This is a genomic window from Blastococcus xanthinilyticus (assembly GCF_008124835.1).
Lineage (GTDB): Bacteria > Actinomycetota > Actinomycetes > Mycobacteriales > Geodermatophilaceae > Blastococcus > Blastococcus xanthinilyticus.
Map to the genome: position 1 here is coordinate 1 of NZ_VNHW01000006.1, position 57,189 is coordinate 57,189.

Below are 57,189 nucleotides of genomic sequence, written 5' to 3' on the forward strand. Positions count from 1 at the left end.
CCGCGGCCACACGGCTTCGACTCGTCCCACCGCTCCCCGTCGTCACCCCCGGAGGAGCCGCCCTCAGCACCGCTTGACACAAGAGGAGCGTCATCACGGCCCGCCCCCCCTTATCGATGCTCCGCGAGGCCGGACCGTGGCAGAGGTGCTCGCGACTGTCGGGTCGTGATGACGCTGCACAAGCTCACCGCGGGAGACGGATACACGTACTTGACCCGCCAGGTGGCGGCGCACGACGCCACGACCCGCGGGTTCGACAACCTGGGCGACTACTACACCGAGAAGGGCGAGGCTCCGGGCGTCTGGATGGGACGCGGGCTTGCCGCCGTGCCCGATTTTCCCGTCGGTGATCGGGTCACCGAGGCGCAGATGGTCGCGCTGTTCGGGGAGGGGCGGCACCCGAACGCCGACCAGATCGAGCGCGCTGCGCAGCTGGCTGGCAAGGACCCGCAGGAGGTCGATCAGGCCAGCCGCCTGGGGTCGCCCTACCGCATTCACGAGCAGGCCAACATGTTCCACCGCCGCTCGGCCGGGGCGTTCCGCGACCACAACACCGCGCTCGGTCTGCCCGCCGACACCCCCGTGCCGGCCGAGGAACGGGCCAGCATCCGCACCGAGCTGGCCTCGGCGATGTTCGTCGAAACCTACGGCCGTCCGCCGGTCGACGCCCGCGAGCTGTCCGGTCATCTGGCCCGCATCTCCCGACAGGCGACCACCGCGGTCGCCGGGTACGACCTGACATTCAGCCCGGTCAAGAGCGTCTCCACGCTGTGGGCGATCGCCCCGCCAGAGATCGCAGCCGTCATCGAGCGGTCACACGCCGACGCCGTGGCAGACACCCTGACCTGGTTGGAGGACCACGCCACCTACACCCGCACGGGCCGCAACGGAGTGGCGCAGGTGGAGGTGCGAGGGCTGATCGCGGCAGCATTCACCCACCGCGACTCGCGCGCCGGCGACCCAGATCTGCACACTCACGTGGCCGTCAGCAACAAGGTGCAGACCCGCGACGGGCGGTGGCTGGCGCTGGACGGTCGGCTGCTCTACAAGAACAACGTCAACGCCTCCGAGCGGTACAACACCCGCCTGCAGGCCCTGCTCACTGAACGGCTCGGCGTCCGCTTCGCCGACCGCCGTGGCGCCGATCCGAACAAGCGGCCGGTGCGGGAGATCGTCGGCGTCGACGGCGAGCTGCCCCGGCTCTGGTCGTCGCGGCGGGCGTCGATCGATAGCCGCCGCGCGCAGCTGTCGGCGCAGTTCCAGGCCGATCACGGGCGGCCGCCGACGCCGAAAGAGGCCGTGTCTTTGGCGCAGCGGGCCAATTTGGAGACCCGGCAGCGCAAGCACCAGCCCCGCTCCTACGCCGAACAGCGCGCCGACTGGCGCACCGAGGCGCTGGCGGTGCTGGGCGGGGACAGCGGCCTGCGCGACTACCTCCGCACTGCACTCACCCCCCGCCGCGGACCCGAGGCGAAGCGCCCGACGCGCAGGTGGGTGGACCAGACAGCCCAGCACGTGCTGTCCGCGGTGCAGAGCTCCCGGGCGACCTGGCAGGTGAACCATGTCCGCGCCGAGGCCGAGCGGCAGGCCAGGGCCGCCGCGATCCGGCTGATCGACCTCGACGGAGCCATCGACGCCGTCGTCGACAGAGCGCTGTTCCTGTCGACGCCGTTAAGCAGCCGTGAGCCGGTGGCCGAGCCCGCCGCGCTGCGTCGCTCGGACGGCAGCTCGGTCTACACCGTGGCCGGATCGACGCTGTACACCTCGACCGCGATCCTCACCGCCGAGCGCGACATCCTCGCCGCGGCCGGACGCCGCGACGGACGCGTGGTGCCGGCCGCGGCCGTCGACATCGCGCTGCTGGAGGCCACCGCCAATCGGGTCGAGCTCAACCCCGGCCAGGTGCAGCTGGTCCGCGAGCTGGCCACCTCCGGCGCCCGGGTGCAACTGGCACTGGCCCCGGCTGGCACCGGCAAGACCACCGCCCTGCGTGCGCTGTCCGCGGCATGGCGGGCCGGCGGCGGGAACGTCGTCGGCCTTGCTCCGTCGGCGGCGGCGGCCGCGGTGCTGGGTGAGGAGGTCGGCACCGACACAGACACCCTCGCCAAGCTGATCCACGCACTGGCCACCGGCAACGCCGTCCCGCCCTGGGTCGAGCGCATGGGCCCGGACAGCCTCGTGGTCATCGACGAAGCCGGTATGGCCAGCACTCCCGACCTGGCCCGGGCGATCGCATTCGTCACCGAGGCCGGCGGGTCGGTCCGGCTGATAGGCGACGACCAGCAGCTGGCCGCGATCGGCGCCGGCGGAGTGCTGCGCGACATCGCCGCCACCCACGGCGCGGTCACCCTCTCGCAGGTCCTGCGCTTCACCGACCCCGACACCGGCGCTCCCGACCACGCCGAAGGCGCCGCGTCCCTGGCACTGCGCGACGGCGACCCGGCCGCCCTTGCCTACTACATCGATCACGGACGGGTGCACGTCGGCGATCTGGCTACCGTCACCGACGACGCCTACACCGCCTGGTCGACCGACCGGGCAGTCGGCCGCGACGCCATCATGCTGGCGCCCACCCGCGAGCTGGTCGCCGAACTGAACACCCGCGCCCGCCGCGACCGCCTCGCCCAGCAGAACGGGCCGGTCGGACCCCAAGTCACCCTCGCCGACGCCTCGCAGGCATCCGCCGGCGACGCGGTCATCACCCGCCGCAACGAGCGCACCCTTCCGATCAGCGCGACCGACTGGGTCAAGAACGGCGATCGGTTCACGGTCGCCGCCGTCCACGACACCGGCGCCCTCGACGTCGTCCACCAGCGCACCGGACGGCGCCTCACCCTGCCTGCCGACTACGTCACCGACCACGTCGGCCTCGGCTACGCCACCACCGTCCACGGCGCACAAGGCCTCACCGCCGACACCTGCTACACCGTCGCCACCGGCGAGGAGTCCCGCCAGCTCCTCTACGTCGCCCTCACCCGCGGCAGGCACGCCAACCACCTCTTCCTCACCACCGCGGGGGACGGCGACCCGCACAGCGTGATCACCCGCGACGCGCTGCTGCCGCCCACCGCCGTCGACGTCTTGACTCGTGTGCTCACTCGCGACGGCTCCCCGACCTCGGCCACGAGCCAGGCCCGCGCGCTGGCCGATCCCGCCGCTCTGCTTGCTTGTGCTGCAGATCGGTACTACGACGCGCTTAATACCGCCGCGGAGGACCGCCTTGGCCGGGATGCCCTCGAGGCCATCGACACCGCCGCCGACGTGGCGATGCCCGGCCTGGCCACGCAGGCGGCTTACCCCGTCCTGCGCGCGCACCTGGCGCTGTGCGCCGTTTCCGGTCGTGATCCCTCCGATGTCCTCCGGCGGGCCCTGGCTTCGGATCGAGGTCTGGACGACGCCCGCGATGTGGCTGCGGTCCTGGACTGGCGTGTCGACCCCACCGGGCGCCACTCGGCCGGGACCGGCCCCCTGCCGTGGCTGCCCGGCCTTCCGAAGGCGCTCGGCGACGACCTCGAGTGGGGCCCCTACCTCGCCAACTTCGCCGACCAGGTCAGCTCACCGGCCGTCGACGTCGCCGCCCGTGCACGCGCCTGGACCCCCACCAGCGCTCCCGCGTGGGCGCTTCCACTCATCGACCGCGATCCCCAGCTGGTCGCCGATCTCGCCGTCTGGCGCACCGCCCACGGCGTTGACGACGCCGACCGCCGTCCCACTGGCCCGGCGCTGCCGCGCGCCGCTGGCGCCCGGGCCCAGCGGGCGCTTGACGACCGCGTCACGCGGCTGCTCGGCGACGGGCGCGCGCTCACCGCGCGCTGGGCGCCGCTGGTCGACAGCATCGACCCACGCATCGCTGGCGACTCCTACTGGCCGGTCCTGGCCGAGCGGCTCGCCGCCGCCGACCGCGCCGGCATCGACATCACCGCGCTCACCCGGGCCGTCGCCGCCGAACGTCCCCTGCCGGACGAGCAACCCGCCGCCGCGCTGTGGTGGCGACTGTGCGGGCACCTTTCCCCCGCCGCGATGACCGCCACCGGCACCTCCGTCTCCGAGGCGCTGCGCCCGGACTGGAGCCCCGTCCTGGCGGACGTCGTCGGCCCCGCAGCCGCCGAGCGGGTGGTCGCCGACCCAGCCTGGCCCGCGCTGGTCGCCGCCGTCACCTCTGCCGGCGACGCCGGCTGGCAGCCCGACCAGGTGCTGTCCACAGCCCATGACCTGCTGCGCGCCGGTCATCCCGACGACGACCAACTGCGCCCGGACGAGTTGGCCACCGCCCTGGCGTGGCGCGTCGGCGTACTCATCGACCCGGCGTCCGTCGCACGCGCCCACGCACCGACGTCGTCGTCCGACCTCGAACACCTGCCCACAGCCGACGGAGTTGCCGACGACGACTGGCTGGCCAGCCTCGTCGAACCCGACGACACCGAACCTCTCCACGAGGAGCTGGACGGCGACGACCCAGCCACTGCCGAGCACCTCGTCTCGACAGGACTCAACAATCGCACTGCCGACGCCAGTCGCCCACCCCAAGCCGAGAGGGCTGACGAAGGAGGCACCAGAGTTGACCGAGAGCGCCTCCTAGAGCTCAACCAGCAGGCAGCCGACTTCTTCACCACCCGCTACCGCGGTTCTTGGGCACCGGCCTACCTCACCGACCGGCTCGGCACCGACTTGACGGGAGACGACCGGTTCACCGTCGGCTACGCCCCCGACAGCTGGACCGCGCTGACCAGCCACCTGCGCCGCCTCGGCGCCACCGACGCCGAGATCGTCGCCGCCGGCCTGAGCAGCTACGCCTCCACCGGCCGGGTCATCGACCGCTTCCGCGACCGGCTCGTCTTCGCCATCCGCGACGGCGACGAGATCCACGGCTGGATCGGCCGCCGAAACCCCGCGCACAACGAGGACGGGGACCACGCCGTCCCGAAGTACCTCAACACCGCCGAGACCGACCTGTTCACCAAGGGCCACGAGCTGTACGGCCTGACCGAAGGCGCCACGGCCCTGGTCGCAGGCGCCGTCCCGGTCCTCGTCGAGGGCCCCCTCGACGCACTGGCAGTCACCCTCGCCGGCGACGGCGATTACGTCGGCATCGCCCCACTGGGCACCGCCTTCACCGACGCACAGGCCGACGCGCTACGCCCATTCCTCGGCGACGGAAAGCCTGGCGTCATCGTCGCCACGGACGCCGACCGGGCCGGACAGCAGGCCGCCCAGCGCATCTTCTGGCAGCTCACCGTCCGTGGCGACGATCCCCGTCACCTCGTCATCCCGACCGGCAAGGACCCCGCCGAGCTGCTGCAGACGGCCGGCGCCACCGGTCTGCGTCAGGCCCTCATGGCCTCCCCCAGTCTGGCCAGCGCGCTCATCGACGCCCGTGTCGCCGTCTACGCCGACCGGCTGGACACCGTCGAAAGCCAGGTGCACGCCGCTCGACGCGCGGCAGAGGTCATCGCCGCCGTCCCGGCGACGAGTTGGCCGGCGCACCTCACCCACGTGGTGGCCAGCACCGGCATCGCGCCGGACATCGCGCTGTGCGAAGTCTTCGCCGCCGATCGGGCTCGGACAGAGAATGCTCAAGTTCCGGCCCGGACAGTGTCGCCCGACCGGCTGCCCGAGCCGGCCGCTGACCCGGGGATGGATCCCCCCGTCCGCGTGAGGTCCGCAGCGGATACAGGGCCGGAAGCGCTGGCCAACAGCGTGCAGGCAGCTCAGCGGGCTGCATCCGCAGGCCGGCGCCCTCGGCCCTCAGTTCGGCCGCGGCCTCATCAACGGTTGTGACACCGTGAGCAGGCAGGCGCCGCACGACGTCTCCACCACCCGCACCAACTACGCCGACACGCACTACGTGACGTAGACCCCGGTCGTGCTGCGCACCAACAGTCGCCGAAGTCGAGCCTGACACCGCGCCTGTACCTCCGAGAAGTCGAGCGTGCACCGACAAGGCTCGAAGCTTGGTCCCCGTACGTGCGCATGATCTGATCGTCCCCAGAATTGTCCGCCAGGCGCGACGCAAGCAAGTCGGTCTGGCGTCAGGTGTGGCAACGGGGGAACCTAGTGACGACGAACGACGTCGCCGTAGCGACACCACCTGCTCTCGGGGTGCCTGCGGGCGAGGCGCGCATCAACTTCGCGGCCCATCAGGTACGCGGAGGACCGCACGGCGCTCGGGAAGACTTCGAGAGGATGGTTGGGCAGCTGGTCCGCGCTGTCCGACCAGGTGCCCGAATGATTGCCGCCAACCCCGGAGACTGGGGCATCGACGTGCTGGTCGGGGACCTAGCCGGATCCGTCGTCGTATGGCAGTCCAAGTTTTTCATGCCAGAGGTCAGCAAGGACCATCAGGGGCAGATTCGAGAGTCCTTCGAGTCAGCCATGAAGCACGCCACCGATCACGCATTCACGATCACTCAATGGGTCCTTTGTGTCCCATCCAGCATGGATGGCCCGACCGCGAAGTGGTGGGACGGCTGGAAGAAGAGGAAGTCGCGAGAGTACTCCGTGATCATCGAGCTCTGGGACGAGACTGAGCTGAATGGATTGCTGATCTCTCCCGACGCAGCCTCTGTGCGTCGACACTTCTACGAACCGATGACGCTCAACCCAGCTACCGCCGCTGCAGCAGCGATCATCGAACTCGGGACGGAAGAGTCCGCCCGGTTGGACACCGCACTATTTGTCCGTCAACTACGAGAAGCTGGGCACGTTGAGGTCGACGGGTCCAAGCGCCAGTTTTTCAATGCCGAACTCATGGCCCGGGAAGTGGCCGATAAAGGCGTTGCCAGCGAGGTGGCGGCTTTGTCTCATGCGGACGCGCTGGTGCATTCCTTGTGGGAGGAGCACTTCAACGAAGCCTGTCGTCGGCAAGGCGACCCGCGTCTGCCGGGTCTGCATAAGACCGTCATGGGCGACATCAGGGCACAGCATGCAACCGTCGGCGCAGGCCTTGCTGCAGGTTCGATCCATACCAGCGGCCTGATGCACCGTGTTGTCGACGCACGACGTGCAGGCTGGATCCGGGAGTGGCGATCCGTGGCTGGCGACCACAAGCCCTCCGAGAGCACATCTCAGACGGATGCCACACGTGAAGAACCGACGTCCGCCTCCGGTTCTGCAACGTGACCGACTACGAAGCGCTGCCGGACGAGCGGAACAACCACAAGGTGGTTGTCATTCCCGAGGACGACGCTGTCTTCCGCCTGGCCCAGATGCTCCTACTGATGGACTCTCTTGACCGTCTCAGCCAGTCCGGCACCACGCTGGAACGGCTAGGTTGTTACGACTTTCTCGTCGCGAACCCGATGCTCGTCCTTATCGAGGAGGACGACGTCGACCGAAAGCGTCTACTAATGGCAGGCTTCGACGGGCGGGCCCTTAGCTACGCCAGTCCGGCTCACCGATTCACCACCCGGCGCGAACGGCTGCAACACGACCTTGCTTTGCTCGTGGCCTACGGATTAGTGCAGCCTACCGCAAACAAGGGCATCCTTTATCTCATAACGGACGACGGCCGGGCACTTGCTCGGAGACTTTCGGCCGTCTATGCAGGCTCCTACCGCCTGTCCGCAGATATTCTTTTACGCCGACTGTCCAAGCTGTCTGACAAGCGGCTTCGGGATTCCATGACGACCTGGACGACGGTTCGGTATGAGTCGCCGCGACCGGAAGCTCTCAGTCTTCTCGACGCAATAGATCTCTTTGAGTCCCAGTTCACGACCGAACGTCCCCTGAGGCCCGCTGGGGCTGAAGGCCCGAAAGGCCAATGATGAGCGACGCTCAATACGCCATTGATGGCGACGCCCCCAGGACCGACGGGCAGGGCCAATCAGCGATCCTGACCCCCAACGTGAAGGACTCGCCCCCAACCCATCGAGGCATTCGGGTGCTGCGGCTTCGCCTCAAGGGCACTGATCGTGACTACGACGTGGACTTCCGGGCGCCCGCCCCGCAGTCCGGTCCACGCGCACTCTCGGTTATCGCCGGCGCATTTAGCACCGGGAAATCGTCCGTCCTTGAGTTTGTGGCCTACTGCTTGGGCGGCGCGCAGCATCCACAGCATCCGGAAATCCTGCGCAAAGTTCGTTCTGCGCAGCTCGAGGTTGAGCTGGCTGGAACACCCCACGTAATCGAACGTGCGGTAGGCGAACCCTCGGCCGCAGCTTTCGTCCGACCCGGCCGCCTCGGGGAAATCGATACACCGCCCCTAGAGCGGCGCCTCATCCGGCCTCCCGGCGATCCAGGCAGTCTGTCGAGCCTACTTCTGTCCTACTGCGGCCTCGAGGGCGTGGAGCTCCGCGAGGCTCCTACGCAGGCGGAATCCAAGACCGATCCCATGAGTATCCGCGACCTCATGTGGCTCTGCTTCATGCCGAATGAGCGGCTCGATGACAAGAGCCTGCTCTTCGAGGGATCTCCCATGAAGAGTCTCAAGCTCCGACAGGTCGTTGACGTGATCTTCGGTATTCACGATGACAAAGCAGTCGAACTCGGCCGGCGCGTGAAGGAGCTGGAGACCCGCCTTAGTCAAGCGCGTTCAGAACTCGCGACAGCGCAGGCATTCGTGGACGAGCAGGACATGGGCAGCCGCATCACCGTGGAATTGATGCGAAGCGAGGCAGAACGTGCTGCGAAAGCATCCGACCTCGCACTGAGGGAACTTGACTTACAGATTCGCGCCGCTACTGGATTCGCCAGCCAGCTGCGCAATGAGCATCGCAGCGCGGCAGTCCGTGCTCAACGAGCGGCCGCACTGCTCCGTGACCGCGAAACACAGGTTCAGCGCCTCGTGCCGTTGCGGGCGCAGTATGCAGCCGACATATCCAAGCTGACTTTGCTCGCTGAAGCCCGTACACTGTTCGACCCGCTCGAAGTCAAGGTCTGTCCTGCCTGCCTGACCCCACTCACTCGGACGCCACACATCGCAAACGGCCACTGCTCGCTGTGCTCTTCTGTTCTTCCCGTTGCCAGCCCCCCGCAGGCATCGACCGGGCAGGGCTCGGATATGGCGGTTGACGACCCGGGCGCCACCACGCCCGCTTTCGATGTGTCTGTTGAGTTGCGAGCCACGAAGTCACGCTTGGCTGAATTGACACGGTACGTCGAGGACCTAGACGCTTCTCTGGATCAGCTTCGTGCCACGGCGGCCGCGACCAGTTCCGAGGAAGCTGAACTTGCACGCACCGTCGACACCGCGACCAACAGGGCCGTAAGCCCTTTCCTGTCTCAGCGGGACGACTTGATGCGGCGCAGGCAGGATGCCGCGAACCTATTGGAACGGGCACGGTCCGCTCTCCGGATGCTCGACAGTCTCGACCGGCGGGCGGTAGCCGTGACCCGTCAAGAGAACGCCCTTCGAGTCTTGCGGGGCGAGTTGGAGGGAGTCTCAGCGCCAGCTGATCGGAGGGACGTCGTGCAACGCATCAGTCATCGATATGCCGACATCCTCCGTACGTGGAATTACCCCAAGCAAGAGCAGGCCTTCGTGGACAACAATCTGGTTCCACACATGCGTGGCTCTGAATACAAGGTCGCATCGTCCGGAGGGCGCACGCTCATCTCCTTGGCTTGGATCCTTGCCATCTTTGAGATCGCCTACGAATCGGGTAGCGCCCACCCAGGCTTTCTGATGATCGATAGCCCTCAGAAAAATCTAGGACAAGACAGCGATCGCGACTCAGAGTTCGCTGACAGCGTTGCAGTTGCTGACTTCTACAGGCATTTGCACGACTGGCTACGAGGCGATGGTTCGGGTGCGCAAATTCTGGTGGTCGACAACGCTCCACCACAGACTGTCGATGACGACGTAGTAGTCCGCTTCTCTCGGCGATCAGATCAGCCCCCGTACGGGCTCGTTGAGGACGAAGTCGGCTGACGTCTGCTTTCGTGTCAAGTGGGCCCGCAGTCATATCGTGCGCAACCATTGCTGCCGGAGGTCCACAAGGCAGCTACTCACACCTGTGCATACAGTTGCTGGCCGCGTCTCACTTTCCCGCCGTTGTCGACTTCTTCGTGTGGCCTTCCACGCTGCGACGGACGGGTGTCCCACCGTGCCAGTAGGAGCAGCACGCAGGGTCTGACGGTTCAGCTGATGTACCCTGACGTGGCGCGCTCGCACTGGCGAGCGGCAGAGCCAGACCGCTTTGGCGGTCGGAAGGGCACACTCATGCGGGTCTTGTTCGTCTCGGTCAACCAGAGCTACGAGTCGTCCATGTCGATGTCCCAACTCGCCCGCTGTGCGGAGCGGGCGTGGCCCATCAGTCTGCCGAAGGCCCAGTCGTGCGACCGGGTAGTCGCTGTCTTCCACGAAAGGCCACTTGCCTCGTGGGAGGCCCACGGCGCCTACCTCACCGACGAGGTCTACTCGACCACCGGTGGGGACCGCGCCCGGGTCGGCGTGGTGCTCGGTGACCCGGTGCCACTCCGGCCGGAGTACTTCACCACGCCGGCCCTGCGCCGGGGCGTCGCGGTGATCGAGTTCTGACCACCAAGCGCGGAACATCCCGCGCGTGACCCCAAGGGCGCCGGGAACGAGCCATGGCAGATGGCTCGTTCCCGGCGTCATCTCTAGCGGTCTTCACGCTGCATCCTGTGCCGACCGGCCGTACGCGACTGTGGCCTGCGGGGCAGCACCCTCTGGCCATGTCGCCGGGGCTACGTCTTTTCGGGCCTTTGTCCGCCCATTTCCTCGCGGTGAGCCGCTGGCGCCGACGCTGCTCATAGAGGGGAGTCGTCGAGGAAGGCGGTGTAGCGGCTTTCGGCGGGCCAGTCCTGGTGCCGGCCGGTGCGGCAGGTGCTCTCTCCGAGCCGTTGGGCCATGCGGTCGCAGAACATCGGGAAGGCGTAGCGATTCCATTCCTCCACCAGTTGGGGACCTGCTGCGTTCTCTGCTTCCCACCGCAGCACCGCCAGCACCGGCAGCTCCCGGGCGATGTGGGCGTGATGGCACCAGCAGGCCGGGACCATTTGCGCGGGCCGCCACGCGTACTCGTGATTGATCCATGCGACGACGTCGCCACACCAACTCCACACCGCTGCGCTGAGCTCGCCGCTGCACCTGGCTGGCTCCCAGGGGCGCTCCAGGTCAGCCGCGCCGTCCGCATGAGCCACTCCCCCACGATCACTTCGACGGGCGGCTTCTAGAAGCTCGAGCGAACGCAGCACCGGGAAGGGGGGCGCCGGGAACGGCAGGACGATCACCAGGACCGTGCCTCCGGCTGCGCGGACGGTGAGTCGGCCGGGTCGACGTGCCGGCTGGGGACGAGCCGGTGATCACGGGCGTAGGCCAGCGCGGCAGCCGTGCGCTGCTCGACGTCGACGTCGACGGTGTCGGTGCGGGCGCGGGTGACACGCGCGCGGGCGGCGTCGAGCTCGGTCGTGAGCTGCTGACCGGCTTTGCCGTCGAGGCAGCGCCGCAGCCGGGCGATGATCGGCGGCGCGGTGCCTGCGACGACGAGAGCGTGCCGCTCAGGGATGCGACGGATGTCGCCGGGGCGCAACACCCGCACGTCCTCACCGGAGCGGGACGTGCCGATGCCGCCGGGCCCGTCGGTGACGGTCCGCCGGCTGATCCGCACGTCGTCGAGCAGGTCGGACAACTCGCGGTAGAAGTGGACGTCCTTGCCGCCGCCGAAGATGACGAGGTTGTTGGTGAGCCCGAACAGCGAGCGGGCCTCGTCCTCGCCGTACGAGACGACCATCTGTTTCCAGGTCTGGGCGGCGTAGATGAACGACAGCCCGAGCGCGCGCTCGTTGGCCATCCGCACCCGCAGAGTCGGCAGCGGCGTGGTGGACGGCAGTTCGTCGAGACACGCCAGGAAGGACGGCGTCAGCCGCCCGTGCGGCGAGGTGGTGGCGACGTGCAGGGCGGTGTCGAGGACGTTCTCGGCGACTGCGGTCATCAGCGGCGCCGCCGAGGCGTAGGGGTCCTCCCGGCCGAGTAGGTACACCGTTCCCTGCCGGGCGATCAGGTCGGCCAGATCGGTCGTCGGCCGCCCGCGCGAAGGCACGCAGCGAGCTCTGATGTCCGGCTGGAAGAACAGCGCCATCGCTTGCTGGACCGTGGTCACCGTGTTGCCAACGGTGTCCGGGCTGCCGTGCAGTGCGCCGATCAGCAGCCCGTCCCAGAACCGAGCCGCGTGCGGATGCTGCTGCAGGATCCCGGCGGGCTGCTCGGCGGCGACCGGGTTGGCTACCCACTCAAGGACGTGCTCCAGGGTGCGGCCGGTGAGTGCCGCCGCGTGCAGGAATCCCTGCAGAACCTTGGCGGTCTCCGCGGCGTAGAACCGGGCGGCGTTGTCCTGCCGGCCTCCGCTGACCGCGCCGGCGACGGTGCCGGCGGCGAACGCCTTGGCTCGTCGCTCGGCGATCCGAGGATCGACGCAGCCGGCGACCGGATCCCACACCAGCTCCGGCAGCCCCGGGGCGGCGCCGAAAGGATCGAGGACCGCGACCGGGCGCGGCGGCTCGCCGGGGCCAGCGGGCCGTTGCCGTCGTTCGGCGGTCAGCAGCAGGTCGTCGACCTTGGTCAGCGTCGCCAGCCCGGCGCCACGGTGGGCCAGCAGGGCGGGAGCGAGCAGGTCGAGGGTCTTGCCGGACCCCTGCTCGCCGTAGACGCCGGTGGTCCGGTCGTAGCGGCACCACAGCTCCACCCCGTGCGGCTGGGAGGAGCGCCCCAGCCGCCAGCCGACGTCGGTCGGATCGAACCCTGACGTGAGCATCCGACTCCCCTTTCAGCGTGCCCGGCCGGGGCTGGGCCGCTGGGCTCGCGCCGACTGCAGCTGCTGGTGGGCCTGCTGAATGGCCACGCTGAGCGCGACCGGCGTCTGCGGGTCGTCGAGCAGCGCCCGATTCGCCGCCCAGGCCCGGCGCGGAAAGCCCGCCGTCGCGCGGGCATCCGGATCGGCTGCCCGGTCGGCGACGGCGAGGGAGAGCAGCCGGGCGTTGTGCAGGGCGCCGGCGACCGGTTGCAGGTCGGTGGCGTTGACGCGGACCAGCCCGCCGGGCTGATATCCGCGCAGGTAGGCGGCGACCCGCTCGTCGCGCGGTGGCACGTCGCGGGCGTAGGCAATCAGGGATCCGTTGTCGGCCCAGGATCGGACGGTGCGGTACAGCAGCTGCGTGGCAAGAGTGGGCAGGTGCTGGGCCGCGGACGTGACTGATGCGCGCAAGGACGCCGTCCAGGTGGCCGGGTCACGTTCGGCAGAGCGGAGGGCGGCATGGAGTCGACCGGCCGCGGTGACGCCGGATGGTGCGTGCTGGTGGAAGTGGCGGCTGCCGTCGTCGTACGGACGCAGGGATGCTCGGACGGCGCGCCAGGCGTCCGCCGCCGGCGTCTGAACTGCGAGTGGTGGCGCGTCGGTGGAGCCGAGGCGCTCCGCGGCTGAGCTGAGTGTCTGGGCGGCGATCGTGTAGGCCAGGACCTCGGTGACCGACGGCGGATCATTGGCGCGGGCCGTGGCCTGGAGAAGGACGCCGATGGCGTCGGGGACCACGCGTGCCGGATCCGCGGACGTAACGACCGCGGATCCTGGAACGGGACGGTCGAGAATGGCGACGTCGGCACGGTTCGGCGGTTGCAGCGCGGCTGTCTGCTGGACCAGGGCCGCCTGTCGCTCGACCTCTGTGTGCCACTGCGTCGCCGGACCGGCAGGCAGGCGGTGGGCGACCACCGCGGCCAGCGGCGTCACTGTCTCGGCCACGGCGGTGGCGACGGCCCACCGGCTGGTCACGGAGGTGTGGTCGTAGAGGACGCCGACGGTGTCAGCTGCGGCTGCCGCCAAACGAGTCAACGCCGACTCTGTTGCTGGAGCCCGGACGCCGAGCTCGGTGCAGGCAGCAGCCAGGGCGGCGACCTGCTGTTCGCGGCGATCGCCGGCAAGCGGGGATACGCCGTCGTGGCGCAGGTGGGCCAATGCCCGACCCAAGTGGCCCAATGCGGTGCCTGCATCGGCGCGCGCGGCTGCGCTGTCGTCCGTGATCCGCGCTGTTTCGGCGAGGGCGTCGAGCAGCTGCCCGAGCGAGGTAGCCATCAGCGTGGCGCACGCAGCGCTCGGTGGCCGTGCTGAGCGGCGGCGAGGACGTCGGGGTGCGCGAAATCAGCGGCAGGCAGATTGCCGAGGATGCGCAGCGCCTGCTCGACGAGCCGGTCGGGGTCGGTGGCGTCGGCCGTCGCGGGTACCGGGGCGCTGGGCGCGCGCAGGGCGGTGGCGGCGGCAAGGCAGTGCAGCTGCGCCGTCGGCCCCGCCTGGTCGTTGCGGGAAGCGGCGGCGAACAGTGCTGCAGCCTCGGCGCGGGCGGCCAGCAGATCGAAGTTCAGGCCGTCGTCGGTCGAGCTCATCGAGGGTTCTCCTTCACAGTGCGGACGGGTGATGCCTGGGTCGACGGTGCTGGGGAGGTCGATCGCGAAGTGGTGCTCGGGACGGATCTGTGGGTACGCCCGCGGATCGCGTCGCCGCCTGTGGATAGGAGGCGATGACGGCGTCCTCGGCTGCCTCCGGACGGGTAGCGGTCCGGGCGGATGACCGCTCGCCCGGCGCGCAGCTGGCGCAACCCGAGGGCTTGCTCGGCCTCCCTGCGGGTGGCCATGCCGCCGCGGGCGTCGCCCGGGCGGCGGTAGCGGGTGACCAGGACAGCGGCGAGGACTGCGGCGGTCAGCAAGACGAGCTCGGCGGCGGCAACGCACGCGTACACCGGGATGGGCCCCGCGACCTGACGCAGTTGGTCGGGCGGCAGGCCGCGGCCAGGGTCGCCGTGCAGCAGTCCGCCGAGGACATGGGTGATCGTCTCGGTGCCCTTCGGCCACACCCAGCCACCGCCCCACAACGCCGAGGCGACTCCGAGACCAACCAGGGCTGCCAGTGCGACAGCGATCAGGGCGCCGCCGACTGCGGCGACGGCCCATTCGGATCCTCGGGCGATCGGCTGCGGATCGCGGCGCCGGAACGGCGTGGTCACGCGCCGGCCCCGGCTCGGTGGTGGATGTGCACGTCTTGATTTCCTCTCTGCCGGTCAGCCCCGGCGACGGTGGCGGCGCGCAGGTCGACGCCGTGGTCGGCCAGCCACGGCACGGGATCGACGGACGCGCCGTCGAGGCGAACCTCGAGGTGCAGGTGGACGCCGGTGCTGTTGCCGGTGGACCCCTGGAAGCCGAGCAGCGCCCCGGCGCTGACGCGCTGGCCGGCGGTAGCGGTGTAGGCCGACAGGTGTGCGTAGCGGGTGGTCACCCCGCCGCCGTGGTCGAGTTCGACGAGGTTGCCGTAGCCGGTCAGGCTCAGGCTTCCGTCGCGGTCGCAGTAGGCGCTGGTGCACGCGGCGGTGACCACGGTGCCGTCGGCGGAGGCGTAGACCGGGGTGTCGCGCGATCCGGCGATGTCGACCCCGGCGTGCAGGGCGCCTCCACGGGGCCCGTAGCCGGAGGTGACGGTGCCGGCGGTGGGCCGGATCCACGACCCAGCAGCCACCGGCAGGCCCGGGCAGACGCCGGCCACCGCGCTGCCCGGGGCGGCCGCGGTCGCCTGGGCGGCCGGCCACAGCACGGCCGTCAGCTCGCGGGCGAGCGGCTCCCAGTGGGCGTAGGCGCCTCCATAGGCCGAGACCTGCACGGCCTGTGCGGCCTGAGTGAGCGGGATGGCCCGCCAGTCGGGCACGGCCACGAGCCGGCGGTAGAAGGCCTCGGCGGCGTAGACGGGGTCCATCAGCTGGGCGACGGTGCCCCAGCCGGCGATCCAGCGCTGTTGGAAGGTGTTGACGCTGTCGTGGTCGGAGCCGAGCCCGTCATGCGGAAAGTTCAAGCTGGTTGCGGTCACGGCGGCTTGGTCGGCGGTGAGTTCGGGGCTGCTGCCGTCGTTGGCCAGCATCCGGATTCGCGACTCCTGGTACGCGGTGGCCAGCGCCACGGTGGCCGCGTACGGGTCGAGTCCTTGTACCGAGGCGACGGTCACGATGGTCTGTGCGTGGCCCATCTGGACGGCGTCCAGCTCGGTGCCGGCGACCGTGCTGCCGGTGCCGCCGATCGAGCAGGACGACGACGCCGTCGCCGTCGACGCCTCCGGTGCGGCGAGAACCGCGAGAGGGATCAGCAGCAGCGTCAATACGCCGAACACCGGGACAGCGACGGGAGCGGCGGCCTTCCACAGCCATCGCTTCACGTACGCCTTAGCCAGTCCTTCGACAGTCCCGCTCACGCCGGACGTCCGGCGGTGAGGGCCTCGTTGGTGTCGGTCAGGGCCAGCTCGGGCGCCGTGAGGACGGTCTGCACCTTGAAGGCTCGGTCGCCGACCAGCCAGAGGGCACGGCCCTTGCCGGCGATCGCCCAGCCGGTGACCACCCGCTGGGCGATCGGGGTCAGCCCGAGCATGGTGGCGAGCTCGTCGGCGACGGCCTGGTCCTGGCCGTGCAGCACCTTGACGTCGCACAGGTGCAGCAGGTCGCGGGCGATGGCCACCGCCTGAGAAGAGGCGTCGCCGGCGGTGAGCATGTCCGAGGGCTTGTGCGCGAGCAGGATCTGCACGTCGGCGTCGCGGCGGGACAGCCGCAGGTTGGCGTCCAGGCTCTTCATCGCCTCGGCACCGAGGCGCATCTGCCGCCAGGTCTCGTCGCGGATGACGATGCGGAGGTCGCCTGGGTCGGCGATCTCGCGCATGGCTTGTCCCCAGGAGTTCAGGCAGGTCAGTGCGATGCCGACGGCCTGGTCACCGAGCGGCTCGAGGCGGGACAGCGACAGGGATTGGATGGGCGCGCGCCAGTCGACCTCGATCGACGTGTGGTCGTCGAACAGCCCGGCCAACGAGCCCTTGACGAGGGAGCCGAGGGCATCGCGCAGGGTTCGGGTGGCGTCGAGGAAGTGCCGCCGGTCGGCGTAGCGGCATGAGGCGACGAGGTCGTCGGCGGGTTCGTCCAGGGCTTGCCACAGCTGCGGGATGGTGGGCTCGGTCAGCCGGGTGGCTCCCCTGCGGTAGCCGGTGAGCAGTCGCAGCGCCTCGCCGACGGCGGTCTCCTCCACCGGGCCGAAGGGCACGTTCTGGGAGCCGACCAGGCCACGGATCAGCACCAGCCAGCGGGCGAACACGATCGCCTCGCGGCGGCGGGCCTCGGCGGCGTCGAGCCGGTCCCAGCCGTGGCCGAGCGGACCGAAGGCCAGCGGGTTGACCCGGGCGGACAGTCCGTGGCCGATGACGAACGGCTCCACGCCCAGCGCGCGGCACAGCGGCTCGTACTCGTCCTTGGTGTCGCCCAGGATCAGCGTGCGGTAGCCGTACGCCAGCATCCGCAACGCGAAAGCCTTGACGGTGGCCGACTTACCGCGGCCGGGCTTACCGAAGACCACGACGTTCGGGTTGGTGACCGGGATGTCGTCGTCGGTGACCCAGCCGACCGGATCGCAGTAGAACGCCCCGCCCGACAACAGGTCGATGCCCATCTGCGCGCCCGTAGGCGGTAGCCCGCTGCTGGCGATCAACGGCCACACCACCGGCGTCTGCTCCGACGTCATCCGCCACACCGACAGCGGCGCGGTCGCCGCCGCCCGCCCCAGGCCTCGCCCACGCGGCCCACGGCGGGGCACGAACTCGATGAACGGCCCGCGCTCTCGTCGCCCCGCCTCCACGGCGGGGACGGCGGGGAGCCGGTGACCGAAGTCGTCGAGCAGGACGGCGACGTCCCGGCCCCGGCGGGAGCCGCGGCGGTTCATCGTCGCCCCCTGCGGTCGGGCAGCCCGACGCCGAGGGGAATGGCGGCAGCGGCGAAGCCGGAGTCCTGCGCCAGGTCCAGCCGCAACGGCACGAAGCCGGCAGCACGGACCGACGCCGCGAGCCGGCGGCCGTGCTCGTCCACCGGCCAGGTGGCCGGGACGGTGATGCAAGCCGCGACAGCGGGACGGACGAGCGCCCGCCCGGCCGCCAGCTTTTCATCGGCGGCACCGATCCGCTCGGTGTCCCGTCGCTGCCGGGCCCGCTGACGGAAGCCCATACGGGCGCGCAGCTCGTTACCGGTAGTGGCGCTCATCTCCTCTCGGCCCACCATGCGGGTGGCCCGGTCCAGCGGCAGCGGGGCGAGGAACACCGTCAGGCAGCGCCGCTCCCCCGCCGTCGTCGGCACCAGCACCGGAGCCAATGCACCGAGCACAGCCCCGGAGTCGGGCAGCAGGATCGTGTCGGTGACCGACGCCCACGCGTCGTGCACGTAGTGCCGTAGCTCGGCGCGAGCCTGGGAGGGTCCGGCGGCGGCCATCGGCACCCCGGTCGCCAGCTGGGCGCCGTTGGCGGCGGCCAGGTCGGCGGCGATCAGTTGGCCACGGTCGCCGGGCGCGAAGCCGGTGCGTACCGCGGCAGCCAGTGCCGCCGAGTCCAGCCAGGTGACGGCGGTGCAACCGACCGGGCCGCGCAGCGCACTCTCGACCTCGGCCATCACCCCGTGCAGCACCCGGGCGCGGCCGTCCACCCCGCCGCCGCTCTCCTTCGCAGCCCGCCCGATCCGGCTCTCGCCGACGACGACGGTCACGAAGGCCTCGGTGCGCACCGCAGCCGGAGTGAGGGTGGCACCCAGCAGCGCATTCACCCGGACGGCCAGAAAAGCGGCGTCGGAACGGGTGTGGGCTCGTTCCCACGCGGCGCGCTCGGCACCGTCGTCGGGCACCGTGCGCACCTGCACGGCCAGGACGTCGATCAGTTCGGTGCGCGCGGCGATCTCGCACATTTCGGCCAGGCCGGCCCCCATCCGGTCCCGCTCGCCCGGCTCGGCCAGGCCGATGCCGGGATGGTTGATCCGCGCCACGGCCGCCCACGTACGCGCCGCGGAGTTCTGCACGATCACCGGGCGGGTGAACAGTTGCCCATAGGGCGGTCCGTCGTGAGTGCGGATGCCGGCGAGCACTCCAGGCAGGTCCGCCTCGGACAGGTCCTCGGCCGTCCCGGACGCGGCTCGAGAGCCGAACACCGTCCAGCCCGTCGCACCTCCGATCGCGTGCAGGCAAAGGTCGGCGAACCAGCGGCCCGCGGCCCGCCCCCGGACGGGGACCAACAGCACGGCGGCCAGCAGCGCCCACACCGGCAGCCACACCAGCAGCAGGCCCCACGTCTGCGCGTTGAGGGCCAACAGCGCCGGTACGCCGGCGAGGGTGACCAGGGCCAGCTGGGCACCGGTCATGCCGAGGAACCAGCCGGAGACGTCGCGGGAGTAGTCGCCGTAGCGGACAGCGTTCATCGGGCGTCGTCCTGGCCCTGGCCGATCGGATCGCTCTCGCCGGGCCGGTCAGGGGCTAATCCGTCGAGGCGTTCGGCGGGCCAGGCCGCAGGCGGGCCGTCCGCGAGGTGCTGGGCTTGCCCGTTCTCGACCGGTCTTGTCGGCATTGTTCCGCCGTCAGGACGACGCTCCCGGCCATGCCCGCCTCCGGTCGCCGTCCCTCCGGCGGAGCCGTTGCCGCGCGCCGGTACCCGGGCGGGCACCGGCTGCCCGTAGTAGGGGTGGGAGTGCCCGACTCCGGCGCCCGACAGCACGTCGGACGCCGAGGCGGCCACCCCCGCGGCCAGTCGGCCGGCCGTGGAGGTGCCCGTGGTCAGCGCACGCAGCGCGCCGGCGAAGCGCCCGCTGGTCGCCACGTCCGCGGTCGACTCGCCCTGCGCGCGGTCACCGGCCAGCTGCGCCGCGGCACCTGAGGCAGCCACACCACCGGATGCCGCACCCGCCGCCGCGGTGGCCACGGCCGCACGCCCGCCACCAGCCTTCTGCAGCGCGCCCATGACTCCACCGGACGCGGCCAGCGACGAGCGCAACGACGCCCCACTCGACGTGCCCGGGTCGACGAAAGCCAGCAGCCGGAACAGCGCCAGCGGACAGATGGCTCCGAGCAGGATGAGCAGACAGCCCACCACCGCCATACCGATCGCGGCCTCGGTGCTCGTCTCCTCAGCTCCGGTGAGGATGCCCTCGGTGATCGTCACTCCGACGCCGAGGACGAGCACAGCGACGGGCGCAACCAACAGCGCGGCGAGGAACCAGCGCAGGCTCCGCCAGAACCACGTACTCGACGTCTGCACCAGCAGTCCTCCTGCCGAGATCGCCGAGGTCGCGGCCAGCACGATCAGCGCCGCCTCGCGGACCAGCATCAGCAGCAGGTAGCCCACGCTGGCCGGCACCAGCAGGAAGATCGAGCTGACCCCCAACACGGTCGCGACCGTGCCGTCGACCAGGTCGCGGCTCACGCTGATCGACGGGTCGAAGGCGGCCATGGTGTCGATGTCCAGCAGGCTGCGCAGCAGGGCGGTGGTCAGCCCCGAGACGCCGGTGACCAGCAGCGCCGCCACCCCGACGTAGCCGGCCCAGACCAACCCGAACTGCACCAGCCCGATCAGCAGCCGGCCCAGCGTCTGCCCGTCCCGGCGCACCGCCGCGACGCCCAGCTGGACCATCGCCATCATCGCGGCCACGGTCGCGCCGATGCCGAACGTCACCGGATAGACCGCGGCCAGGGGTCCGCCGGCCGACAGATCCGGGGTGGCCAGGGCGTCGATCACTGAGAACGCCAAACCCAGCAGCCACAGCCCGGCCTCCCACAGCGACAACATGGCGTTGACCCAGACGTCTTCGACCACGGCGCCCGCTGCTTCGCCGATCACGCAGAACGGGTTGAGCGGCAGGCAGGGCATCGAGCCGCCCACCCCTGGAACCGCCGGGAACGCCACCACGGTGGAGTCAGCTGCAGCTGAACCTGTGGACAACCAGCAGATCACCAGCGACAGAAGGAGGACCGCTCCCAGCCTGCGCCCCCAGCCGCTACGCCCTCCGCGTCGCTGCTCAGACATAGCGCAGGTCCCGGTAGCCGGCTGCGATGGCCGCGTCAGTGCCCGGCCAGACCGAAGGCGCCGGCGCCGGCTCCTCCCCCGGTCCGATGACCCACCGGTCCCCGACCCAGGCCATGCGCTGGCAATCGGCGATCGCGATCCGGGAGGTCTGCTCCACGGTGACGGTGAACTCAAAGTTCACGCACACCACGGCGAAGTCCTCGCCCACCGTGCCCTTGATCAGCCCCATCACCGGACGGACGACGATCGCCAGCTGCGGCGACCCCGCACCGGACAGGCCCGCTGCAGACAACAGGCTGGCCATGCCGTCCACCCCGGACCACGTCTCTGGCGTCGGCCCGCCCAGAGCGGCCCACTCCGCGATTACCCGTCGCACGCCGTCCATCGAGCCGCTCTGCATCGCCGTCACGTCGATCGCCGCCAACTGCGCCAGCGCGCCCTCCGGAGTTCGCGGAAAGCCGGTGGGCACGTCCGCCGGGCCAACGCCGGTGGCGCGCGGCAGCTCGAGGACGCCCGCAGCCTGCCTCGACACCGGGCCAGGCAGCGCGTCATCCGGGTCGGCGGTGGGCATCGGCGCGGCGGCCAGCGCATCGTGACGCGACATGTCCCGGGAGGGAGCTGCAGCCTGTCGTGCGGCGTCCCTCTCGTCCGGCTCCTCCTTGAGCCATCCGACAACTGCCAGGACCAGGCCGGCCACCACCGCCAGCGCCACCAGCGCGCTGACGACGAGCGCCACAAGCAGACGTGCCGAACTCCACTCTGGCGCACCGCTCCCCTGGACGTCGGGACGGCGGCGCATCAGGTGCACCCACTACCGGTGATGGAGTCGAGGATGACCAGGATGACCGTGTAGGTGATCGCCACCATCACGACCACCGCGACGCCCATCGCCCCGAAGCGGGAGGCATGCGGATGAGAGAACAACCGGCCCACCAGGACCGAACCCAGCGACACGACCGCGGCGACGCCGATCAACGCGAGTACTCCCCACTTCACCCACGCCGTCACCTGATCGGCGAAGACCTGCACGCCCGGCGGCGCCTCCGGGCAGACCGCCGCGCCCAGCTCCACCTGCGCCGCGTTGGCAGGCCACGCGGTCAGCACAATCAGGCCCGCAGCGACGAGCGCGACCGTCGAGGCCGCTCGCACCGCTGCTGGCGCGGTCCTCTGGCGGTTCACCGTGCGTCCTCCGCGGCCCCTAGCTGGGACGAAGCCGCCCGGTGGCTCAGGCGACGCGGCGGTGGCACGGCCGGCACCAACAGCGCGACCAGCGACCGGCCAGCCGCCTCGACTGCCTTAGGCAGCCGGTCCTCGGTGAGACCCGCAGCCTGCAGTCCTCGGTCGACAGCAACTCGGATCACCCGTCCCCTCGACCGCAGCTGACTGAGCCGCGGACCGCAGCTGGCATTAACCGCCTGCGGCCAGCGCGCTGGCCCCACGACCGCGACCACGACCGGCTGGTCGGTCAGCTGGCTCAGCGCGTGCTCGGCCAGTCGCACCCCGGGCACAGTCGGCCGGCAGACGACAACGGTGCGCGTGCGGTCGGCGGCCAGTCCGGCAAGGTCCTCCGGAGCAGCCAGGCCTAGATCTAGGACGGTGACCGCCGGTTCCTCGCTGATCGGGAGGACCGGCCATGTGCCTGGCTCCACGTCCGCGAGCCGGCGGTCGATCGTGACGCGGCCGCGGGAGCCACGACGCCAGGCGCCGGTGGCGTCGGCGCCCAGCTCCGCCGACGCCGCGGCGATCAGCCCCGACCGGCAGGGATGCGAAGTCTCGACAAGGTGCACCCTCCGGTCGGTGGCTGCAACGGCGTCGCTGATGGCTACGGCCACCGTGGAGGCGCCGGCGCCGGCGTGTGCCGCTACGACCGTGATCCAGTCGGCCGCCAGGGCGTTGATGTCACCCCCGCGCGGGACGGCTGCGGGCGCTCTGTCACCCCTGCTTGCGCCTCTCCGCGGCGCTCTGTCACCCCTGCCAGCCGACGGCTCGCGGGGTATCTCCTCTCGAGCCGGGAGCGCCGCGCTGTCCCCGTCCAGCCATGTGCGGGGCGGCGATAAGACCGGTACGTCCGCCGCCGATGCGGAGTCCTCGGACACGGAGGGCACGTGGAGAGGCGGCGCCGCCGCCAGCCCTCGTGCGGCGACTCGCGGACGACGGGCACGCAGCTCGCGGAAAGCCTGCTGGATCTCCGCAACGGACAGCAGTCGCTCGTCGGAGTCCACGTCGCCGCCATTGGCTACACGACCCGTCACAACGCCGGCTTCATCGACGTCCTGCAGCAGTGCGCTCACGCGACGGCCGCCAGGTACTGGGGAGCCACGCCGCGCAGGGCGGTCAGGGTCCGGTTCCGCCGGCGGTACAAGGTGCGCGTCGTGATGCCGTGCGCGGCGGCGACGTTCTGGTCCGCGCGCCGGTGCTGACGGTCGCGGCTGCACTCGGTGGCGATGAGCAGTGCGACGTCCCCCGCATCGACGCCTGAACGCACCGCCCACTGCAGCAGGTCGACGACGTCGAGGTCCTCCCCCTCCTCGCAGGCGTTGGCAGCTGCAATCCGACCGATGTCGCCCGTGGCTGTCAGGACCTCGACCCTGTCGGGGTGGTAACGGCTGCTGAGGCGGAGGTCCGCGAGCACCGCCCGCCGGGTCTCGGCGCGCAGGTTCGCCGCGATCGCCCGAGGCCGGCGTCGCCATGGGTAGCGGCGGATCTGGCAGGTGAGTTCGCCGACGACCACGGCGAGGATGTCGGGGTTCAGGTCTGCGAGCTGCCTGGCCATCGTGTGCGCCAGTCCGCTGAAAAGGTGAAGGGTCAGCAGCAGCGCGTCGTCGTCGCGGCCGCCGTCCACAGCGGCCAGCCGCAGGAGCGCGGCGAGCACGGCGTCGCGGCGGTCGTCCGCGCCGTCCTCCTCCCAGACGGCGAGCAGGTCATGGGCGCTGCTCAGCCCGGCGAAGGCCGGCTCGGTGGCTGCCCAACGGACGAGGATGGCGTCGCCATCCAGGCGCGCGGCGAGCGCCGGCCAGCTGCCGACGATGGTGGGGTCGTAGAACATGCGTGAGTCCTCCGGCATCGGTGTGATGCCGTCGACGCTCCGCAGAGACGTTCAACGAGCCGTCACCCTCGGCCGGGGAGACCGGGCTGTCACCCCCGCGTGAGGGACACCGCGCTGTCACCCCCGCGTGAGGGACACCGCCCTGGTGCGCTCGTGGTCCCGCACCCGCACGTCGGCGACTTTGCGTGTCACTGACGCTCTCGGGCTGCTCCGGCCGGCGGTGGTCCGTGGACCGAAGAGTCCGCAGATGTCGCCGGCGACCCCAGACCTGTGGGCGGCTCGGCCTCCGCCAGCGTTTCGGGCCTTTCTGGCTGGGCCGGATCTTCCTGCTCGGCCCCTTCTGCTGAGTCGACCGGCTGACTGCCCGTCGACGGGTCGGTCTGGGGTATCCGGGAGAGCCAGACTGGTACGACCGCAAGCCTCAGGGCAAGCCACCAGGCGTAAAGGGCGTAAGCGCTCCAAGCCTGTCCGTCAGTGAGCAGGCCGTGGGCCACGTGGTTGCGAAGATTGGCACCCTGCTGCTCGACCAGCAAGGCACGCAGTTCGAACGCCAGCGACTCGCCCAGCACCGCCGTCGCCTCGGGCATACCGAGGAGGGCTCCCAGTCCCTTCTCGGATTCCACCCCGTTGTCCGGGTCGACCACCAGGGTGTAGGCCCCGGCAGCGCGCAATTGCAGGCGGACGACTTGCTCCAGTTGGGGCACGAGAAGCGCGATCGCGGAAGGGAAGTCGCCGTTCAGGCCATGGTGTAGCCCTCGGGCCCACAGATCGACGTGCCCGGCAGGGACAGTCGGCGAGTCCAGGCAGAGGCGCTGCAGCGTGTCCAAGGCAAAGCGGTGCTCGGCCTGAAGAACCCCCAGAGCCGGCATGAGCACGCCGACGGCGCTCATCTCGACACGTATGCCGAAGTCCCGCACGAGAGCGGCATCCAGGTCGTCCTCTACGTCACCAATGCCGCCGCCGACGGCGACCTTTCGGCCGTCACCGGCCAGGGTCATGCGACTGAACAGGCGACTCAAGCTCTCCGCGAGTTGGTCGCGGACGGCGGCGCTGGCCGTGGGAACGTCGGTGAGCGGCAGCAGAGTGCAGAAGCGCGCCAACGCCTCGAACCTTTCGTGACCGGACACCTGGCGCCTGGCTTGCTGAGCTGATGTGGTCAGGTCAACCGGATCAGAGTCGACTGCCGTCATCAGCTCAAGTGACAGCCGTCTCGTCGCGGCTAACTCCCGCCGGAGTTCATCGACGCGATCGTCCAGGCCGCCGGAGGCCCGACGGGCGCGTGGGATCTGCATCAGCCGGGCGATGGCCTGCTCGTACAAGGTTCCTGCCACGAACGCGCCGGAGTCGTCCCCGGACATGCGGTCTGTAGCTTCGGCGACGTAGGACTCGGCGATGCGAGCCTGCGCGGTCCAAGCTGCGTCCTGGTCCCCGGCGAGCACACACCACGCGCTGGCCTCGTCGTCGAGGTGACGGGCTAGGCGACGATTCCTCTGGGTCACCTCGGCGGCTAGGGCCGACAGGTGGGTCGAGACCTCGAGTGGGTCCGGGCGCAGCCGTGACCGCAGCGACCGCAGCAGCTCGGACAGCTTCACGGTCATGAAGGCGTCGGCAGTCGTGGTAGCCAGCAGGCGGTCGGCCAGCTTTTCGGTCATCTCCCGGGCTCGGTCCCGCTCAGCAGTCCCACGACGCAGGATCAACTCCAGGGCCCGGATCCAAGACTCCTCTCCCACGCTGAACCACGTGTGGGAGTCGAGGGGGACAGCTCGGTAAGCGTCTACGGCTAGGTGCAACAGGTCCACCCGACTCCGCTCGCCGTAGGTCCAGCAAACATCGGCGACGCGTGCCCGCAAGGTCGTGTGCTCGATCAGGGGCGCCACGCGGGTCAGGAGCTCGAGTTGGTCGACGGTCAAGTCAGCGGGCACCAGTGACCGGCGGCCCTCCCAGCGCATGGCCGGCTCGAACGGATCTGACCAATTGTCGGCCGCCAGCATCGCCGATGCGCTGGTGGCCAGTGCTTGCAAGACCTGCTGCTGGAGGGAGCCCTCCGGTGCTTGCCGCGCCGCGGCGGCCAACTCGGAGAACCACAGTTCTGGCTGCTCCAGGTCAGCTGTGTCGCCCATCGCCGTCGCGGCGTCGGACCACCACGACGCGTCGATTTCTTCCGGAGCGTCCGGCACGCCGGCCTGGTCAACCATGGTCCCCGTCCCCCCGATGGCTCACGGCCACAGCCTGGCATGTTCTGCCCGAATGTCGGGCCGCCGTCACGCTGCCCGTGGCTCTGGGCGCGACCGAACTATGGTCAACCGCGGATTCGATCCCAACCGCGCACGGCAGTCTCCAGCCCCCGATCGTCTCCCTGGGACGGGTCATCCGGGCCGGGCGAGCCGGTTCCTGGGAGTATGCGCCGGTGAGCGCCGCCGAACTCGATCTCGTCACGCTCGAGCGCCTGCGCCCCGTCGCGGTCGCCGGGCAGGTGAGCGTCTTGCTGGGAGCCGGCGCTTCAGCCGCGGCTGGCCTTCCTGACTGGAACAGCTTGGCAACCCAGCTGCTGCAGCTCAGCGGCACGATCGATGACGAAGAGACCGCCCGGGCCTTCCTGGCGGGACAAGACCCTTCCCTGGCCGCGGAAGCAGCACGAGCGGGAGCCAGCGACTGGCTCGAGCTCGTGCGCAGCGCCCTTTACCCGCCGTCTGTAGGGGAGCCTGAACCAGCTGCCCTGCACTTCGCGGTGGCGTCCCTGGCCGCGCCGCGCCTGGTCGGCGAGGTCGGCCTGTTCACGCTGAACTTCGACCTGCTGATAGAGCGAGCATTGCAGGACGCCTTGGAGGAGGTCGGGAGCGGCGCTGGCGTCCATGCCCGAGACACCGAGGACGACCGGGCCCCCCGGGGGGATTTTGAGGTTCACCACCTGCACGGGTACCTGGGCCAGGACGTGGCCGAGACTGGCGAAATCGTGCTGACGTTGTCCGACTTCACCAAGCTGAGTGCCCAGCCCTCGCCATGGCAGCGCGCCGCCCTGCAAGAGGCTCTAAGCCGCGGACCGCTGGTGCTGGCCGGCACGTCCTACCGCGACAGCGACATCCGCCAGTGGCTCCATGAGCTCCTCGCCACCCGCCCCGACAAGGGATTCATCCTCTTGGCCCGGGAAGGACTCGGGCTGTCCCGGCAGCAGTTCGACTTGGTCAAGGACGCCCTGGTAACGCAGTGGGCCTCCATCGGGGTGTCAGCGGTCTTGGTGCAGGACTACAGCGACGCCGCCCAGGCGATCCGGGAGCTGAGCACCCTCACCGAGCCGGGTTACCAGGCACCGAAGGTGCGAGCCGGTGCCCTCTGGGATGCCATCAGAGGCGATTTCGCCCAGTTGCAGCAGGAGCACTCCGACCAGCTGGCCGATGACCTCACTCGGCTTCGGCCGCTGCTTGGCGATGACGCGAACATGACCCTGTGGCTTGCCGATGGGGCCGGGCAAATTGTGCGGTGGAGTTCTCACGACCGCCTCTACCGGAGCCCGGCACAGCTGCGCCGGGTTCCGGTCGGCCATGACAGCCCCTGGATCGCTGGCCAGTGCCTGGGCCGTTCAGAGATCCTGGCTCGGGACCTTTCCGAGGCCATGAGCACTCGGCGGTGGCATTCGGTGGTGGCTGCGCCCTGCGTCGCCGACCTGCCCGGTGGGCCACCACTCCCGACGGCGGTGCTGAGCTCGGCAGCAACGACCCCGCTGGAAGATCAGGACCTGGATGCGTGGGCCGCGGTACTTGCCGAGCTGTCGGAAGAGTGGGCTGAGCGGCTGTCCACCCTGGCGGAGTGATGGCGGCCCCGCCTTCATGCCGTTGTCAGGCAGAACAGCTACGGTGGCTCCAGGCAGCAGGAGGAGGCGGCAATGAGGTCCACGAAGAAGACTTCGGTGCGCGAAGTCAGCCCCGGCACCTTCCGGGTGAACACGGTGCGCGGCCGCAGCGCCATGACCGGTCGCTTCGTCGCCGCTGACGCTGCCCACCGCCACCCTCGCACCACCGTGACGGAGCAATCCTCCACCGGGCGGTCGAGCACCCGTGGCTCTGACAGAAAGCAAGCCTGACCCACACCGGTCGCTCTACGCCGGCGGTATCCGCTAGGCGCACGCACCTGTCCCCGACCATTCGGGGCTGAACGAAGCAGGGCCCCCCGCACTTGGACTGCGGGGGGCCCTGTTCTTCTTGTTGCGGCTGTCAGCTCTTCTCGGTGACGCTGGTGTTCGGGTGCCGGGCAGCCGCTGCCCCCGAGATGAAGTGACCCGTGATCGCCGAGCGGTGGTGCGTGCCCGAGCCCCGGTTGCTTCCGGACTCGGTGACGCTCGTCCGCGGGTGCCGGGCGGCAGCCGCGTGCGAGATGTACCGGCCGGTGATCGCACTCCGTGCGTGGCCCTTGGCCATGTCGTCACTCCCTTCAGGTGGACGTCCTGGTTGGACGTCTCGTTGAGGGTGTAGTGGCCTCGGCGCCGTCAGCCCCCAGCTTTCTTGGTCGGTCGGCTTGGAGGCTGGTAGGCCGCGGCTCGGCGCAAGAGCGCGGCTGCAGCTGCGTCGGACACCCGCGAGCGGGCACGCTGCGCGGCCCGCTCTCCCAGCGACGACCGGTCGATGAGCCGGTCAATCTGGCGGACCTTACGGACGGTCATGCGACCACTCCCAGCTTCTTCAACCGGTCCCGGTTGTTGGCCAACATGCGCTCGACTGCCTTCTCGGTGACGCCTAACCGCTGTGCGATCTCCCACTGCTGCCAGCCCCACGCCGCATAGACCAAGGCTCGCTTGACGCGAGGGTCCGTGACCTTACGCAGGATCCGCTCGACTTCCTGCTGGTCGATGGTGTGCTGCTCGGGGCTCTCGATCGCGGACCTGTCCAGCTTCTGCAACTCGACGGGGTCGTCGATGGTGACGCGCGATGCCCTCATCTCCTTGGCCCACCACGTCCTGTAGACGTTGGCGAACCGGATGAGGCACTGACCGATGAAGAAGGTGCGCAGCGTGGCGCCCTTGGTGGCGGTCCAGCGGCGCTCGAGCAGGACGTCGCGGCGGAAGTGGACGAGGGCCTTGGCCACGGTCTCGCCGACGAGCTCGTCGATGGTGTCGCGGTCTCGGAGTTGATCGTCTGGAGGTGACGGCAGACCGCCGAAGCCGCGCTCCTTAATCTTGCCAAACATCCGCCCCGTGACCAGCCAGCCGGTGAGCACGTCGCTGCCATACTTCGCGAGCTCGGTGTTGAATACGTCGAAGTCGCGGCCGGCGAAGCCCTGCAGTGCCAAGTGGGTGACTAGGTCGGTATCGGCTTCCAACCGGGCCAAGCTGCGGGCGTGCTCGGTGTGGTTGTACTCGTCTAACCAGTCCTTCGGCACGCTGGCCGGTTTGTCATGCTGGATGCCTTTGTCAGGTCGTATGTGCGCCGGCGCGGTAGCGGACACGGCTGACCGCCGCGGCAGCCTGCCCTCCGCCTCGCTCATGCGCCCTCCCTGACTCGCGTGCGGTCAATGAACTTCGTTCACTGAGCGCCCGCTCTTAGGTGCAGCCCATGTCTTCATCCCCCAGATTCTTTTCAAGATTCTTGAGAGCTGGCTGCGAGCGGCGGCGCAGCACATGCCCCCTGCAGGGCAAGTGTGCTGGTCAGGTACGACAATCAGGGCAGGCTGCTGCCTCGCTCGGTGGGGGTCGGCTCCGTCCGTAACGGTCCGCCCCTCTGGCCACCACCGTCGCTGGTCAGCTCGCTTTGTGATTCCACTGTCGGCGGAAGAGGATCTCGGCGGTTCTAGGTGGCAGGTCTTCTTCGACCTCGGCGTCGTGGTTGGCCAGGATCCGGGCGACGTAGGCGTCGGCCTCCGCCCGGTTGCCCTGGGCATCGCAGGCGGCGACCAGGTCGAGCAGCGGCACGTCCTCGTAGCTGCCGGCTTTCAGCGCCACATGAGCAGCGGCCGCGGCAAGCTCGGGCTCGCCGACGGCGAGGTGGTGCGTCGCGACGGTGTGTGCGACATCGACGATCATGGCGGCGTACTCGTGGTCCAGCCGCGAGTTCTCATCGACCAGCCAGCTGTAGCCGCCGGGCGCACCCTGCCGCGACGTGGGCAGGTCGAACGGCTGCCCGGTGACCAGGTCGAGAGCGGCCTGTAGGTCCGCTATCCCGTCGACACCGCGGGCCAGTCCGCGGACTCGCAGGCGACGGAACAGCTCGGCGTCGATGAGGACATCGTCGACGCGATAGCGGCCGACCCCGCCGGTGGTGACCCCGGACGGGAGGTAGTCCGCGCCGGTCGCCGGGTTGGTGCCCAGCCAGGCGCGCACGATCGAGATCGACTGCCGCACCTTGGTCTTGCCGACGACATCGGGCTCGTTGGGCCAGATCGCGGTGGCGTAGCGCTCGCTGGTCACGCTGCCGGGCCGGGTGGCCAGGTAGGCGACGATCTCGGTGTAGAACTGCCGCCGCGGGTTGCGCTCGGGCAGCTTGCCCTGCGCCTGCACTCCGACCGGTCCGAGCAGAGTCACCTTCGGCCGCGGGCAGGACGGGTCGGCCCAATCGGCGAGGTCGGCGTCCAGGGCAGGGTCGGCGACCTCGACCTGGTTGCGGATGCCCGCATCCGTGGCGGGAGCCAGGGCGTTCAGGTCCTGCTCGGTGGTCGCGGCTCGATCCAGGTACGTCTGCACGGACAGCGGCAGCACCGAGTTGGCGATCCACGGCGAGGTGTCTGCCAGGCCGGACACCGGGACGTCGTCCGCTCCGGCCACAGCTGGTGGTTGCGAACGCGCGGCGCGGGATGGGTCGACGCGGAGGCCGCCGCAGGCGTCGGCGTGCTCGTCCCAAGGCTTGTCCCCGTGGGCCGGTGGCATGGGTCGGTCGTCGGTCAGGGTGGCCAGCGCAAGCATCTCCGCCAGCTGCGTGGCCTCGTCGGCCGGGATCTGCTGCGCGATCAGCTCGACTCCCAAGGCGGGGATGCTCAGCATGCCGGCCTCGTCGACAGTCAACTGCCAGCGACCGGCCTCCGCGTGGTCCGGGTCGTCGATCAGCACCAACCCGGCCGCGCCGCGGGCGCGCTGCTGCTTCATGGCGGTGATCAGCCGTTCCAGGCCGGCGCTGTCGCTGGCAACAGCCGGGGCGATGAACAGCACGTGCGCCGCCCACGCGTCGCCGGCCACGTCGCGCATCCGGCCCGACAGCAGATCGACCTCGGCCATTCGCATGGCCTCGGTGACCGATTCCAGGTGGCCGTCGAGCCCCGCGATCGCCTTCTCGACGTCGTCGGTGTAGGTCAGCCGGTCGGGATTGATCTGAGCCAACTCCTGGCCGAAGCCGACCAGGGTCACCTGCAACATCTCCGACCACGTGTTGTGTGCAAGCTCGGCAGCGAGGAACCGTGCCAGGTTCAGGCAACGTTCGGCGTCCCCGGACAGCGACAGGGGCGCGGCCCGTTCCAGGTCGAGCAGCCAGTGCTCGCCCTCGGTCGTGTAGCCCACCGACGCGAGCATGGGGAACGGTGCGAAGAAGTACGCCCGCCGCTGCTCGTCATAGGTCAGCGGATCATCGCGTCGGATCGACCAGCGGGTGCCGGCCGGGTCCACTGTCCACGGCGCCGGGGCCTCCGAGATCGGCTCGGTGAGTACCAAGGTCAGGACGTCGTCGGTCATGCAAGCGGCCACCACATCGGGCAGGCGAGCGCCGTCGACCCTCGCCAGCGCCTGCACCAGTGCCCGTAGCGCCTGGTCCAGCCAGGTGACGTCGGCACTGCCGACGCTGCCTGCCTCCTGCAGCGCTCGTTCGACGTGCAGCAGCTCTGGTGGTGTGCTGCCGATGATGCGGCCGGGACGTCGCTGCCGGAATTGCCTGCGGCGATAGCGCAGCAGCGCAGTCAGCGAGGCCCCGGCCAGCAGCAGCCCACCGCCAGCGGCGAAGGCGATCATCGGCAGCTCCACGGTGCTACCCGTCGAGGTCTCCTCAGGCCTCGCGGGCAACGGCTCGGCGCTCGTCGGTGCAGCCGTGGGAGACGAGGTCGGGGCGTTGGTGGCCGGGCCGGGCGCGGGCGGAGGCGGCGCATCGGTGCCCGGCGTGGTCGAGTCAGCGGGCGGGGCGGCGCTCGGGGCTGGCCCTGATGGCTGTGGCGGCTCGGTCGTGGGCGGTGCCGGCTCGGCTACAGGAGGCCCGGGTGCGCTGGAGGCGGACGTCGCAGGACTGGTCGGGTCCGGGATGCTCAGGGTCCAGCCCGGTCGGATCAGCGACGGGTCGGTGTAGGTGGCGCCTGCGGGCTGACTGCGTCCCCGGTTGAGCTCCCAGGCTTGTCGCCAGTTGTGTCCGCTGCCGGTGATCTCCTCCGTGAGGTCCCACAGGGTGTCACCGGGTTCCACGGTGACGTCCTCGATGAGAGTCGCGGTGGTCGGGGCTTGGCCCATCGGCGGCAGCCGGACCGCGTCGGGCGGCAAGACCAGCACCGTGCCCGGGAGGATTTCGTTGTCCGGACCGACCGAGGTCGGGTTGAGCCGGGCGATCTCCGGATACCGCAACGGGTCCCCGAGATGCCGCTCGGCCAATGCCCACAGGGTGTCCCGGCGCTGCACCTGGTAAGTCGTGGTCTCAGCCGGAGGTGTGTGCTCGTCCGGCATCGAGTAGGTGACGGGTGTCTGCGCTGTGACCGGTGCGCTGGCGTACTGCGCCGACGACGGGACGACAGTGGATGTGGCCGAGACCGGAAGCGGCGGCGCCGTTGCGGTGGATGCGGGGCCGCCGGTGGTCAGTGGAGCGACGGTGAAGCCGACCGCGACGGCAGTGACCAAAGCGGCGGCCGGGCGCTGGAAGGTTCCCAGGCCGGGGAGGGCCGGAGCCGGCCGTGCGCGGGCGAACGCGACGACCTCCGCCACTGTCGCGGCGGTGAACAGGGCCCAGCACACCCACACGCCTGCTGCGAGGACGAGTCCAACCAGCTGTCCGTTGTCGCGGGACGTCAGGACGGCGCCGACCTCGTCCAGCGACGGCAGGCTGTCCGGAACCAGGTGCAGCACCGCCAGGAGCACCGGTACGCCGACGACGACGGCGAGCAGCGCCACAAGGGCGCCCACGGCCCTGAGCAGGAGGGCGACGCGGCCGGTCACGACAGTCCCTCACCGGAGGTGACCCCGACCAACAGCTGAGCGGTGTGCACGCGGGTCTGGCTGACCGGGATGCCGAGCAGCGGTGTCGAGTCGGTGACGGTCACGCTGACCTCGACGATGCCGGGACCGGTGACGGTCACCGTGCCGGTCGCGCCGGCTCGATCGAGGTAGGAGCGGGCCGCGGTCGCCGCCAATTGCGCGTCGGTGCTGCCGCCGGTGGGAACCGGGCCGATGGCGATGCTGGCCGCGCGGGCGGCCTCAGCCGAGTACGTGTCGGCGCGGTTGGCGGTCTGGATCGCGGTCCCGGCGTCGACAAGCGCGGTGACCAGGACGCCGGTGATGAGCACGATGAAGCAGAACAGCACGGCCACGGACCCGCGGTCGTCCTGGAGTTGATCGCTGGCTTGCGAGCGGGGTGTCACGACAGGTCCCTGGCAGGGTCCAGCGGGCTGGTGGCGCTGTCGTGCAGCGTCCGGGAACCGGGCAGGCCGGCAACTCCACCGATGTCAGACAGGTCGACGGTGCAGGACACAGCAACGGTGACCGACGCCGAGGCGCCCGGCGGCGCGATGAACCCGGATGTGTCGACGCTGACCTGGACGTCGATGCAGAGCAGGCCCTGGCTGGTCAGTGCGGTGGTGGCAGTTTCGGTGGCGATCTGTTGGGCCGCGGCGGCCGATCGGGCCAGCGAGGCGTCCCGCGCCGCGATCCCGGCAACGCCGCTGATGCGGTCGCCGGCCAGCGCGATCCGGGCGCCGACCACCAGCATGGCCACCAGGAGGAGTCCGACCGGCAGCAGGATCGCCAGCTCGACCGACTCCGAGCCGCGGTCGTCCCGCCACCGCCCTTGACGGCTGGTCGTGGCCGGCTGCACGTCGCGACTCATGGCGAGTCCGGGGTGGTGAAGCGTTCCTTGCCGCGCACCACGGTGACATCGACGGTCGGGGCGAAGCCGGGCAGCGGGATCACGTTGGGCACGCTGGCGGTGACGTGTACCGAGACCGTGGTAGCGGTGTCGGACTCGGTCACCGAATAGCCGGTGATCGTGCCGGTGCCGAGGTTGTCCAGGTACGTGTCCGCCGCCGCCCGCCCCGCTCCCCCGACCGCCCCGTGGACGCTCGCGGCGCGGGCTCCGGCGTGCGCCGCGGCGTCGGCCGCTTCCCGGGCGAAGTACCACAGCGCGAGCTGCGGGCCGGCCAACAGCAGCGCGACGATGATGGGGAACAGAATCGCGAACTCGACGCTGGATGAGCCCCGCTCCCTTCCCCGGCCGCGATCCCGGAGAGAGCCCGGGCGCGCGACCGGACCGTGCGGCGAGGAAGCCGCACGGTCCGCAGTACGCGCCTCGAGCATGGGATGGCTGCCCGTTCTACTGGAACAGCGACGTCTTGCTGGCCACGAACGCAATAGCCGCTGCGCTGACCGCGCCGCCCAGAGCGATGGCCAGGATCACCATGAAGGCCTTCTCTGAGGAGTCCGAGCCTCGGTCGTCGGCGACTTGCTCGGTGCGCAGCCAGGCCAGGACCGACAGAGCCATGACAGACAGGGCCATGACGCATTGCGCCACGATGGCCTGCTCACCCCGGCGAGCCGTGGGCTGGAACATGGGAAACCTCCTGGTTGGCGCTGCGGTCACGATGAGATCCCGAACATGCGGAGCATGAAGGGAACGAGCACGAACAGGGTCAGTCCAGTGACCAGCAGGGCCAGCGGGCGCGACATCCGCTCGCTGACCTGATTGGCCTGGGTACGGGCGTCGGACAGCTCGGCGTGGCGAAGCGTGCGGGCGCTGGCCAGCAGGGTGTTGTAGACCGAGGCGCCGTCGGCGGCTACTGCCGCGATGTCGGCGAGGTTGCGCAGCTCGGCGACCTGTAGCTCCTCACCGAGGTCGCGCAGCTCGCCCCACGGCTTGCGGCCGGACAGCGCTGCCCGGCGGATGGCGCGGCGCATGCGAACGAACGGCATGCTTCCCGAGATCTCGGCGGCCTCCTCCAGCGCCTGCTCCACCGAGCCGCGCGCCCGACGTTCACCGGCCACCAGGGTGAGGAAGGACTCGAGGTTGCTCCGGAACTCCATCCGCGCCTTGTCCGCCGCCTCACGGGCCTCGGCCGAGGGCAAGAACCACCCGACGACGGCGATCCCGAGCCCGACCGCGGCGGGCAGGACGAAGGGCACCGGAACGTCGACCAACACGAGCACCAGGCCGAACAGGGACGGAGTGAGCAAGCCGGCGAGTGCCAGGGTCAGCTTGCGGGCCGCCAGCTGAGCGCGGGTCCAGCCGATGATCGACAGGTCGGCGTCCGAGACGCCCAGATGCCCGTCCAACACCCGCGCCACCGGCACCGGCAGCCAGTCCCACCGGTTCTGAATGGACGCCGGCACCGACGGCGCCGTTCGCACGGTCGGCTCGGCCGCCAACTGCTCCAGTGCGGCCACCAACGACGGCGGCGCCGGACGCAGGGCACGGACCCCGAGTACGAGGCCGCCGGCGATCAGCATCCCGGCGAGGGTTGCCGTCTGCAGCCCGGTCACGGATTCACCGGAGCCGGGGCCGGATCGAAGAGCACCCGCGGGGGCTTGACCGGCTCGGACAACCGGCGCATCCACCGCAGCGAGGTCGCGAAGATCGCCACCACTGCCAGGAGGGCGATCTGCCCGGCCGGCGTCGAGTAGCCCGACAGGAAGGTCCGGGCGAACAGCGTCATCCCGACCACCAGCACCAGCGTCACCACGACGATGGTGCGCATGTTCGACCGCGGCTTGGCGCGTTCGGCCTCCACCTCACGGACCATGCGGGAGCGGTCGTCGAGGTCGGCAGCCAGGGCGGTGAGCACCTCGGCGAGCCCTGGCCCCCCGTTGCGCTCCCGCAGGATGAGCACCATGGCGATCTTCTCGGCGGCTGGATCGTCGATCTCGCGGGCGAACTGGCGCAGCGCGGTCTCGGTGCCCTGCGGCCCCATCCTGTTCACCAGGTTGGTGACCGCGGGGGCGAGCGGCTCCGGCACCGAGCTGAGGGAGCGGCGCAGAGCATCGCGCGTCGAGCCGGCGGCGCCAGAGCTGATCAGGTCGGCCAACCGTCGCGTCCAGTCCGCCAGCGCCTCGGACGTAGCTATCAGTCGCTTGGCTGCCTGACCGCCGCCGAGCACCTTCGGGATGAATACGACGCCGCCCGCGGCGCCCAGCGCCGCGGCCGGCCAGCCCGTAACAAGCAGAGTGAGAACGCCGGCGGCCAGCGCACCGAGGAGCAGTGGAGTGGCTCGCCGCCAGGAGGACGAGCGCACCGACGGCGAACGCTCCGGCAGGAAGGAGACGCCGCGCACCGCCCCGACGACGCCGACCAGGCCGGCCGAGAGCAGCAGCCCGGACAGGGTCAGCAGCAGCGCGCCGGCGGTCACGACGCACGCTCGCGGCGGTGGAAACCGGTGCGCCAGTCCGAGGCGCCCGGCTGCAGCCAGTCCAGATCGAAGCCGGTCGCGGTCAGCCGCTCGGCCAGTGACTCGCTGAGCATCCCCGGCCCGGTGGCCTGCGCGCGCCCGTCCTCCGCGCGCGGCGCGAAGATCGGCTTGAGGTCGGGTCGACCGGAGTCCCCGATCGGGCCGAGTTCGTAGATGCCCGAGACATACCGGGCGTAGTCGCGGTCGCGATGCACGTGCACGACCAGGTTCAGGGCGGCCAGTGAGCGCAGGACCAGCTCCGGGGAAGGTGCCGGATGCGCCTTCAGCGCGTTGATCAGCACCTTGTCGAACACGCCGGCGGCCGACGGCGAATGGATCGTGCACATGACCGACGAGATGCCGCTGGTCGCCGCCTCCAGCAGATAGGTGACATAGGCGCCGCGGACCTCACCCACGAGTACCCAGGTCGGGGACGCGCGCAGTGCCAGGTGCAGCGCATCCCCCATGTCGAACCCGCCTCTACCTTCGGCGTTGGGCAGTCGGGACTCGAACGGTCGGCACACCGCGTGCCGCCTGACCAGCTGCCGGCGGTCGGGATCCCACCGAGGCAGGTGCAGGCCCAGCTCCCGCTCGTCCTCCACGGTGATGACCACGTTGTTCCACGGGATCGCGTTGCCCAGCGCACGCAGCAGCGTCGTCTTGCCGACCCCCGGCGCTCCGCTGATCAGCGGCGATGCGCCGGCGAGGATCGAGGCATGCAAGAAAGCTCGGACCGGTGAGTCGACCATGTCCATGCCGTGGAGGTCGTCGAGGCTCGGATCACTGAACCGGTGCACCCGGATCACCCCGGCCGGGCGCGGCAGCACGTCCATCGCCGCCTGCAGCCGGGCGCCCAGCTCGGTCACGCCGTTCAGCCGCACGTTCAGAATGGGGTTGGCCGAAGAGAACTCACGGCTGGTCTGCCCGTCGTCCGACCGTGAACCGATTGACCGCAGCAGCTGCTCGAGCTCCTCGTCGCTGGAGGCGATCGCCGGCCCGGGCACCAGTTGGCCACTGGCCATCCGCAGCATCGTCGGCTCGCAGCCCTCGAAGTGGATGTCCTCCACGTCGTCCAGGGCCATGAGGGGAGCCAGTCGCCCCAGCCCGTCCAGCTCGGCCAGCACGGCCTCGAAGATCGTGTCTTCGGTGGTCACCGTCGGCGCCGGACGGCCGCGGTTGGCCTCGTGCAGCAGCCACTGGTCGTACTCGTCCCGGATCAACTTCCGGGTCAGCTCTCGCCGCGGGCCTGGGGCGTAGTTCCTGTCCTCCACCGTCAACCGGGTCGACACCCGGTCACGCAGCTCCACGACGACGCGGTACTCGGTGCTGTTGAGCTCTCCGGTTTCGATGGGCGTGGCGTCGACCGGCGCGGCCGCCGGCCGCAGCAAGTCACGGCCGGCCGGGACTTCCCACCGCGGCGACGCGGTGTCCTCACTGCTCATCCGGCCACCGCCTCGGCGACACGGGACGCCTCCATCGGACTGGTCAGCGTTTGGGCCAGGGAAGACGCCGCGCGCAGCAGGGCGGACCGTCGCAGCGTCTTCGGACTGACGGTCGCGCCGTCGGAGAGCGCCTGCGCTGTAGTCCGGTCATAGGGCAACGTGCCCGCCAGCGGCAGGTCCAACGCCTTGGCAACTTCGCCGGCGGAGTACGGACCGTCCCCGACCACGAGTGCGGAGACCTTCCCCAGGTCGCCCAGTTCATGGCGCAGTCGTTGCGTCGCATCCTGCGCCGCGTGCACCGACCGCACGCTGGGCCGCACCGCCAGCAGCACCCGATCGGCGGCTCGCAGCACCGGCCAGCATCCGCGCTCGGTCAGCAGTCGTCCGGCGTCGACCAAGGCGTCCCGCCCGATCGACGCATTCGATGTGTGCAGGGCCGACGCCAGCCGCTCCCATGCCTCGGCGGTGAACGAGGTGCCCTGCGCGGCGGTCGTCACTCCCGGAACCAGCCACACCTGCGGCTGCTCGGGGACCTCCACCGCATGCTCGACGAGTATCGTGGCGGCCTGCGTCGCCGGGACACCCCGCCTGGCCGCCGTCGACCATGACAGCAGTCCCCGGTCGACGCTGACCCGGCCGGCCAGCAGCCCCGGCGCCATGTCCCCGCCGGCCGGGTCACAGTCGGCCACCAGCAATGGCCCTGGCCACGCCAGGGCCAACGCCCAGGTCGAGGTGGTCACCCCGGGCGCGGCCTTTCCCGAGGTCACGACGGTGAGCATCGGTTCACCGCCCCGCCGGCAGCAGGATCAACGCCAGGTTGCCGGTCGATGCCAGTTCGGCCACCTGCACGCCGTCGTCCGCGCTGACTCGCACGTCGACCACCGTCACTTGTGTGGCCTGGTTCAGCGGACCGACCTCGGCGACCGTCGCGTCGATCTGCTGATCGCGATCGCCTCTGGGCTCGTCCGTCGGGGTACCGCTGCCGATGGTCGAGCCGGTGCTGCCGGGCGTCGCCACGATCAGTACCCGCTGGCCTGGGCTCAGCCCGCGGGCCGGAAACTGCCCTTCCTTCAATGGCAGGGCTACCAACATCTCCCCCGCCGCGAATCCGCTGTCCGGGCCGACCTGCGCGCCGGTCAGCAGCTCTCCCCGGGTCAGTGGGACCTGGGCGACCATCCCGACGATCTGGGACCGCTGCGACGCTGGGATCGGTGACAGGTTGGGATCCGACGTCACGTTCGCAACCGCCAGATCCTCCGTGGTGATCGTCGAGCCAAGCGGCACGTCTCGGGCGACCGCCAGCACCTCCGTGTGCGCGGTCAGCATCTGGCCGGCGGCGAGAGCCAGCAGCCCCCCGAGCAGCACGAGCAGCACGCTCAGAACCAGCGACTTGCGGCTGGTACGTCTCCTTGCCGCGGCGCTACGCAGCGGAGGAGCCGGCGGCGGCGCGGCCTCGGGCGCCGGAGCCGGATAGCGCCCGGCCGCCGGCGACACCATCCCGTCGACCCGCGTCGTCACCTGATCACCACCGACTGCACCTCCGCCACCGCGAACGTCGCGTTCGAGGTCGTCGTCAGACCCGGCAGCGTGCCGGTGGCCCCGGTCGACGAGGTCCAGGTGACCGACCACTGGATTCCGTACGTCGCCGTCACCCGCCCATCGGGCTGGTGGATCGATGAGTGCGGGTACCGGTAGTCGCAGCCCGCCGGCGACGGGGTCCACACCCCGTTGCCCGGCCGCCAGGCCACGCCAGGACCGGGACACGACACCGCGGCAGCCCCATCGCCCGGCGTGAACGACAGCGACGTCGGGGTCACGCTCACTTCCGCCCACACGCCTCCAGCGTCGGCACGCGCGGTCAGCGCTCGGAAGGATTCGGGGGCGGTCCAGAACCAGGTGTAGGCGTTGACGACCGTGAACGGCTGCCCGTCCTGCAGCGTCCCGGCCGGATATCGGCCCGTTGTCGGTGACGGCACAGTGAGTGTGCTGAGCGCCTGTTGCGCGAGCTGCGCTGGATCGATCGCGGGCGGAGCCGCTGGCGGGGTCGCCGACCAGAAGCTGAAGCCGTTGGTACCGGGGAACGCCCCACCGCCGGTGTAGGAAAGACAGCTGTAGATGGCGCCATCCGTGCGACCGCCCCAGATGGGCGAGTCCTTCGGAGGCTGGTGGGCCATCGCCTCCACGTAGCACTGCATGTCCTGTGCCCACCATGCCTGGCCGTCCTGGCAGGGAATGACGGTGCCGGAGGGGCTGACAGTGCAGACAGCCGGCGAGGTACCGCCACCGGCGGCGGGAGTTGTTGCGCTCGTTGGGGCCGCCGTCCCGCCGTCACCCTCGCCCGTCTCGACTTCGACCACGCAGATGCCGTGCGAGTCGTACTGCTGGCAGGTCGCCGGGTCAGCGACAGCAGTCGGTGGAAGGACCAGCGAAGCGCAGACGCACAGCAGCGCACCCGCCAGGCCGAGGGCTACTCGTCGCATGACTGCGCCTGCCGGTTCGGTGCCTCGCTGACCCGCCACGACGACGTGTCCGGATAGTTCGGGTTCACCACGGTGAGTTGCTGGATGAGGTATCTCGGACGACCGGGCGGCACGATGGACGACCCGGAGGCATCGATCGCGTCCACCTCGCCCACGTCAACGCAGGCGGTGACGACGACGGTCGGCAATACGGGTGACGGCGAAGCGGCGGGCCTGTTCGAGAGGTCAGTGCTGGCGGCAGACGCGGTCACCAGTTGCGACCGGCCGGCCTGCCGGTAGCCCTGAGACCGGAACTTGCCGATCGCCGTGGCCTGGGCTGTGGCTTCCGGAGCCACAGCGACCTGGTGGATCCCGTCGAGCGGGAGCGACGGGTCGAGGTACAGGTCGTCGATGGTCTCCAGGTAGTCCGGAACGAGCGCGATCGCCAGTGCCTGCGCTTCCTCGACGGGGCCCGGAGTGGGCGGTGAGGGGCTCGGCGTCTGAGAAGGCGCTGTCCCAGACATCGGCGGACTCGACGAGCCGGGGTCGGACGACGACGAACAACCCGAGGCCGTCAGCGCCAGGAGCACCGCGGCTGCCCCCGCCACCGTCCGTATCACCGTCACGCCTGTTCACCTCCCAGCACGTCACCGTCCGTCGACCGAGGTTGCCCTCCCGGCCGAGCGGACGTGTGACCGTCGTCTCGTTCCCACCCTTTCGGGTGACAGGTTGTCCCTGAGTCCGTCACTCGTCCTCCGCGTCTGGGTGTATCGCGTGGTCCTGACACGCTCCCGCACCGGAAGCTGGGATGGCGCAGATATCCACAGGGCTGCGCAGCGAGGGGCAAACAGACCCCTGGAGCTCGAGGGTGGCCGCCAGCGGATGAACGGCACGTGGATGGCGGCGTCAGCGGCGGCAGCGTTGATCGGCGCCGCAACCACCCCCTGGCTTACTTCTCGTGGGCTTGCGCAGCTCGCGCGGCTCGACGCTGCCCGCCCGGGCCTGGCGCTAGCCAGCGCCGTCGCCGGCGGTGGGGCGGGAGCCGCAGCGATCGTGACGTCTCACCGGGCGGGGACGTGGTGGCTCGTGCCCGCCCTGATGGTCTGGGGATGCGCCCTGGTCGCCGCGGCCTCCTGCGATGCGGTCACCCAACGCATCCCGACACCGCTCGTCCGGCAGGCCGCCGTCGGTACCGGCGTGCTGCTGACCGTCGGTCTCGTTGTGGACGGTGGCTGGCGCGGCCTGCTGCTCAGCGGAGTCGCTGCTGCAGCGGCGGGCGCCGTCCTGCTGTTGTGCTGGCGGTTCGCGGGAGCGGGATTCGGTGACGTCCGACTGGCTGCACTCGGCGGTCTGGGTCTCGGACACGCCACGCATCGCGGCTTGTTGTTGGCGTTCATCGCATTCACCGTGATCACCGTGACGCAGGCCGTAATCACGCTGATGCGTGGTGGGGACCGCCAGAGCACCTTTCCCTACGGTCCTGCCCTCGCGGTTGGCTTCCTGCTTGCGGCCACCCTCTGACGGTGACGCCGATCGGAAACCGTGGGCGACGGGTTCCCCCCACATCTTTGGCACGGCGGCAGGGCGCCGGTCCTCACGGGGCGATCGCATCGCCGATTCCAACAGGACGCAGCGGCCAAGGACCGAGCTCGGCCACGCTGCTCCGGTGTCAGTCTCGGGTCTCTTTGGTTCCTGTGGCCGTGATCTCGCCTCGACGCCGTGCGCGTCCCGCGGGTGACTGGGGGCGCCGCGCCTTGGTGGTCAAGGCGTTGTCGAGTCGGGCTTCGGCTCGGTCGGCTCTGCTGCGCAGCTCGCGGGTTTCGTCGCGCGCCGTGTTGAGCTCTCCGCGCAACTCGGCGAGCTCGTCGCACTGTCGGCGGTTCTCCTCTTCGTGCCGAGCACGCAGGTCGTCGACTCGCTGGTGGCCGTGGGCCTCCTCGCGTTCGGCGTCGTGTACGGCGGCACCACGCTGAGCGGCCATCGCCGCCAACTCCTGGCGCAGCTCGCTGACTTGGTCGCGCAGATCCGCCCGTTGCTGTTCAGCCTGTGCCAGCTCCCGGCGTGCAGACACGGCCGCATCCTCGGCTCGGGTGGCGCGCGCCGCCTCGGCGTCGGCCCGCTCGACAGCGTTCCGGGAACGTTCTTCGGCCTCCGACTGCGCGACCAACGCGGCTTCCGCTCGTCGGATCGCAGCGTCGCGGTCACCATGTGCCTCGACCAGCCGCGCCTCGGCGACGGTCAGCTTCTCGGCCACATCGGCCGACTTCGCATCGGACTGCTTTCGCTCTGCATCGACGGCCGCGAGGGCGTCGGCCAGCTCAGCGTTCAGTCTGTCTCGCTCGGTCTCGGCCTCCGTTAGCTGCTGGCGAGCCTCTTCGAGCCCCGTACGGAGATACTCGCTCAGCGCAGAGGCCTCCTCAGCAGCGGAGTCAGCCTCCGCTCGCTCGGCCTCGGCGCGCTGTCGCGCTTGCTCGGCCCGGCTGGCGCGAGCCGCGGCGGTCGCGACCTGCTCTGCCGCCTCGCTCGTCACAGTTTCGATCTGTAGCTCGGCGGCCTCCGGATCGGCCACCGTCCGCAGCTCCTCGAGCAACACTCTCAGCTGCTGATTCAAGTGCTCGATCATGCCGGCGACCTGACCGTGCAACTCACCGGCCCGCTGTCGCGCGGCATCTATCGGCCGCTGCTCCATCCCGGCCGCGTGCCCGGACTGCTCCGTGCGCAGCCGGCGGCGGGCGTGCCAGGCGGCGGTCCGATTGTGCGCGCTGTCGTCGCAGTACTCCGGCGGTCGCCCTGCCCCGGATTGCGACTCCGCCGCCGGACGACGGCAGCCGGGGTATCGGCAGATTCGCTGTTCAGTCTCAGTTGTGTCGCTCATAACGTAAAGCTGCACCGACGTAATGACGACAGAACGCTTCTCCGACGGTCTGTGGACAATGAGCCTGCTTCCACATCTCCGGATGCAAGGCGTCGTCCGCGCCTGTGTCGCGTCGTTGCTAGAGCCCAAAGGCGCCGCCCTCGACCAGGATGACGATGCCCAGGCCGATGAGGACGAGCGGGAACAGCACGTGCTCCCACCGTTCGAGGAACTCAGCGACGGTCTTGCGGGTGGCGACGAACCGGGCGGCGACGACCAGCACGGCGACCAGGGCCAGGAAGACGACGCAGTAGGCGACGACGCCGGCAGGACCCACGGTGGCGAACACCGGCACGTAGACGCCGATGTTGTCCCCGCCGTTGGCGAAGGTGACCGCGGCGACGGTCAGCGCACTCACCGACTTGCCAGAGACCTTGCCTTCGTCGTCGTCATCATCGTCGTGGCGCCATGCCCGCCAAGCGGCGAGCAGGCCCAGCACCAGCGGGATCAGCCCGAAGTACGGGATCACCCCCTCGGGCAGGAAGGTGCGGGCGCCGAGCGCGACGAGGACCGCGGCGGCCAAGATGGCGCCGAAGCCGAGGTACTGCCCCGCCAGGATCGCCGCCGTGGTGCCGCGCCGACCGGCACCGCGAGCGTAAAACAGCGACAGCACGATGATGTCGTCGATGTTGGTGGCCAGGAACAGGCCCACCGCTTGCAAGACCCAGGTGGTGATGTCCACGTGCTGCTCTCCGGTTCTGTGGGCCGCGGTCTGCGCCGTCAGGGACGGCCGCGATGGTCAGCTGGGCCGTGATCGGCTCGGCGTGCTCGCCGGCGGCGAAAACGGATGCGGCGGTCGCCGGTTCTTCCGTCCTCCGGCCTCTGCGGGCCGGTGGACGGTGGTCAGCGGTGCGCGGCGAGTTCGGGATCGGCGTGAGTGCGGGCTTCCAACTGGAACGTCGAGTGCGCGACGCTGATCGGGAAGTGCTCGGCGAGGCAGTCCTGCATCTGGTCGAGCAGCTGCGGTGCTCGCGCGTCTACGAAGTAGGCGTCCTCGACGACCACGTGCGCCGTCAGGACCGGCAGGTCGTCGCTGATCTGAGAGGCGTGCAGGTCATGGACTGCAATGACCCCGGGCAGCTCTTCCAGATGCGCGCGGACTGCCTCGAGGTCAAGGCCCGGCGGAGTGCTTTCCAGGAGCACCGCCACCGTTCGCCGCAGCAGCCCGATGGTGCGCGGCACGATCATGGCTGCGATCAGCAGCGAGGCGACCGAGTCCGCGGCCTGCCAACCCGTGATTGCGATGACGGCGGCGGCGACCAGCACGGCGACCGATCCGAGTGCATCGTTGACGACCTCCAGCAGCGCCGCCCGCATGTTGACGTTCCCGTTGCGTGCACCGCCGCGGGTGAGCACCCAGATGCCGAGCGCGTTCGCGGCTAGGCCGATGCCGCCGAACACCAGCACGGGGGTGGCCGCCACCTCTGCTGTCTCGGGTTCGAGCAGCCGGCCGACCGCCTCGACGGCGACCAGCACGCCCACGGCCAGCAGCACCGCCGCCTGCAGGGTGGCGCCGAGCACCTCGGCGCGCCGGTAGCCCCAGGTGCGCTGGGCCGTCGGCGGTCGCAGCGCCAGTGTGGCCGCGACCAGCGCGATCACAAGGCCGGCGGCATCGGTGCCGGCGTGCGCGGCGTCGGCGAGCAGCGCCAGGGAGCCCGACAGCAGCGCGCCGACCACCTGTACGACCAGCACCGAAGCGGTCAGCGCGAGCACGATCGCCAGCCGCCGGCGGTTGCCCTCCGTACCGCCGTGGCCGTGCGCGTGGTCGTGACCGCCGCTCATCGCTGCACTTCCTGGGTGCCGGAGAGTCGGCCGATGCCGGGCACGAACCGGCCAGCACGTGAGGCGTAGGCGGCGTACGTCCCGCTGTGCACGCTGCGGAGATAGGGCTCTTCGACAACCCGGGCCTGCAGCTGGACGGCGGCCACCAGCGCGACCAGAGCGAGCACGCTGGTCCAGGTGGGCACCATGAGCACCACCCCGGCCTGGGCGGCGACCATGGCGGTGAAGATCGGGTTGCGGACGTGGGCGAACACGCCGCCGGTGACCAGGTCGGTGCGCTCGCCCGGGTCCACACCGATGCGCCACGAGGCACCCATGCCGGTCTGCGCGGCCAGCGTCGCGGCGAACCCTGCCAGCGCCAGCACCAGGCCGACCACCTGCACCACCAGCGGCGGGTCGACGGTCACGATGTCGGCCACCGCCAGCAGCGGGCCGGCCAGGCCCAGCACCATCGCTGCGGCGAACAGCACCCCACCCCACCAGCCGGCGTCGGCCGGAGTGCCGGAGATCCCGACGAACCCGGTGGACCCGGTGCGGCGCAGCTGGATCCAGGAGCGCACGCCGAACAGCACGACGAGGGCGACGATGTAGAGGACGAGCGCGGCGACGGTCACGACGAGGTTCCCGTTCCGTACACGGCGCAGAGCGCCACCTGGTCACCGGTCGCGGCCAGCAGCTTCTCCGCCGACGCGAGCAGCTCCAGCAGCTCTGGCTGGGTGCTCAGCGACCACAGCGACGCCCGGCCCTCCGGCCGGCTCTCGGCCAGACCGCAGTCCCGCAGGCAGGCCAGCGCCGCGGACACCGAGCTCTGCGCCGGGCCGTCCAGGTGCCGGGTGAGGTCCACGACCCGGTGCGGGCCGAGCATCAGGTGGCGGATGATCGCCAGCCGCATCGGGTCACCGAGGCTGCGGAACAGGCATGCGGCCGTCGAGAGCGCAGCGGCCTCATCGACCGGCGGCTCGGTCGTCTTCGTGTTCGTCGTCGTAGCTACAGCGTCGGCTCCATTCATCGGCATTTCCCGATGATAGTGCCGCTAGCCGACAGGTCAACAGTCGTCTCAGACCCTGACCCGGACGGGCTGTGCAGTGCAGTGCACAGCAGTGCAGTCACCTCGCCACCGTGCCGGCGGCAGGAAGCAGCTGCTCGGCTACGGCTGCATCTGCATCCAGCACGGGCGGTGGCGTGGGGGTGCGAGCCAGCCCCACGGCGAGCCCGATCGTCGCGGCGAAGAGGATCAGCTCGGCGCCGGCCAGCCGCAGGAACGCTGCCGGCCGTTCGGCCCGCAGCGCCGTAAGAGTCCGCCGGCGGTGCCATGCGGCCAGCACCAGCAGTGCCACGAAGGCCGCGACTTTCGCCGTCAGCACGGCCCCGTAGCCGGTGTCGACCAGCTGGCCGGGGCTGGAGAACCGCGTGTACGCGGTGACGACGCCGCTGCCGGCGACGACCACGGCCAGTGGTGCGGCGAGGCGACTGAACCGTTCGACCGCGGTGACGCGCGCCGGGCCGGTGAACCGGGCGGCGAGCATCAGCGCCAGCAGACCACCGGCCCACAGCACGACGCCGAGCACGTGGAGTGCGACGGCGGCGACGGCCAGGTCATGGTCGGCGTCGTCGGCGGAGTGAGAGGTGAACGCCGGCGGAATGGTCGCCGCCAGCGCGATGAGGAGCAGCACCCGCGCCCCTGCCGGGTGCAGGACGGTCCTGGCGAAGGCAGCCACGACGGCGGCGAGGGCGGCGACCACGACCAGGTTCCGGCCCTGCTCGACGCTTTCGACGAAGCTCCACACGCCGCGCAGCGAGACCGCCGAGAATCCCGTGCCGAGGAAGTCGGCCAGCAGCACCGGCAACGAGGCCAGCGAGGCCAGCGCCCACGTGACTGCGCCCCAGCCGGCCAGGCGCACCCACCGGTAGCCGGCCGTGCTGAGCACCGTGTCACCGGGCACCAGAATCACGGCCCCCAACAGGCAGCCCACGGTCACCACAGCCGCGGCGTCGGCGGTCAGCCGCAGGGCGGGCACCAGCCAGGCGACAACGGGCGGCGGGGCCGGGATGCCCGGCACCGAGACAACGTCGGCGGCGCCGCCGGCCCACAGCGTGAGCCCGCAGACGACGATGGCCGCCAACATCGAGGCGAGCACGAGAAGGCCTCGGCGCACCCTCGCCGGCACCGGCGCGCTGTCGACCTGCGACTCAGCCACCGGTGGAGCTGCGACGGCGCAACGCCAGCCACGTCCCGGCCACGAGCACCACTGCCACCGCCGCGAGGAGCACCCACAGACCCCAACTGCTGCCCGCGTCGCTGTCCGTGTCGCTGTCGGCGGCCGGGGACACCGCCGTCTCCGTGTCCGGAGTCGGTGCGGGCGTGTTCGCGAGAGTCGGCTCAGCCGGCGCCGACTCCGTCGCCGCACCGCCGGTGCCGGTGAGGGTGAAGGTGAGCTGGCCGGACACCGGGTGACCGTCGTCGGAGACGACTCGGTAGGCCACGACGTACGCGCCGTCACCGCGGGTACTGACCGGCTGGGACACCACCGCACCGTCGATGGTGACCTCCCCGGAGGTGACCGACTCCCCGTCCGGGCCGGTGACAGCGATCTGGGCGAACTCCGAGGCGACCGCCGAGGAGAACGTGAGGGTGACCGCGCCCGGAGCGGCGGTCAGCGTCTCCCCGTCCGCCGGCGTCGAGGACTGCAGCCCGGTGTGCGCCAGTGCCGTACCACCGCTGAGGACGAGCAGCAGCGAGGCCAGGACCGTGGCCGCGGCGACGAAGAGAATGCGTGGCACGGATGTCTTCATGGGTCCTCAGTTGCAGCAGTCGCAGCCGGGCTTGCAGCCGCAGGCGTCGTCGGTGGATTCCAGGGCGCCGGGGCGCAGCGCCTCGGCCGGTGAGCAGCAGTTCTCGCCGCGCCAGGCCTCCCGCCCCTCCTTGAGCGCCAGTCCCGCGATGACCAGGGCTGCGATCGGGTCGGCCCACGACCAGCCGAACAGACTGTTGAGAGCAAGCCCCACCAGGAGAACCGCGGAGAGGTAGGTGCAGATCAGCGTCTGCTTGGAGTCCGCCACCGCCGACGCCGAGCCGAGCTCGCGGCCGGCGCGGCGCTGGGCGTAGGACAGGAACGGCATGACCGCCAGGCTCAGCGCCGCCAGCACCAGCCCGACGCTGGAGTGCTCGGCTTCCCCGGAGCCAAGCAGGGAGCGGAGCGCGTCGACGGTCACGAACGCCGCCAGCGCGAAGAACGAGGCGCCGATGACCTTCAGCGCCACCTTCTCCCGCGCCTCGGGGTCGCGGCCGGCGAACTGCCAGGCGACTGCCAGCGCCGAGGACACCTCGATGACCGAGTCCAGGCCGAAACCGATCAGCGCCGACGACGATGCCCGGGCACCAGCGGTGAGCGCGACCGCGGCCTCGATGACGTTCCAGGTGATGGTCAAGGTCACGAACAGCCGGATGCGTCGCGCCAGGAGAGCGCGACGATCGACGGTGAGCTGAGCCGGGTGCAGGGCGGTCACGACAGCGCCTCGGCCGTCGCGGGGCCGGTGTTCAGCGGCTGGGCGGGGCCCGCCACGGCGGCCAGCAGCCGCGCGCCGGCCTCGGTGAGGCGGTACATGACCAGCTTGCCGTTGCGCCGGGACGTGGCAAGGTCCGCCGTCCGCAGGATGCGCACGTGGTGAGAGACCAGGTTCTGCGACAGCTCGGTGATCCAAGCCAGGTCACACACGCACAGCTCCTCCCCGAGGGAGAGCGCCGAGGCGATCCGCAGCCGGGTCGGGTCACCCAGGGCCTTCGCCTGGTTGGCACGCGCGCGGACCTGCTCCTCGCCGCTCAGCTGGGCGCGGACGGCCTCGGCATGCGGCAGATCCAGGCACAGCAGATCGCAGGTGTCGCTGCTCATCGGTCCCCTTCGTTCTCGACCCGACCTTCGGACCAACGCCCCAACGGACGTTGTTATGTTGGTATCACGTTGGCGTCGAAGGCAAGAGCGGGAGCCCCTGTGTCCACCAACCTCAAGGTGTCGGCCGCACTGGTCGCCGCGTTCGCCGCCGTCGTGGCCGCGTTCCTCATTCTGGGGCAGTCCGATTCCGGTTCCAGCGCCGACGGCGGAGCGGCCGGCGGCGTGCAGGTGGTGGCCGAGGACAGCCACCGCCTCGGTGAACCCGGCGCCGGGGACGTGACGCTGGTCGAGTTCCTGGACTTCGAGTGCGAGGCGTGCGCGTCGGTGTACCCGTTCGTCGAGCAGCTGCGCGAGGACTACGGCGGCCAAGTGACGTTCATGGCCCGGTACATGCCGATGCCCGGCCACCCGAACGCGGAGAACGCCGCCGTCGCGGTCGAGGCCGCCGCCCAGCAGGGCGAGTTCGAGGCGATGTACCAGCGCATGTACGAGACCCAGGAGCAGTGGAGCCACCGGGAGGAGTCCCAAGCCGCCGTGTTCCGCGGCTTCGCCGCCGACCTCGGCCTGGACCTGGCCTCCTACGACGAGGACGTGGCCGACCCCGCCACCCTCGAGCGGGTGCTGGCCGACCGGGACGACGGCCTGGCGCTCGGCGTGGAGGGCACACCGACGTTCTTCCTCAACGGCGAGAAGCTCGAGGTCACCACCACCGACGAGTTCATCGAGCAGATCGAGGCCGCCCTCGATGAGTGACACAGCGGTCGCCAACCGGCCGGTGGCCACCGAGGCACGTGGCTGGGCCGGCCGAGGGCTTGCGGTGTGGCTGCTGACCGGCGGGCTGCTCGGCTTCGTCGCGGCGTTCGTGCTGGCGGTGGAGAAGTACGCCCTGCTGGCCGACCCGTCTTACGTGCCGACCTGCAGCCTCAACCCGGTGCTCAGCTGCGGCTCCGTCATGGCCAGCTCTCAGGCGGAGGCCTTCGGCTTTCCTAACCCACTGCTCGGTGTCGCCGGCTTTCCCGTCGTCGCCGCCACTGGCGCGGTGCTGCTGGCCGGCGGCAGGCTGGCCGAATGGTTCTGGGCCGCGCTCCAGGCCGGCGTCACCGCCGGGGTCGTGTTCGTGCACTGGCTGATGTTCGCCAGCCTGTACCGCATCGAGGCGCTGTGCCCGTACTGCACGGTCGTCTGGGCGGTCACCATCCCGCTGTTCACCGCCGTCACCCTGCGGAACTTCACCGCGTGGGCGCCGCGGCTATCCGCAGGGGTCAACGCCGCCGTTGCAACGGTGCGCGCCCGGCACAGCGTCCTGCTGACCGCGTGGTTCCTGCTCATCGTCGCCGCCATCACGCAGCGGTTCTGGCTGTACTGGAGCACCCTCGTTGGCTGACACCCGCACCCGCACCCGCCGCGGCCTGCTGGCGGCCGCCCTTGTCGCTGCCGCCCTCCTGCTCCTGGGGTGCTCGGGTAGCTCGGGGACGAACGCCAGCACCGCCACGGATGCCGGTGAGTTCGACTTCAGCGAGGCCACTCCCCTGGGCCAAGTGATCCCAGCCGACGCGCGTGAACCAGCACCGGCGTTCAGCGGTGAGCTGCTCGATGGCAGTGAGTTCGACTCGCAGTCACTGGACGGCGACATCACGGTGCTCAACTTCTGGGGCTCCTGGTGCGCGCCCTGCCGGGTGGAGACACCCGAGTTTCAGGCGGTGTACACCGACGTCGCCGAGGACGGCGTGCAGTTCCTCGGCGTCGACGTCAAGGACCAGCGGAACCTCGCGCAGGCCTTCGTCGACCGGGTCGGCGCCACCTACCCGTCGATGTTCGACCCGCGCGGCGAGGTGGCGCTGGCCTTCCGCGGCTTCCCCGCCAACGTCGTGCCCACCACCATCCTGCTCGACCGCGACGGCCGAGTGGCCGCGGTGTACGTGGCCGTCGTCCCCGAAAGCGACCTGCGCACGGCCCTCGACCAGCTACTGGACGAGGGCTGAGCCGTGAGCGACCTCGGCGCGACATTCGCCGACATCGTCACCGACGGCTCCCTGCTGCTCGCCATCGCCGTGGCCGCCCTGGTCGGATTGATCAGCTTCGCCTCGCCGTGCGTGCTTCCGTTGGTCCCCGGCTACCTGGGCTACGTCGCTGGCCTCACTGGAGCAACGGCCGCCGTGCCGGCGGCCGGGCAACCGGCCACTCCGCCGCCACCGTTGACCGGGACCGCCGTGACCACCGAGCCTGCCACGGCGGCACCATCACGCAGGGACCGGCGCCGGGTACTGGCCGGCGCCCTGCTGTTCGTCGCCGGCTTCAGCCTCGTGTTCGTGTCATTCGGAGCACTGTTCGGCGGTCTCGGGCGGCTGCTGCTCGAGTGGGCACCCGTGCTCACTCGCGTCATGGGCGTGGTCACCATCGTCATGGGCCTCGCCTTCCTGGGTGCACTTCCCTGGCTACAGCGTGAGCGGCGCATCCACCGGCGTCCACCCGCCGGCCTGGCCGGCGCACCGGTGCTGGGCATCGTCTTCGGGCTTGGCTGGACGCCGTGCCTGGGCCCGACCCTCTCGGCGGTGAACTCGCTGGCCTACACCCAGGCGTCCGCAACCCGCGGGGCCGTGCTCGGCTTCGCGTACTGCCTGGGGCTAGGCATCCCGTTCGTGCTAGTCGCGCTCGGCGCCCGCCGGGCCTTGACCTTCTCCACCTTCGCCCGTCGCCACGCCCCAACGGTCATGCGAGTGGGCGGTGTCCTGCTCCTGGTTCTGGGCTTGCTACTGGTCACCGGGCTGTGGGACGCAGTGATGATGTGGCTGCGCTCCTGGCTGGCCACCACCGGCCTAGGCTCCTCCGTGGTCTGAGAACGAGAGATTGCCCCCGTGACCGCCGGCATCAGAGCCAGGTGAATTCAGGAACCGCCGCGGCACGGCTGGGATCTCCCGCTTAGGTGTCTGGCAGACGAGCTGTCCATACCTCGCCCTACCTTGCGATGCAGTGCCTCCCCCGGGCGGCGTCACGAGACCAGAGAGGTTCGTCATGGACAACGCCGATGACCTGCTGACCACGGCCGAGGTTGCCCTGATCATGCGCTCGCCCGTCTCCACGCTGAGGTACTGGCGGCACCTCGGCACCGGCCCGGACAGCTTCCGTGTGGGACGTCGCGTGGTCTACCGGCGCGCTGACGTGACCGCGTGGCTCCATGAGCAGGCAGAAGCAGGGCGGGCTGAACGAGCGGGGTGAGCGGCGGGAGTGAACGCCGCCCCGCCGCCGTGCCAACAATCCACTGCGATGCAGCTCATCGGTTCAGCACCCGCGCCGCCTCGGCGCTGACGACCTGTCGGCCGAAGTAGACGTCGAGCGTCATAGACGGGTTGGCGTGGCCCAGCTGGTCGGCCACCTGGCGTGGACTGAGGCCGGCCTCGTCGAGGCGCGTGGCGACGGTCTTCCGGAAGGTGTGCGAGGTGACCCATGACCACGACCCCTCCTCGCAGCGGATGCGTCGCCCGCCTGCCCCGGCCCTGAAGGAGCCGTCCTCGTCGAGCTGGTAGCCCGTTCCGCCGCAGGTCTCGCACTCGAACGAGTCGAGCAACTGGCGGAGGTCTCCCGAGACGTTCGACGGATCCCGCAGGGCACCTGTCAGCTGCGAAGTGAAGACGACCTCAGCCGCCGTCTGCCGGCGGGGACTCACCTGCCGGTCCTGCAGCATCTGAACGGCGAACTCGGGCAGCGCGATGATCCGCCAGCCGGCAGTGGTCTTCGGCCGCGGCTGGACCGCCAGCCCGGCACCGGGAACGCGAACGACGGTGGCGTTCACCTCCCACGTCCCAGCCTTGAGATCGAGGATCGGCTTGCCGTCGCCGTTGGTTCCGTACCGCAGAGCCAGCGCCTCGCCGATCCGGCAGCCGGTGGCGAGCATCCAGTCGACGATGTCCGGCAAGTCGATCTCGACCGCGCGGTCGCTGGTCCGGAACAGCTCGACGAGTCGTCCGGTCTCCGCCGTAGTCAGTGCACGCGGCGCTCGCTTGCCGGTACTGAGCTTGGCAGTGGCGTCGCGGACCGGATTGACCGCGACGGCGCCGTCCTGGATCGCCATCGCGAACATCCCGGAAAGGCACGCCCGCGCTGTCTTGGCCGCCCCCGGCCCGCTGCTCTTGGCGATGGCGGCCAGCGCCCGGCTGACTACTCCGGAGGTCACTTCGCGGATGCAGAGCTGACCGAACGCCGGCTTCACCTGCTTGCCGACCACCGAGCGGTAGGTGCGCTGCGTGCCGGTCGACCAGCCATGGTCGGCTTCGATCCAGGCGTCGGCCAACGTGGCCATTCGTGTTGCGGCAGTGAGCGCGCCGACGCCTCCGGGCGCCTGACGGCTGGTGCACTCAGCTTTCAGTGCCCGTTCGGCGGCGGCGCGCGAAGGCCCCACCTTGGAGACCAGCCGGACCCTGCCGTCGTAGTCGCGGAACTTGACCCGGGCTTTGACCCGGCCGTTGGGCAGCGTGGCGAACAGGACCTTGCCGCTGGTGCCCAGCGGCAGCGGGGGACGGCCCACCAGGCACCTCCGACACCAAGTAAAGAGTGCCTTAAGAGTGCCTGACCCATCTGACAGAGACAACAGAAAAGCCCCTGACCGGCGTCTTCGCTGGTCAGGGGCTTGATTTGCTCCCCCGACTGGACTTGAACCAGTAACCCTGCGATTAACAGTCGCATGCTCTGCCAATTGAGCTACGGGGGATCAGCGGTACGACCCGCTGGCCCGACGAGAGTACCCCACGCTCGGGGGGCTCCCGCAGGTGGCTCGCGAGCGGCGCAGCGATCCCCGCCACAGGTACCGTGACCGTCGTTCACCGCCCGTCCACCCTGGAGGTTCCCCGTGGCCAAGCTGTCGTTCCTCGCCGGATTCGGTGCTGGCTACGTCCTCGGGTCGCGCGCCGGCCGGGAGCGCTACGAGCAGATCCGCCGCGCTTGGGACCACGCCAAGGACGACCCGCGCCTGCAGAGCATCGCCGGCATGGCGCAGGCCAAGGCCGACGACGCCGTCTCCACCCTCAAGGCCCAGCTGGGCAACGAGGCCCCGCCACGCTGATCAGTCGGGGCTCTCGGCCGCCAGCGCCTCGCTGAGCTTCTGCCGCGCGGTCTCGCGGGCGGCCGGGTCCTCGCGGTCGGCGTCGTCGTCGAAGACCACCGTCCACTCACGTACGGGCTGACCGGGCACCCGGCGGGCGACCAGCACCAGCCCACCACGGCCGGGGAGCGGCACCCGCCGGCTGGTGACGATCGTCTGGTCCACCCGCCGGCGCACGACCGCCGGGAGATCACCGGCGCCGGCGAGGGCGTGCCGGACCTCCGGCAGCCGCGCCTGCACGCCGGGCTCCACCTCGGTCAAGGGCGTCACGGTGAAGGTGCCGCCGCCGTCGGCGGTGGCGGCCCACCGGGCGTGCCCGACCTCGTGCCACGGCAGCAGGTCGCTTCCCGAGCCGCTCACCCGGCGCAGCCCGCGGGTGGTGGCAACCAGCCAGCCGGCGTCGCGGGCGAGCGCGCCCCACGCGAGCGGGTCCTCGTCCGGGGGGACCGCGGCCACGACCTGTTCCGGCGGCCGGGCGAACCGGCGGCGCAGGTTGTCGAGCAGGCTCACGCCGCCCCGCCCATCGCCCGCTTGCGCAGCGAGATCGCCAGCTGCTCGAGGTCCATGAGCTTCTTGAACGCCTTCATGTACTCCTCGCCGGACTCCACCGGGTTCATCCGCTGCAGCCGGCCCTTCAGCGCCTGGATCTCCCGGACGGTCGCCATCTCCTGCAGCCGCGCCAGGATCGCGTTCACGTAGGCGGCGTCGGACACCCCGCTCACCGAGCGCATGGGCTCCACCGCGAGCGCGGTGAGCAGCGCCCGGGCGCTCTCCCGCTCGCAGTGCGCGGCGACCTCATCGATCCAGGCCGGGCCGGTGACGGAGGCGCCCCCCGCGCCGCCGGCCGCCACCACGGCAGCGGCGACGGCGGCGTAGTCGGCATCGGTGTAGGCCGACGGCAGGATGGCGTCGAACTGCGGGCCGGCGAACTCCGGCGCCTGCAGCGCCGCCTTGACGGCCTCCCGCTCGACGGCGACGGCGGCGTCGTCAGGGGTGCGCTTGGGCGCGCGCGGGCGCCCCCGGGACGGCGCCCCTCCTCCGTCGCCGGTGAGCCGGCGCACCCGCTCCAGCACTTCGGCCTCATCCAGGTTGCCGATCATCCCGGCGAGCTCGCGGGCATAGGCCGGCCGCAGCGCATGGTCCTTGATCCCGGCGACCAGCGGCACGGTCTTCTCCAGCGCGGCGACCCGCCCCTCGACGGTGTCGAGGTCGTAGCCGGCCAGCGTCGTCCGCAGCACGAAGGCGATCAGCGGGGTGCGCCGGGCGACGAGGTCGCGGACGGCGGCGTCGCCGTGCTCCTGGCGCAGCTCGCACGGATCACGCCCCTCGGACTCGACGGCGACGAACGTCTGCCCGACGAACCGCTGGTCCTCCGCGAAGGTCTTCATCGCCGCGGCCTGCCCGGCTGCGTCACCGTCGAAGGTGTAGACGACCTCCCCGCGGAACTCGTCCTGGTCCATGAGCAGCCGGCGCAGCACGCCGATGTGCTCGGCGCCGAACGCGGTGCCGCAGGAGGCCACCGCCGTCGTGACCCCGGCCAGGTGGCAGGCCATCACGTCGGTGTAGCCCTCGACGACGACCGCCTGGTGCCGCTTGGCGATGTCCCGCTTGGCCCGGTCGATGCCGTAGAGGACGGTGCTCTTCTTGTAGAGCGGGGTCTCGGGCGTGTTCAGGTACTTCGGGCCCGGGTCGTCGTCCATGAGCTTGCGGGCGCCGAAGCCGATGACGTCGCCGGTGATGTCCTTGATCGGCCAGACCAGCCGCCGGTGGAACCGGTCGATGAGCGTGCCGCGCGAGGACTCCTTGGCCAGCCCGCCGGTGACCAGCTCGGCCTGGCTGAAGCCCTTGGCGCGGAGGTGCCGGGTGAGGGCGTCCCAGCCGCCCGGCGCGTAGCCGCAGCCGAAGTCCAGCGCGGCCTGCCGGTCGAACGCGCGGTCGGCGAGGAACTGCCGGGCCGGCGCGGCCTCCGGGGAACCCAGCTGCTCGGCGTAGAAGGCCGCCGCCGCGGTGTTGGCCGCGACCAGGCGCGCCCGCTGCCCGACCGACGCCCGGTCCGGCCCCGCGGTGGGCCGGCCGCCGTCGTCCTCGTACTTGAGCTCGATGTTCGCCCGCCCGGCCAGCAGCTCGACGGCCTCGGTGAACGACAGGTGGTCGATCTGCTGGATGAAGGAGATGACATCGCCGCCAGCCCCGCACCCGAAGCAGTGCCAGAGGTTTCTCGACGGCGTCACCTGGAACGACGGCGACTTCTCGTCGTGGAACGGGCACAGCCCCTTGAGACTGCCGCCACCGGCGCGCTTGAGCTGCAGGTGCTCGCCGACGATCTCGTCGATCTTGCTCCGGTCGCGGACCAGCGCGATGTCCGCGGCCCGGATGCGGCCCCGGCCGGCCATCAGGCCGCCGCCGCGGCGGAACGACGGCGCATCACGTGCTCCCACCACAGCAGGAAGAGCTGCTGCTCCAGCGGCAGCGTGCCGTCGAGGGTGATGGTGGCTCGCGGCATCCAGCCCGGGGTGCTGCCGCTCTCGGCCGCCGGGCGCCCGTGCACCAGGAACCGGTGGGTGCCCTTCCACCAGGACGCCGGCCGCACCTCCACCGCCGTGCCCTCCAGGTCGATCGCCCAGGTGCCCTTCCACACCGAAACCTGCCGGGCCCGCAGCCGGACGGCGTCCTCCGGGTCGCCCGCCCGGCGCCCGGTCAGCTCGCGCTTGCGCCGGGTGAACTCCCACGTCACACCGCCGACCGAGACCGTCGCGGCCTCCTTCCAGGTGGAGGCACGCAGCGTCGCCACCACCTCGTCGTCCCGCAGGACGGGCAGGACGCCCTTCGGGCAGCCGTGCGAACCGGCCTTGCCGAGCTCCAGCACGGTCGTCCCTCCCCTCAGCCGATGCCGGGTGCGCCGGCGACGCTCTCACCGGTCACGCGGTAGAGCAGGTACGCAGCAGTCTCCCGCAGGATGTAGCGGAGCTGGGTGGCGCGGGTCTGGACGGCGGGGCCCTGCCGGGTGGGCGAGCTCTCCGCGTCGATGCCGGCGTCCTCGGCCATCCGCTCGGCGCGCATCGCGTGCCACGGGTCGGTGACCAGCACGGCGCTGCCCCAGCCGCGCTCACGGAACGCCGCGCCCACCGCGCGCATGCTCTCCAGGGTGTCCACGCCCTCCTGCACGGGGAGCAGCGCGTCGGCCGGCACCCCGGCCGCGGTGAGGTAGTCGCGCCCGGCCTCGGCCTCGGTGAAC

Annotated in this window: 56 protein-coding genes and 1 tRNA gene (1 of these 57 only partly in view); 14 read left to right on the plus strand and 43 right to left on the minus strand. The window is 70.6% G+C overall.

The features are described from left to right. Nucleotides 1–168 precede the first annotated feature (168 nt). The 5 genes from mobF (at nt 169) to BD833_RS10470 (ending at nt 10,477) form a co-directional block, all read left to right on the plus strand. Nucleotides 169–5,778 (plus strand): MobF family relaxase, encoded by a 5,610-nt coding sequence (gene mobF / locus BD833_RS10450; RefSeq protein WP_243737607.1) that lies wholly within the window; start codon nt 169–171, stop codon nt 5,776–5,778. A gap of 447 nt (nt 5,779–6,225) precedes the next feature. Then, nucleotides 6,226–7,119, plus strand: a complete 894-nt coding sequence (locus BD833_RS10455) for a serine/threonine protein kinase (RefSeq protein WP_166533097.1) — start codon at nt 6,226–6,228, stop codon at nt 7,117–7,119. Next, a complete protein-coding gene (locus tag BD833_RS10460) occupies nt 7,116–7,763 on the plus strand; it encodes an ABC-three component system middle component 2 (RefSeq protein WP_166533098.1) in 648 nt (215 codons plus the stop codon). Before BD833_RS10455 ends, BD833_RS10460 begins: the two co-directional genes overlap by 4 nt. Beyond that, on the plus strand, nt 7,763–9,868 hold the full coding sequence (locus BD833_RS10465; RefSeq protein ID WP_208092578.1) for a hypothetical protein: 2,106 nt from the start codon (nt 7,763–7,765) through the stop codon (nt 9,866–9,868). The genes BD833_RS10460 and BD833_RS10465 overlap by 1 nt, the downstream gene beginning before the upstream one ends. A gap of 291 nt (nt 9,869–10,159) precedes the next feature. After that, nucleotides 10,160–10,477: a hypothetical protein gene (locus BD833_RS10470; RefSeq protein ID WP_166533099.1), complete on the plus strand. Its 318-nt coding sequence runs from the start codon at nt 10,160–10,162 to the stop codon at nt 10,475–10,477. A gap of 233 nt (nt 10,478–10,710) precedes the next feature. On the opposite strand, the gene BD833_RS10475 is transcribed toward BD833_RS10470, so the two are convergent. The 14 genes from BD833_RS10475 to BD833_RS10540 all read right to left on the minus strand — a co-directional run bounded on the left by BD833_RS10475 (nt 10,711) and on the right by BD833_RS10540 (nt 26,033). Then, nucleotides 10,711–11,193 carry a hypothetical protein gene (locus tag BD833_RS10475; RefSeq protein ID WP_166533100.1) on the minus strand — a complete coding sequence of 161 codons (483 nt, stop codon included), beginning with the start codon at nt 11,191–11,193 and terminating at the stop codon, nt 10,711–10,713. Further along, nucleotides 11,190–12,713: a type IV secretory system conjugative DNA transfer family protein gene (locus BD833_RS10480; protein ID WP_166533101.1), complete on the minus strand. Its 1,524-nt coding sequence runs from the start codon at nt 12,711–12,713 to the stop codon at nt 11,190–11,192. The genes BD833_RS10475 and BD833_RS10480 overlap by 4 nt, the downstream gene beginning before the upstream one ends. A gap of 12 nt (nt 12,714–12,725) precedes the next feature. Further along, entirely contained in the window at nt 12,726–14,024 is a 1,299-nt protein-coding gene (locus BD833_RS10485; protein WP_166533102.1) for a hypothetical protein, read from the minus strand. Further along, nucleotides 14,024–14,332: a hypothetical protein gene (locus BD833_RS10490; RefSeq protein WP_166533103.1), complete on the minus strand. Its 309-nt coding sequence runs from the start codon at nt 14,330–14,332 to the stop codon at nt 14,024–14,026. The genes BD833_RS10485 and BD833_RS10490 overlap by 1 nt, the downstream gene beginning before the upstream one ends. After that, the gene (locus BD833_RS10495) at nt 14,329–14,949 is read right to left on the minus strand and encodes a conjugal transfer protein (protein ID WP_166533104.1); all 621 of its coding nucleotides are present in this window, start codon (nt 14,947–14,949) and stop codon (nt 14,329–14,331) included. Before BD833_RS10495 ends, BD833_RS10490 begins: the two co-directional genes overlap by 4 nt. Further along, on the minus strand, nt 14,946–16,142 hold the full coding sequence (locus tag BD833_RS10500) for a M23 family metallopeptidase (RefSeq protein ID WP_243737579.1): 1,197 nt from the start codon (nt 16,140–16,142) through the stop codon (nt 14,946–14,948). The genes BD833_RS10495 and BD833_RS10500 overlap by 4 nt, the downstream gene beginning before the upstream one ends. 32 nt (nt 16,143–16,174) lie before the next feature. Next, nucleotides 16,175–17,683 carry an ATP-binding protein gene (locus BD833_RS10505; RefSeq protein WP_166533106.1) on the minus strand — a complete coding sequence of 503 codons (1,509 nt, stop codon included), beginning with the start codon at nt 17,681–17,683 and terminating at the stop codon, nt 16,175–16,177. Further along, a complete protein-coding gene (locus BD833_RS10510) occupies nt 17,680–19,194 on the minus strand; it encodes an SCO6880 family protein (protein ID WP_166533107.1) in 1,515 nt (504 codons plus the stop codon). The genes BD833_RS10505 and BD833_RS10510 overlap by 4 nt, the downstream gene beginning before the upstream one ends. Then, entirely contained in the window at nt 19,191–20,636 is a 1,446-nt protein-coding gene (locus BD833_RS23230) for a hypothetical protein (RefSeq protein ID WP_279536011.1), read from the minus strand. Before BD833_RS23230 ends, BD833_RS10510 begins: the two co-directional genes overlap by 4 nt. 148 nt (nt 20,637–20,784) lie before the next feature. Next, nucleotides 20,785–21,528 (minus strand): hypothetical protein, encoded by a 744-nt coding sequence (locus BD833_RS10520; protein ID WP_424945168.1) that lies wholly within the window; start codon nt 21,526–21,528, stop codon nt 20,785–20,787. 62 nt (nt 21,529–21,590) lie between these two features. Next, nucleotides 21,591–21,941 (minus strand): hypothetical protein, encoded by a 351-nt coding sequence (locus BD833_RS10525; protein WP_166533108.1) that lies wholly within the window; start codon nt 21,939–21,941, stop codon nt 21,591–21,593. Nucleotides 21,942–21,967: 26 nt separating this feature from the next. After that, a complete protein-coding gene (locus BD833_RS10530; RefSeq protein ID WP_166533109.1) occupies nt 21,968–23,083 on the minus strand; it encodes a serine/threonine-protein kinase in 1,116 nt (371 codons plus the stop codon). After that, entirely contained in the window at nt 23,080–23,838 is a 759-nt protein-coding gene (locus tag BD833_RS10535; RefSeq protein WP_166533110.1) for a hypothetical protein, read from the minus strand. The genes BD833_RS10530 and BD833_RS10535 overlap by 4 nt, the downstream gene beginning before the upstream one ends. A gap of 188 nt (nt 23,839–24,026) precedes the next feature. Then, entirely contained in the window at nt 24,027–26,033 is a 2,007-nt protein-coding gene (locus tag BD833_RS10540; protein ID WP_166533111.1) for a DUF4209 domain-containing protein, read from the minus strand. Nucleotides 26,034–26,245: 212 nt separating this feature from the next. Here BD833_RS10540 and BD833_RS10545 point away from each other — a divergent pair, with 212 nt between their 5' ends. Beyond that, nucleotides 26,246–27,646, plus strand: coding sequence for an SIR2 family NAD-dependent protein deacylase (locus BD833_RS10545; RefSeq protein WP_166533112.1), 1,401 nt, complete (start codon nt 26,246–26,248; stop codon nt 27,644–27,646). Nucleotides 27,647–27,718: 72 nt separating this feature from the next. Then, nucleotides 27,719–27,916 carry a hypothetical protein gene (locus BD833_RS10550; protein ID WP_166533113.1) on the plus strand — a complete coding sequence of 66 codons (198 nt, stop codon included), beginning with the start codon at nt 27,719–27,721 and terminating at the stop codon, nt 27,914–27,916. Nucleotides 27,917–28,046: 130 nt separating this feature from the next. Here the strand turns inward: BD833_RS10550 and BD833_RS10555 are convergent, their stop codons facing one another. The 14 genes from BD833_RS10555 to BD833_RS10620 form a co-directional block, all read right to left on the minus strand. Beyond that, nucleotides 28,047–28,250: a hypothetical protein gene (locus BD833_RS10555; protein WP_135144844.1), complete on the minus strand. Its 204-nt coding sequence runs from the start codon at nt 28,248–28,250 to the stop codon at nt 28,047–28,049. A gap of 238 nt (nt 28,251–28,488) precedes the next feature. Beyond that, entirely contained in the window at nt 28,489–29,313 is an 825-nt protein-coding gene (locus tag BD833_RS10560) for a sigma-70 RNA polymerase sigma factor region 4 domain-containing protein (RefSeq protein WP_166533114.1), read from the minus strand. Between the two features lie 253 nt (nt 29,314–29,566). Continuing rightward, on the minus strand, nt 29,567–32,938 hold the full coding sequence (locus tag BD833_RS23235) for a LysM peptidoglycan-binding domain-containing protein (RefSeq protein WP_166533115.1): 3,372 nt from the start codon (nt 32,936–32,938) through the stop codon (nt 29,567–29,569). Next, a complete protein-coding gene (locus BD833_RS10570; protein ID WP_166533116.1) occupies nt 32,935–33,309 on the minus strand; it encodes a hypothetical protein in 375 nt (124 codons plus the stop codon). Before BD833_RS10570 ends, BD833_RS23235 begins: the two co-directional genes overlap by 4 nt. A 47-nt stretch (nt 33,310–33,356) precedes the next feature. Then, nucleotides 33,357–33,824: a pilus assembly protein TadE gene (locus BD833_RS10575; protein WP_166533117.1), complete on the minus strand. Its 468-nt coding sequence runs from the start codon at nt 33,822–33,824 to the stop codon at nt 33,357–33,359. Further along, on the minus strand, nt 33,821–34,291 hold the full coding sequence (locus BD833_RS10580; RefSeq protein ID WP_166533118.1) for a TadE/TadG family type IV pilus assembly protein: 471 nt from the start codon (nt 34,289–34,291) through the stop codon (nt 33,821–33,823). Before BD833_RS10580 ends, BD833_RS10575 begins: the two co-directional genes overlap by 4 nt. A gap of 16 nt (nt 34,292–34,307) precedes the next feature. After that, nucleotides 34,308–34,544, minus strand: coding sequence for a hypothetical protein (locus tag BD833_RS10585; RefSeq protein ID WP_166533119.1), 237 nt, complete (start codon nt 34,542–34,544; stop codon nt 34,308–34,310). A gap of 26 nt (nt 34,545–34,570) precedes the next feature. Further along, nucleotides 34,571–35,470: a type II secretion system F family protein gene (locus BD833_RS10590; protein WP_166533120.1), complete on the minus strand. Its 900-nt coding sequence runs from the start codon at nt 35,468–35,470 to the stop codon at nt 34,571–34,573. Then, nucleotides 35,467–36,333 carry a type II secretion system F family protein gene (locus tag BD833_RS10595; RefSeq protein WP_166533121.1) on the minus strand — a complete coding sequence of 289 codons (867 nt, stop codon included), beginning with the start codon at nt 36,331–36,333 and terminating at the stop codon, nt 35,467–35,469. The genes BD833_RS10590 and BD833_RS10595 overlap by 4 nt, the downstream gene beginning before the upstream one ends. Beyond that, nucleotides 36,330–37,814, minus strand: coding sequence for a TadA family conjugal transfer-associated ATPase (locus BD833_RS10600; protein WP_166533122.1), 1,485 nt, complete (start codon nt 37,812–37,814; stop codon nt 36,330–36,332). Before BD833_RS10600 ends, BD833_RS10595 begins: the two co-directional genes overlap by 4 nt. Next, complete coding sequence (locus BD833_RS10605; protein WP_166533123.1) at nt 37,811–38,593, minus strand: CpaE/TadZ family protein; 783 nt, start codon at nt 38,591–38,593, stop codon at nt 37,811–37,813. The genes BD833_RS10600 and BD833_RS10605 overlap by 4 nt, the downstream gene beginning before the upstream one ends. Before the next feature lie 4 nt (nt 38,594–38,597). Next, entirely contained in the window at nt 38,598–39,332 is a 735-nt protein-coding gene (locus tag BD833_RS10610) for an SAF domain-containing protein (RefSeq protein ID WP_166533124.1), read from the minus strand. Continuing rightward, nucleotides 39,329–40,171: a hypothetical protein gene (locus tag BD833_RS10615; RefSeq protein WP_243737581.1), complete on the minus strand. Its 843-nt coding sequence runs from the start codon at nt 40,169–40,171 to the stop codon at nt 39,329–39,331. Before BD833_RS10615 ends, BD833_RS10610 begins: the two co-directional genes overlap by 4 nt. A 110-nt stretch (nt 40,172–40,281) precedes the next feature. Further along, entirely contained in the window at nt 40,282–40,899 is a 618-nt protein-coding gene (locus tag BD833_RS10620; protein ID WP_243737582.1) for a hypothetical protein, read from the minus strand. A gap of 256 nt (nt 40,900–41,155) precedes the next feature. Between BD833_RS10620 and BD833_RS10625 the strand changes: the two genes are divergently transcribed. After that, entirely contained in the window at nt 41,156–41,794 is a 639-nt protein-coding gene (locus BD833_RS10625; protein ID WP_243737583.1) for a peptidase, read from the plus strand. 148 nt (nt 41,795–41,942) lie between these two features. Here the strand turns inward: BD833_RS10625 and BD833_RS10630 are convergent, their stop codons facing one another. The 9 genes from BD833_RS10630 to BD833_RS10670 all read right to left on the minus strand — a co-directional run bounded on the left by BD833_RS10630 (nt 41,943) and on the right by BD833_RS10670 (nt 48,859). Beyond that, the gene (locus tag BD833_RS10630) at nt 41,943–42,896 is read right to left on the minus strand and encodes a coiled-coil domain-containing protein (protein ID WP_166533126.1); all 954 of its coding nucleotides are present in this window, start codon (nt 42,894–42,896) and stop codon (nt 41,943–41,945) included. Nucleotides 42,897–43,266: 370 nt separating this feature from the next. Then, nucleotides 43,267–43,869, minus strand: a complete 603-nt coding sequence (locus tag BD833_RS10635) for a cadmium resistance transporter (protein ID WP_208092579.1) — start codon at nt 43,867–43,869, stop codon at nt 43,267–43,269. 161 nt (nt 43,870–44,030) lie between these two features. Further along, nucleotides 44,031–44,969: a cation diffusion facilitator family transporter gene (locus BD833_RS10640; protein ID WP_166533127.1), complete on the minus strand. Its 939-nt coding sequence runs from the start codon at nt 44,967–44,969 to the stop codon at nt 44,031–44,033. Then, entirely contained in the window at nt 44,966–45,583 is a 618-nt protein-coding gene (locus BD833_RS10645; protein WP_166533128.1) for a methyltransferase family protein, read from the minus strand. Before BD833_RS10645 ends, BD833_RS10640 begins: the two co-directional genes overlap by 4 nt. Then, complete coding sequence (locus BD833_RS10650; protein ID WP_166533129.1) at nt 45,580–45,984, minus strand: ArsR/SmtB family transcription factor; 405 nt, start codon at nt 45,982–45,984, stop codon at nt 45,580–45,582. Before BD833_RS10650 ends, BD833_RS10645 begins: the two co-directional genes overlap by 4 nt. Before the next feature lie 91 nt (nt 45,985–46,075). Then, complete coding sequence (locus tag BD833_RS10655) at nt 46,076–47,167, minus strand: copper resistance D family protein (protein WP_166533130.1); 1,092 nt, start codon at nt 47,165–47,167, stop codon at nt 46,076–46,078. Beyond that, nucleotides 47,160–47,750, minus strand: coding sequence for a copper resistance CopC family protein (locus BD833_RS10660; RefSeq protein WP_166533131.1), 591 nt, complete (start codon nt 47,748–47,750; stop codon nt 47,160–47,162). Before BD833_RS10660 ends, BD833_RS10655 begins: the two co-directional genes overlap by 8 nt. Nucleotides 47,751–47,768: 18 nt before the next feature. Continuing rightward, nucleotides 47,769–48,476: a cation diffusion facilitator family transporter gene (locus BD833_RS10665; protein WP_166533132.1), complete on the minus strand. Its 708-nt coding sequence runs from the start codon at nt 48,474–48,476 to the stop codon at nt 47,769–47,771. Next, a complete protein-coding gene (locus tag BD833_RS10670) occupies nt 48,473–48,859 on the minus strand; it encodes an ArsR/SmtB family transcription factor (RefSeq protein WP_166533133.1) in 387 nt (128 codons plus the stop codon). Before BD833_RS10670 ends, BD833_RS10665 begins: the two co-directional genes overlap by 4 nt. A 99-nt stretch (nt 48,860–48,958) precedes the next feature. Here BD833_RS10670 and BD833_RS10675 point away from each other — a divergent pair, with 99 nt between their 5' ends. From BD833_RS10675 to BD833_RS10695, 5 genes are all read left to right on the plus strand, one after another. Next, a complete protein-coding gene (locus BD833_RS10675) occupies nt 48,959–49,612 on the plus strand; it encodes a DsbA family protein (protein WP_166533134.1) in 654 nt (217 codons plus the stop codon). Continuing rightward, on the plus strand, nt 49,605–50,243 hold the full coding sequence (locus BD833_RS10680) for a vitamin K epoxide reductase family protein (RefSeq protein ID WP_166533135.1): 639 nt from the start codon (nt 49,605–49,607) through the stop codon (nt 50,241–50,243). Before BD833_RS10675 ends, BD833_RS10680 begins: the two co-directional genes overlap by 8 nt. Then, nucleotides 50,236–50,841, plus strand: coding sequence for a TlpA family protein disulfide reductase (locus BD833_RS10685; RefSeq protein ID WP_243737584.1), 606 nt, complete (start codon nt 50,236–50,238; stop codon nt 50,839–50,841). The genes BD833_RS10680 and BD833_RS10685 overlap by 8 nt, the downstream gene beginning before the upstream one ends. A 3-nt stretch (nt 50,842–50,844) precedes the next feature. Next, nucleotides 50,845–51,696, plus strand: coding sequence for a cytochrome c biogenesis CcdA family protein (locus BD833_RS10690; RefSeq protein ID WP_166533136.1), 852 nt, complete (start codon nt 50,845–50,847; stop codon nt 51,694–51,696). Between the two features lie 175 nt (nt 51,697–51,871). Continuing rightward, a complete protein-coding gene (locus BD833_RS10695; protein ID WP_166533137.1) occupies nt 51,872–52,075 on the plus strand; it encodes a helix-turn-helix domain-containing protein in 204 nt (67 codons plus the stop codon). A 55-nt stretch (nt 52,076–52,130) separates the two neighbouring features. On the opposite strand, the gene BD833_RS10700 is transcribed toward BD833_RS10695, so the two are convergent. Next, on the minus strand, nt 52,131–53,381 hold the full coding sequence (locus BD833_RS10700; protein WP_166533138.1) for a site-specific integrase: 1,251 nt from the start codon (nt 53,379–53,381) through the stop codon (nt 52,131–52,133). Between the two features lie 110 nt (nt 53,382–53,491). Next, nucleotides 53,492–53,564, minus strand: a tRNA-Asn gene (locus BD833_RS10705). Between the two features lie 138 nt (nt 53,565–53,702). Here BD833_RS10705 and BD833_RS10710 point away from each other — a divergent pair. Continuing rightward, on the plus strand, nt 53,703–53,915 hold the full coding sequence (locus BD833_RS10710) for a hypothetical protein (protein WP_166533139.1): 213 nt from the start codon (nt 53,703–53,705) through the stop codon (nt 53,913–53,915). Here BD833_RS10710 and BD833_RS10715 read toward each other — a convergent pair whose 3' ends face one another. The 4 genes in view from BD833_RS10715 to BD833_RS10730 are tightly spaced (at most 14 nt apart) and all read right to left on the minus strand, a layout consistent with a single transcriptional unit that may run on beyond the window. Continuing rightward, entirely contained in the window at nt 53,916–54,464 is a 549-nt protein-coding gene (locus BD833_RS10715; protein ID WP_166533140.1) for a hypothetical protein, read from the minus strand. Continuing rightward, nucleotides 54,461–56,392 (minus strand): DNA primase, encoded by a 1,932-nt coding sequence (dnaG, locus tag BD833_RS10720; protein ID WP_243737585.1) that lies wholly within the window; start codon nt 56,390–56,392, stop codon nt 54,461–54,463. Before dnaG ends, BD833_RS10715 begins: the two co-directional genes overlap by 4 nt. Then, nucleotides 56,347–56,820, minus strand: a complete 474-nt coding sequence (locus tag BD833_RS10725) for a hypothetical protein (RefSeq protein ID WP_166533141.1) — start codon at nt 56,818–56,820, stop codon at nt 56,347–56,349. Before BD833_RS10725 ends, dnaG begins: the two co-directional genes overlap by 46 nt. A gap of 14 nt (nt 56,821–56,834) precedes the next feature. Continuing rightward, nucleotides 56,835–57,189, minus strand: partial view of a YdcF family protein gene (locus BD833_RS10730; protein WP_166533142.1) — the 3' portion only. The gene runs 269 nt beyond the window's last position; only the last 355 of its 624 coding nucleotides appear in the window; its start codon lies off the right edge, out of view; its stop codon occupies nt 56,835–56,837.

Coding starts and splice junctions, on each gene's coding strand:
- BD833_RS10625 (WP_243737583.1), top strand. CDS start 41,156: ATGAACGGCACGTGGATGGCGGCGTCAGCGGCGGCAGCGTTGATCGGC.
- BD833_RS10540 (WP_166533111.1), bottom strand. CDS start 26,033: ATGGTTGACCAGGCCGGCGTGCCGGACGCTCCGGAAGAAATCGACGCG.
- BD833_RS10555 (WP_135144844.1), bottom strand. CDS start 28,250: ATGGCCAAGGGCCACGCACGGAGTGCGATCACCGGCCGGTACATCTCG.
- BD833_RS10490 (WP_166533103.1), bottom strand. CDS start 14,332: ATGAGCTCGACCGACGACGGCCTGAACTTCGATCTGCTGGCCGCCCGC.
- mobF (WP_243737607.1), top strand. CDS start 169: ATGACGCTGCACAAGCTCACCGCGGGAGACGGATACACGTACTTGACC.
- BD833_RS10650 (WP_166533129.1), bottom strand. CDS start 45,984: ATGCCGATGAATGGAGCCGACGCTGTAGCTACGACGACGAACACGAAG.
- BD833_RS10505 (WP_166533106.1), bottom strand. CDS start 17,683: ATGAACCGCCGCGGCTCCCGCCGGGGCCGGGACGTCGCCGTCCTGCTC.
- BD833_RS10695 (WP_166533137.1), top strand. CDS start 51,872: ATGGACAACGCCGATGACCTGCTGACCACGGCCGAGGTTGCCCTGATC.
- BD833_RS10670 (WP_166533133.1), bottom strand. CDS start 48,859: ATGAGCAGCGACACCTGCGATCTGCTGTGCCTGGATCTGCCGCATGCC.
- BD833_RS10485 (WP_166533102.1), bottom strand. CDS start 14,024: ATGGCTACCTCGCTCGGGCAGCTGCTCGACGCCCTCGCCGAAACAGCG.
- BD833_RS10580 (WP_166533118.1), bottom strand. CDS start 34,291: ATGCTCGAGGCGCGTACTGCGGACCGTGCGGCTTCCTCGCCGCACGGT.
- BD833_RS10455 (WP_166533097.1), top strand. CDS start 6,226: ATGATTGCCGCCAACCCCGGAGACTGGGGCATCGACGTGCTGGTCGGG.
- BD833_RS10560 (WP_166533114.1), bottom strand. CDS start 29,313: ATGAGCGAGGCGGAGGGCAGGCTGCCGCGGCGGTCAGCCGTGTCCGCT.
- BD833_RS10640 (WP_166533127.1), bottom strand. CDS start 44,969: ATGAGCGGCGGTCACGACCACGCGCACGGCCACGGCGGTACGGAGGGC.
- BD833_RS10680 (WP_166533135.1), top strand. CDS start 49,605: ATGAGTGACACAGCGGTCGCCAACCGGCCGGTGGCCACCGAGGCACGT.
- BD833_RS10470 (WP_166533099.1), top strand. CDS start 10,160: ATGCGGGTCTTGTTCGTCTCGGTCAACCAGAGCTACGAGTCGTCCATG.
- BD833_RS10630 (WP_166533126.1), bottom strand. CDS start 42,896: ATGATCGAGCACTTGAATCAGCAGCTGAGAGTGTTGCTCGAGGAGCTG.
- BD833_RS10535 (WP_166533110.1), bottom strand. CDS start 23,838: ATGTTCTACGACCCCACCATCGTCGGCAGCTGGCCGGCGCTCGCCGCG.
- BD833_RS10585 (WP_166533119.1), bottom strand. CDS start 34,544: ATGTTCCAGCCCACGGCTCGCCGGGGTGAGCAGGCCATCGTGGCGCAA.
- BD833_RS10510 (WP_166533107.1), bottom strand. CDS start 19,194: ATGAACGCTGTCCGCTACGGCGACTACTCCCGCGACGTCTCCGGCTGG.
- BD833_RS10480 (WP_166533101.1), bottom strand. CDS start 12,713: ATGCTCACGTCAGGGTTCGATCCGACCGACGTCGGCTGGCGGCTGGGG.
- BD833_RS10550 (WP_166533113.1), top strand. CDS start 27,719: ATGAGGTCCACGAAGAAGACTTCGGTGCGCGAAGTCAGCCCCGGCACC.
- BD833_RS10605 (WP_166533123.1), bottom strand. CDS start 38,593: ATGCTCACCGTCGTGACCTCGGGAAAGGCCGCGCCCGGGGTGACCACC.
- BD833_RS10600 (WP_166533122.1), bottom strand. CDS start 37,814: ATGAGCAGTGAGGACACCGCGTCGCCGCGGTGGGAAGTCCCGGCCGGC.
- BD833_RS10575 (WP_166533117.1), bottom strand. CDS start 33,824: ATGAGTCGCGACGTGCAGCCGGCCACGACCAGCCGTCAAGGGCGGTGG.
- BD833_RS23230 (WP_279536011.1), bottom strand. CDS start 20,636: ATGCCCTGCCTGCCGCTCAACCCGTTCTGCGTGATCGGCGAAGCAGCG.
- BD833_RS10465 (WP_208092578.1), top strand. CDS start 7,763: ATGAGCGACGCTCAATACGCCATTGATGGCGACGCCCCCAGGACCGAC.